Source organism: Tunicatimonas pelagia, from assembly GCF_030506325.1.
In the GTDB taxonomy this organism is placed as follows: Bacteria; Bacteroidota; Bacteroidia; order Cytophagales; family Cyclobacteriaceae; genus Tunicatimonas; species Tunicatimonas pelagia.
Genome location: NZ_CP120683.1, coordinates 5,019,136 through 5,076,806 on the forward strand (window position 1 = coordinate 5,019,136; position 57,671 = coordinate 5,076,806).

At 45.1% G+C, this 57,671-nt stretch carries 44 protein-coding genes (2 of these 44 only partly in view); 26 read left to right on the forward strand and 18 right to left on the reverse strand.

The genetic code is table 11. The features are described from left to right. A protein-coding gene (locus P0M28_RS21480; protein ID WP_302205010.1) for a trans-sulfuration enzyme family protein crosses the window boundary here: on the forward strand, positions 1–402 show its end. The gene continues 732 nt to the left of window position 1, outside the view; 402 of the gene's 1,134 nt are visible here — the last part of the coding sequence; the start codon falls outside the window, past its left edge; its stop codon occupies positions 400–402. A 110-nt stretch (positions 403–512) separates the two neighbouring features. Here P0M28_RS21480 and P0M28_RS21485 read toward each other — a convergent pair whose 3' ends face one another. The 3 genes from P0M28_RS21485 to P0M28_RS21495 all read right to left on the reverse strand — a co-directional run bounded on the left by P0M28_RS21485 (position 513) and on the right by P0M28_RS21495 (position 5,546). Then, positions 513–1,418 (reverse strand): TolB family protein, encoded by a 906-nt coding sequence (locus P0M28_RS21485; RefSeq protein ID WP_302205011.1) that lies wholly within the window; start codon positions 1,416–1,418, stop codon positions 513–515. A gap of 63 nt (positions 1,419–1,481) precedes the next feature. Beyond that, complete coding sequence (gene bshA, locus P0M28_RS21490) at positions 1,482–2,624, reverse strand: N-acetyl-alpha-D-glucosaminyl L-malate synthase BshA (protein ID WP_302205012.1); 1,143 nt, start codon at positions 2,622–2,624, stop codon at positions 1,482–1,484. 42 nt (positions 2,625–2,666) lie between these two features. After that, positions 2,667–5,546 (reverse strand): serine hydrolase, encoded by a 2,880-nt coding sequence (locus tag P0M28_RS21495; RefSeq protein ID WP_302205014.1) that lies wholly within the window; start codon positions 5,544–5,546, stop codon positions 2,667–2,669. A gap of 72 nt (positions 5,547–5,618) precedes the next feature. Between P0M28_RS21495 and P0M28_RS21500 the strand changes: the two genes are divergently transcribed. Genes P0M28_RS21500 through P0M28_RS21515 form a run of 4 tightly spaced genes read left to right on the forward strand, consistent with a single transcriptional unit; the run spans position 5,619 to position 9,654 of the window. Next, the gene (locus tag P0M28_RS21500; protein WP_302205016.1) at positions 5,619–5,984 is read left to right on the forward strand and encodes a hypothetical protein; all 366 of its coding nucleotides are present in this window, start codon (positions 5,619–5,621) and stop codon (positions 5,982–5,984) included. Positions 5,985–6,035: 51 nt separating this feature from the next. Further along, positions 6,036–7,922 carry a DNA mismatch repair endonuclease MutL gene (mutL, locus tag P0M28_RS21505; RefSeq protein ID WP_302205018.1) on the forward strand — a complete coding sequence of 629 codons (1,887 nt, stop codon included), beginning with the start codon at positions 6,036–6,038 and terminating at the stop codon, positions 7,920–7,922. Position 7,923: 1 nt separating this feature from the next. Continuing rightward, positions 7,924–8,730 (forward strand): rhomboid family intramembrane serine protease, encoded by an 807-nt coding sequence (locus P0M28_RS21510; protein WP_302205020.1) that lies wholly within the window; start codon positions 7,924–7,926, stop codon positions 8,728–8,730. A gap of 12 nt (positions 8,731–8,742) precedes the next feature. After that, positions 8,743–9,654 carry a rhomboid family intramembrane serine protease gene (locus P0M28_RS21515; protein ID WP_302205022.1) on the forward strand — a complete coding sequence of 304 codons (912 nt, stop codon included), beginning with the start codon at positions 8,743–8,745 and terminating at the stop codon, positions 9,652–9,654. Between the two features lie 48 nt (positions 9,655–9,702). Here the strand turns inward: P0M28_RS21515 and P0M28_RS21520 are convergent, their stop codons facing one another. The 3 genes from P0M28_RS21520 to prfA form a co-directional block, all read right to left on the reverse strand. Further along, complete coding sequence (locus tag P0M28_RS21520) at positions 9,703–10,125, reverse strand: secondary thiamine-phosphate synthase enzyme YjbQ (RefSeq protein WP_302205023.1); 423 nt, start codon at positions 10,123–10,125, stop codon at positions 9,703–9,705. Positions 10,126–10,234: 109 nt separating this feature from the next. Then, positions 10,235–11,671 (reverse strand): choice-of-anchor Q domain-containing protein, encoded by a 1,437-nt coding sequence (locus P0M28_RS21525; protein WP_302205024.1) that lies wholly within the window; start codon positions 11,669–11,671, stop codon positions 10,235–10,237. After that, positions 11,646–12,710: a peptide chain release factor 1 gene (prfA, locus tag P0M28_RS21530; RefSeq protein WP_302205026.1), complete on the reverse strand. Its 1,065-nt coding sequence runs from the start codon at positions 12,708–12,710 to the stop codon at positions 11,646–11,648. Before prfA ends, P0M28_RS21525 begins: the two co-directional genes overlap by 26 nt. A gap of 384 nt (positions 12,711–13,094) precedes the next feature. On the opposite strand from prfA, the gene P0M28_RS21535 reads away from it, so the two are divergent. Continuing rightward, positions 13,095–15,053 (forward strand): GAF domain-containing protein, encoded by a 1,959-nt coding sequence (locus P0M28_RS21535; protein WP_302205027.1) that lies wholly within the window; start codon positions 13,095–13,097, stop codon positions 15,051–15,053. Positions 15,054–15,121: 68 nt separating this feature from the next. On the opposite strand, the gene P0M28_RS21540 is transcribed toward P0M28_RS21535, so the two are convergent. After that, entirely contained in the window at positions 15,122–16,513 is a 1,392-nt protein-coding gene (locus P0M28_RS21540) for a type III PLP-dependent enzyme domain-containing protein (RefSeq protein ID WP_302205028.1), read from the reverse strand. Positions 16,514–16,766: 253 nt separating this feature from the next. Between P0M28_RS21540 and argS the strand changes: the two genes are divergently transcribed. From argS to P0M28_RS21555, 3 genes are all read left to right on the forward strand, one after another. Further along, on the forward strand, positions 16,767–18,563 hold the full coding sequence (argS, locus tag P0M28_RS21545) for an arginine--tRNA ligase (RefSeq protein ID WP_302205029.1): 1,797 nt from the start codon (positions 16,767–16,769) through the stop codon (positions 18,561–18,563). 210 nt (positions 18,564–18,773) lie between these two features. Continuing rightward, a complete protein-coding gene (locus P0M28_RS21550) occupies positions 18,774–19,673 on the forward strand; it encodes a 1,4-dihydroxy-2-naphthoate polyprenyltransferase (RefSeq protein WP_302205031.1) in 900 nt (299 codons plus the stop codon). Between the two features lie 97 nt (positions 19,674–19,770). Beyond that, complete coding sequence (locus P0M28_RS21555) at positions 19,771–20,613, forward strand: universal stress protein (protein WP_302205033.1); 843 nt, start codon at positions 19,771–19,773, stop codon at positions 20,611–20,613. A gap of 6 nt (positions 20,614–20,619) precedes the next feature. On the opposite strand, the gene pyrE is transcribed toward P0M28_RS21555, so the two are convergent. After that, the gene (gene pyrE, locus P0M28_RS21560; RefSeq protein WP_302205035.1) at positions 20,620–21,291 is read right to left on the reverse strand and encodes an orotate phosphoribosyltransferase; all 672 of its coding nucleotides are present in this window, start codon (positions 21,289–21,291) and stop codon (positions 20,620–20,622) included. Between the two features lie 176 nt (positions 21,292–21,467). Here pyrE and P0M28_RS21565 point away from each other — a divergent pair, with 176 nt between their 5' ends. Together P0M28_RS21565 and P0M28_RS21570 are read left to right on the forward strand one after the other, a co-directional pair. Then, positions 21,468–24,824 carry an ATP-binding protein gene (locus P0M28_RS21565; RefSeq protein ID WP_302205036.1) on the forward strand — a complete coding sequence of 1,119 codons (3,357 nt, stop codon included), beginning with the start codon at positions 21,468–21,470 and terminating at the stop codon, positions 24,822–24,824. A gap of 10 nt (positions 24,825–24,834) precedes the next feature. After that, entirely contained in the window at positions 24,835–25,602 is a 768-nt protein-coding gene (locus P0M28_RS21570; RefSeq protein ID WP_302205037.1) for an NIPSNAP family protein, read from the forward strand. Here P0M28_RS21570 and mutS read toward each other — a convergent pair. After that, positions 25,587–28,214 carry a DNA mismatch repair protein MutS gene (gene mutS, locus P0M28_RS21575; protein WP_302205038.1) on the reverse strand — a complete coding sequence of 876 codons (2,628 nt, stop codon included), beginning with the start codon at positions 28,212–28,214 and terminating at the stop codon, positions 25,587–25,589. The two genes, P0M28_RS21570 and mutS, sit on opposite strands and share 16 nt — an antisense overlap. A gap of 273 nt (positions 28,215–28,487) precedes the next feature. On the opposite strand from mutS, the gene P0M28_RS21580 reads away from it, so the two are divergent. From P0M28_RS21580 to P0M28_RS21640, 13 genes are all read left to right on the forward strand, one after another. Continuing rightward, entirely contained in the window at positions 28,488–29,018 is a 531-nt protein-coding gene (locus P0M28_RS21580; protein ID WP_302205039.1) for an RNA methyltransferase, read from the forward strand. 254 nt (positions 29,019–29,272) lie between these two features. After that, complete coding sequence (locus P0M28_RS21585) at positions 29,273–29,830, forward strand: NUDIX domain-containing protein (protein WP_302205040.1); 558 nt, start codon at positions 29,273–29,275, stop codon at positions 29,828–29,830. A gap of 93 nt (positions 29,831–29,923) precedes the next feature. Next, positions 29,924–31,276 (forward strand): MATE family efflux transporter, encoded by a 1,353-nt coding sequence (locus P0M28_RS21590; RefSeq protein ID WP_302205041.1) that lies wholly within the window; start codon positions 29,924–29,926, stop codon positions 31,274–31,276. A 123-nt stretch (positions 31,277–31,399) separates the two neighbouring features. Next, positions 31,400–32,173 (forward strand): peroxide stress protein YaaA, encoded by a 774-nt coding sequence (gene yaaA, locus P0M28_RS21595; RefSeq protein WP_302205042.1) that lies wholly within the window; start codon positions 31,400–31,402, stop codon positions 32,171–32,173. Between the two features lie 83 nt (positions 32,174–32,256). Beyond that, positions 32,257–33,201: a pyridoxal-phosphate dependent enzyme gene (locus P0M28_RS21600; RefSeq protein ID WP_302205043.1), complete on the forward strand. Its 945-nt coding sequence runs from the start codon at positions 32,257–32,259 to the stop codon at positions 33,199–33,201. Between the two features lie 154 nt (positions 33,202–33,355). Beyond that, complete coding sequence (locus P0M28_RS21605; protein WP_302205044.1) at positions 33,356–34,111, forward strand: 1-(5-phosphoribosyl)-5-[(5-phosphoribosylamino)methylideneamino]imidazole-4-carboxamide isomerase; 756 nt, start codon at positions 33,356–33,358, stop codon at positions 34,109–34,111. Between the two features lie 456 nt (positions 34,112–34,567). After that, positions 34,568–36,667 (forward strand): T9SS type A sorting domain-containing protein, encoded by a 2,100-nt coding sequence (locus P0M28_RS21610; protein WP_302205045.1) that lies wholly within the window; start codon positions 34,568–34,570, stop codon positions 36,665–36,667. Positions 36,668–36,751: 84 nt separating this feature from the next. Continuing rightward, on the forward strand, positions 36,752–37,192 hold the full coding sequence (locus tag P0M28_RS21615; RefSeq protein WP_302205046.1) for a hypothetical protein: 441 nt from the start codon (positions 36,752–36,754) through the stop codon (positions 37,190–37,192). 177 nt (positions 37,193–37,369) lie between these two features. Further along, entirely contained in the window at positions 37,370–40,585 is a 3,216-nt protein-coding gene (locus P0M28_RS21620; RefSeq protein WP_302205047.1) for a fasciclin domain-containing protein, read from the forward strand. 143 nt (positions 40,586–40,728) lie between these two features. Next, positions 40,729–41,772, forward strand: a complete 1,044-nt coding sequence (locus tag P0M28_RS21625; protein ID WP_302205048.1) for a sensor histidine kinase — start codon at positions 40,729–40,731, stop codon at positions 41,770–41,772. 2 nt (positions 41,773–41,774) lie between these two features. Next, positions 41,775–42,530 carry a LytR/AlgR family response regulator transcription factor gene (locus P0M28_RS21630; protein ID WP_302205049.1) on the forward strand — a complete coding sequence of 252 codons (756 nt, stop codon included), beginning with the start codon at positions 41,775–41,777 and terminating at the stop codon, positions 42,528–42,530. 218 nt (positions 42,531–42,748) lie between these two features. After that, positions 42,749–43,030, forward strand: coding sequence for a hypothetical protein (locus P0M28_RS21635; protein WP_302205050.1), 282 nt, complete (start codon positions 42,749–42,751; stop codon positions 43,028–43,030). Further along, positions 43,020–43,649 (forward strand): HAD-IA family hydrolase, encoded by a 630-nt coding sequence (locus P0M28_RS21640; protein ID WP_302205051.1) that lies wholly within the window; start codon positions 43,020–43,022, stop codon positions 43,647–43,649. The genes P0M28_RS21635 and P0M28_RS21640 overlap by 11 nt, the downstream gene beginning before the upstream one ends. Positions 43,650–43,673: 24 nt before the next feature. Here P0M28_RS21640 and P0M28_RS21645 read toward each other — a convergent pair whose 3' ends face one another. The 3 genes from P0M28_RS21645 to P0M28_RS21655 form a co-directional block, all read right to left on the reverse strand. Further along, positions 43,674–44,537 (reverse strand): DUF4249 domain-containing protein, encoded by an 864-nt coding sequence (locus P0M28_RS21645; RefSeq protein ID WP_302205052.1) that lies wholly within the window; start codon positions 44,535–44,537, stop codon positions 43,674–43,676. Positions 44,538–44,556: 19 nt separating this feature from the next. Beyond that, positions 44,557–46,968, reverse strand: coding sequence for a TonB-dependent receptor (locus P0M28_RS21650; protein ID WP_302205053.1), 2,412 nt, complete (start codon positions 46,966–46,968; stop codon positions 44,557–44,559). 72 nt (positions 46,969–47,040) lie between these two features. Beyond that, positions 47,041–47,634, reverse strand: coding sequence for a Crp/Fnr family transcriptional regulator (locus P0M28_RS21655; RefSeq protein ID WP_302205054.1), 594 nt, complete (start codon positions 47,632–47,634; stop codon positions 47,041–47,043). A 74-nt stretch (positions 47,635–47,708) separates the two neighbouring features. Between P0M28_RS21655 and P0M28_RS21660 the strand changes: the two genes are divergently transcribed. Then, positions 47,709–48,047, forward strand: a complete 339-nt coding sequence (locus tag P0M28_RS21660; protein WP_302205055.1) for an avidin-fold protein — start codon at positions 47,709–47,711, stop codon at positions 48,045–48,047. Positions 48,048–48,066: 19 nt separating this feature from the next. Here the strand turns inward: P0M28_RS21660 and P0M28_RS21665 are convergent, their stop codons facing one another. From P0M28_RS21665 to P0M28_RS21690, 6 genes are all read right to left on the reverse strand, one after another. Then, the gene (locus tag P0M28_RS21665) at positions 48,067–48,759 is read right to left on the reverse strand and encodes a hypothetical protein (RefSeq protein ID WP_302205056.1); all 693 of its coding nucleotides are present in this window, start codon (positions 48,757–48,759) and stop codon (positions 48,067–48,069) included. Between the two features lie 12 nt (positions 48,760–48,771). Then, positions 48,772–50,103, reverse strand: coding sequence for an ABC1 kinase family protein (locus P0M28_RS21670; RefSeq protein WP_302205057.1), 1,332 nt, complete (start codon positions 50,101–50,103; stop codon positions 48,772–48,774). A 2-nt stretch (positions 50,104–50,105) separates the two neighbouring features. Further along, positions 50,106–50,777, reverse strand: coding sequence for a TetR family transcriptional regulator C-terminal domain-containing protein (locus tag P0M28_RS21675; protein ID WP_302205058.1), 672 nt, complete (start codon positions 50,775–50,777; stop codon positions 50,106–50,108). Positions 50,778–50,908: 131 nt separating this feature from the next. Then, complete coding sequence (locus tag P0M28_RS21680; protein WP_302205059.1) at positions 50,909–51,808, reverse strand: mechanosensitive ion channel family protein; 900 nt, start codon at positions 51,806–51,808, stop codon at positions 50,909–50,911. 203 nt (positions 51,809–52,011) lie between these two features. Beyond that, positions 52,012–54,087 carry a ComEA family DNA-binding protein gene (locus tag P0M28_RS21685; RefSeq protein WP_302205060.1) on the reverse strand — a complete coding sequence of 692 codons (2,076 nt, stop codon included), beginning with the start codon at positions 54,085–54,087 and terminating at the stop codon, positions 52,012–52,014. Further along, entirely contained in the window at positions 54,087–54,890 is an 804-nt protein-coding gene (locus P0M28_RS21690; protein ID WP_302205061.1) for a PorV/PorQ family protein, read from the reverse strand. Before P0M28_RS21690 ends, P0M28_RS21685 begins: the two co-directional genes overlap by 1 nt. 91 nt (positions 54,891–54,981) lie before the next feature. On the opposite strand from P0M28_RS21690, the gene P0M28_RS21695 reads away from it, so the two are divergent. Further along, positions 54,982–57,671 carry the 5' portion of a lamin tail domain-containing protein gene (locus P0M28_RS21695; protein ID WP_302205062.1) on the forward strand. 2,338 nt of this gene lie beyond the right edge of the window, so the window shows 2,690 of its 5,028 coding nt (coding positions 1–2,690); its start codon is at positions 54,982–54,984; the stop codon falls past the right edge of the window.

A 57,671-nucleotide genomic window follows, 5' to 3' on the forward strand; every position in this document is an offset into this window, starting at 1 on the left:
TTGCGGGTAGCTCAGCAAAACAGAAACGCCCAGGCGATTGCCGAGTTTTTGCAGCAACATCCAGCTGTGAATCAGGTGCATTACCCCGGTTTAGCCGATCATCCCGGGCACGAGACGGCTAAGCAGCAAATGCAGGGCTTCGGGGGAATGCTTTCCTTTGAACCGCGAGTAGACGGCAGCGATGGAGCGGAAAGACTCATGCGACAGCTAAAAATTATTACTCCCGCTATTAGTTTGGGTGGCATAGAATCTTTGGTCTGTGCCCCGGCTAAAACCTCGCACATCAAGCTCTCTGCCGAAGAACGACGACTGGTTGGCGTGAGCGATGAGCTTCTACGTATCTCAGTGGGTATTGAAGATACGGAAGACCTAGTGGAAGATTTACAGCAAGCTTTAGTGTGATGAATAATGAGTGATGATTAATGGACAAAGGATAATGGAAAAGAGTACACATTATTCTGCACTTCTGTTTCCATTTCCTAACCCCTAAAACCAATATTAATTATCAGTCATTACTCACTATTCCGTAGTTGCTCAATAATCTGGGCACTTACCCAGTAAATATCCCGGTCGCTAGAATAGAAGAAGTATTTGCCGTCTTTGGTAACGAAAGGGCAAAACTCGTAATGTTCGGTATTGATAATGTTGCCCATGTTTTTGGCCTCAGCCCAACTGCCATCTTCCTGCTTAAAGCTGATATATAGATCACCTCTGCCGTAGCTTCCCGGACGGTGAGAGCAAAAGATTAGGTAAGACTCATCGTAGGCCACAAATACGTCGGCTTCGTAGTTGGCGGTATTAACGGCATCGCTCAATCGCTGGGGTGTCTGAAATTGTCCATCTACTTGCTGCGAGGTATAAATATCGTAGTCGCCCCGTTGGGTAGCCCGGATGTTGGAGGCAAAGTAGAGCGTGCCACTTTCGGTAAATGAAATATAGTACTCATTGCTGTCCGAGTTAATTATTTCTCCCGCATTGATCGGGTCTGACCAACTGTTAGCTTGCTTTTCAGCGTACCAAATATCAATATCTTTTTTAGCACCCGTTCCGTTCAGCGGTTGACTAGAGATAAAGTAGAGTTTTTGCTCATCCGGTGAAAGAAAAGGGTCGTTGTATCCGTACTGCTTGTGATAGAATAATTTCTCTGGCTCAGTCCATTTACCTTCTTCCAGCTTAGTGTAGCGCGTTTCTGACTTGCCGTTTACATCTACCCCGTAGTAGAACTCGGTACCATCTTCCGAGAAAACTGATCCGAACTCAAATTCATCTTCTAGTGAGATGACACCAGGAGCAAAAACTTCTGGAGTCAGTCCGGGCGGGGATTGCTTTAAGTAAACTAATTCGTTATCGGCTTTTTGAGCATAACTGGCTACTGATAGGAGGATACCCAACGCGGCGAAGGTGAACTTATGAGGCATAGCTGGAAGGTAGTGTATAATAATTCTGGGTAAAAAGAGGCACTAAGTTATCTCTGAGCAAGATCAGGTAATCACTGCCTGAGGCAAATTGTTCGCGACTCGCTCGTACAAAGCTTCGTACTGAGGAACAATTAAATCTACTTCAAACTCCTTGGCTCGTTCTAGAGCGCCTTGCTTGAAGTGGGGTAGATTATCGGGATTCAGGATATGCAGTGCCTTTTCAACCATCGCATCAATGTCGCCCACCGGGCATACAAAACCGCTTTTTCCGTTGATGGTTAGTTCGGGTAATCCGCCCGCATCGCTGGAGATAACAGGTACTTCACAGGCCATTGCTTCCAGTGCTGCCAGACCGAAACTTTCTTTCTCCGAAGGCATCAGAAACAGGTCGCTTACCGAGAGTACTTCCTCTACGGCATCCATTTTGCCTAAAAAACGAATATCATCGCAGGTGCCTAGCTGTCGGCATAAGTCTTCTACATTGCTTCGCTCGGGGCCATCACCAATCAAGAGTAGCTTCGCCGGAATATGTTGGCGCAGCTTATAAAATATCCGAACCGTATCCGCCACTCGCTTCACCCGACGGAAATTTGACATATGCGTAATCAGATACTCATCATTGGGGCAAATGGCGCGTTTAAAGTGCTCTTTAGACTGACGGCGGAACCGATCGAGATCTACGAAATTATGAATTACTTCAATCTCCTTGGTAATATCAAAATGTTCGTACGTTTCGTCCCGCAGATTCTGAGATACGGCGGTTACTCCGTCCGACTGATTAATACTAAATGATACTACCGGGGCAAACGACTTATCTTTACCCACCAACGTAATATCAGTGCCGTGTAACGTGGTTACGATGGGAGTATGAATATTTTCCACCGCCAAGATCTGTTTGGCCATGTAGGCCGCTGAAGCGTGGGGAATAGCATAATGAGCGTGTAACACATCTAATTCTTCGTACTTAGCCACATCGACCATCTTACTTACCAGTGCCGACTCATAGGGTTGGTACTGGAATAGCGGATACGTGCGTACGTCTACTTGGTGGTAGGTAAGATTCTCATTAAAGAAATCTAGTCGGCTAGGTTGAGAGTAAGTAATAAAATGAATTTGGTGACCTTTTTTGGCTAAGGCTTTGCCTAACTCGGTAGCCACCACACCGCTCCCCCCGTGGGTAGGATAACAAATAATACCGACTTTCATGGAAAAGTAACGTCTGATAAAGAAAGATTGTTATCAGCCATTTTAACGACCTCGGTAGTCGGGCATCGCTTGGTAAATGACTGATTGTATTTTTGTACGTATGCCTTCGGTAAGAAGTTTGGTATTGCGGGCACTGGGGTGCACTCGGTTAGAAAGAAAAATATAAACCAAATCATATTTAGGATCGACCCATACCGAGGTTCCGGTAAAGCCCAGGTGGCCGAATGAGTCTAACGAAGCTTCCGGAGCCGTAGGGCCACCATCGCGAAAATGTTCGGGTTTGTCCCAACCTAACCCCCGACGGCTATCGTTATACGGACGTTGAGAGAACATCTTCACGGTTCCGTAGGGAAAATACTGTTGACCTCCATAGTAGCCTTCTTGTAAATTCATTTGCATGAGAATAGCCAGATCATTAGCATCGCTAAACAGACCCGCATGACCAGCTACTCCCCCGCTTAAAGCCGCGCCCTCATCGTGCACGGTGCCCTGTATTAGCGTGTTTCTAAAGTGGGTGTCTTCTTCGGTGGGTGCAATATCCTCTTGGGAAAATTGACATAACGGACGGTAACGAAGGGTAGGCAGCCCTAGCGGATCATAAATATTTTGGGCAAGGAATTCGTCTAAAGGTTGATCGGATATTTTCTCAATAAGGCGGTGCAGCATATAAAAGCCTAAGTCGCTGTAGCGATAATTAAACGTGGGCTTCCAAGAGGGTAGCCGTCCCCGGTATCGACGTAACTCTGATTGTATAGTCCAGTTCCATACGGAGTCTTTCAGAGTTGAGGCTCCGTATAAGCCCACAGTAATAGGTTGCATGAAATTTTGTTCCGGCTTGTATCGGTATAAGTCCGGCTTAAGCCCGTCATCATCAGTAGTGAATAGCCAGAAGGGAACAAAGGAACGTAAACCTGCCCGATGCAGTAGCGCATCACGAATTGTAATTTTGGCTTTATTGGTTTTCTCAAGTTCCGGCAAATAGTATGAGAATCGGTCATCTAGCGAAAATGCCCCTTGCGAATGCAGCAACATGACGGCTTGCACCGTAGCAGCTACTTTGGTCACCGAAGCAATATCATAAATGGTTTGATTGGTAATGGGGGTTAGCGAATCGTACGTTTGGTATCCGTAGGCTTTTTGATAAACTACCGAACCCCGGCGGGCTACCAAAACCTGGCAGCCAGGAGTCATTTCTTCCCGAATGGCCCAGTGTGCCAACGAATCTATTATACTCAACGAATCGGGGTGAATTAATACTTCTTCGGGAAAAGAATAACGTAATCGTTGCAGGGGTTGCGTGCTAATGCCCGTACCTTCTCTTAGTCCGTCCGTAATTTTAATCGGAAGTTTACCTCGGGTAGCCAAAGCACCGAACAGCATTTGAGGTACTATTTTTTGGGCTACGCTATCGGTCTCATAGGCACATAGCAAAGTACTAAACCGGGAGAATCGGCCCATTCTTCCGGGGGCACCAAAAAATACTAGCGTGACATTGGTTTCTTCGTGCAGAAATTTTAGAAAGGCCAGCGTTTTTTTCGGAACAACCCTACCGCTAGCTAGCTGAGATTCGTGAATAGCCACCACTACCTGATCGTATCGGCGGAGCCGTTCGTAGGTTTTTTCGTAATCAAAGCGATCCGATGTTTTAGGTACGGTGTAGTGGGTGAAATAGGTGTAGCGATCTAGGTAATCCTGAAAATATTGCGTTTCCGCCGGGCGGTCGGAAATAGTGAGCGAGGCAAACTGAGCGGTATCAAGTGTCTCAAAAGGTAAGATGTTTCGCTCGTTGCGTACTAAGGTGACCGATTGTTCTAAAAGCTGCTGTTTCAGCAATCGGGGTGAGTGTTGCCAGGGCAATAAATCAGTAGAATCTACCGTAGTGGTTGCATCCAAGCCAGCCTGATATTTCAATTGTAGCACTTTAGCCACCTTACGGTTTAGGGCTTCTTCCTTGAGGGTTCCTTGGGTAATAGCGCGCTTAATTTCTTCAATAGTTTGCTTTACGTCAGCCGGGGCAAAAAGCACATCGTTGCCGGCTCGCAAAGCGTTTACTCCAATATTAGCTGCGTTTCCTTGTTCAGCCAAAGGTTCCGAAAATACCAGCCCCTCTAACTGAAAAGCCTGCTCCAGAATGATGGATGTTGCTTGGTCGGGTCGTAGGGTGCTAGCGGGCGGCACTTCCACCAAATCAATGTTACCCAAGTGAGCGAGTAAAGTACCTCGTAATGTGTTAGCACTCTTTTGGGCACTTCCTTCCGTTCTAATTCGCTGAAAACAGGGAATAAGACCGTACTCCTTCATGCCTTTCATGTAAGATAATCCCTGCTGTATGCTTCTTACGGGCTGATCGTGGAAGCTACTGCGGGCAGTGTACCCTCGCCCGTTGTGACCTACTGAAATTAAAGGGTTAAAGTTGAGGTGGACACCAACATCGCGGCACTGCCGAGCTACGGCGGCTCCAGCCTGCTCTAAGTAAGACAATTCTTGAATGGCTCCTAAAGTCTGAAGTTGAGGATAGCTCCAAGTAGAGTCCAGTGTGGTGCCTAAACCTCGCTCAGCATTTAGTCCGATAAGAAGGGGAATAACGCTGGCTTGTTGCAACTGCCGAATTTGCTGCTTTAGCGGTTGTAATTTTCCCTGAAAAAAAATGATGCCCCCTAGCGGATAGGTTCGTGCCAGATTTTCTATATCTTGCCCGTAACGCTGATCAGAAGTAGCGTAGACCGGAAGAAATAGCAGCTGGCTGATTTTTTCTTCTACCGTTAAGGTATCCATAGTCTGCTGAATCCACTGATCGATAGAAGTGCGTGGAGAAGGTTGATCGGACAAAGTATTTGGCTCAAGCTGAGTAGTTTGCCCCCAAACCAAGTCCGATAACAGAACAATAATGGAAAAGAAAAGCACGTAAACTTTTTTCAGCATGAGGGCGTTCTTCTGATACCTTTCAAACAAGATTATCCGTTGTTTAGTGCCTAGCCGTTAACGTACATACTTATGAAACTTCCTTCGCTAACCCGGCTTCCCAATTATAGGAAATTTAGCTTTGAACCTCGCTACTACGACCCAATTAAAGAGGATATTGAAGAGCGTACTTCTCGAATAGAGCAAGAATTACGCCAACGCTCGCTGGAGACTTCGGCTCGTAGTGCGGGCATTCACGGAGCATTCGCTCGCCGGTCTAGTTACAAAAAAAGCTCTAATATGCTTCAGGGTATTATTATGGTTGCTCTATTTGTATTCATTTTTGGCTATCTCTATTTCGGAAATGATATCTTTTACGTTTTTTTGCTGTTAGGGCCAGCCTACATGTATTTCCGGCTTAAGCAAACAGCCGGAAAACGCCGTCAGTCTCGCACTTGAAGATAAAGCTATTGCCCACATACTTTTTAATACGGGGAGGAGAAACTTGCTATGTCTGATGTAATTCAGCTGCTGCCAGATGCTATTGCCAACCAAATTGCGGCAGGAGAAGTTGTGCAACGGCCCGCGTCGGTGGTAAAAGAGCTAATAGAAAATGCTATTGATGCTGGAGGTACTCTCATTAGTCTGGTGGTAAGAGACGCAGGTAAAGGACTCATTCAGGTGGTTGATAACGGACGGGGCATGAGCTCAACCGATGCGCGAATGTGTTTTGAGCGGCATGCCACCTCTAAAATCCGCCAGACCGAAGATATTTACAATATTCATACCCTTGGTTTTCGGGGCGAAGCGTTGGCTTCTATTGCCGCGGTAGCCCAGGTAGAACTAACTACCCGTCGGGCGGAAGATGAACTGGCTACCCGAGTGGTGGTAGAAGGTTCGGCATTCAAACAGACGGAGCCAACTACCGGATCAGTAGGCACTAATATCTGTGTAAAGAATCTGTTTTATAACATTCCGGCCCGCCGTAGCTTCCTGAAATCTAATTCGGTAGAGGTGCGGCACATCATGGACGAGTTTTATCGGGTGGTGCTGGCTCGGCCCGATTTGGGGTTCCGCTTTTTTCAAAGTGATAAGCCAGTCTACGATTTACCCGCGGGCTCACTAACTACCCGCATTAGTGACTTGTTTACGAATGCATACGCTACTGAACTACTTGCCTGCGATGAAGAAACCGATCATGTGCGGGTAACGGGACTGGTGGGCAAGCCGGAGTTTCATAAGCGCACCCGGGGCGAGCAGTTTTTCTTTGTGAATCAGCGGTACATCAAAAGCAACTACCTGCACCATGCCGTAATGAGTGCCTACGAAGCCATGCTGCCCGAAGGAAGCTTTCCGTTTTACACATTGTTTCTAGAGATTGATCCACAGCATATTGACGTGAATGTTCATCCTACTAAAACGGAAATCAAGTTTTCGGATGAACGCACTATTTACGCCATTGTTCGGGCTGCTGTGAAGCGTTCATTAGGTACGAATTTGGTTACACCGGTTTTTGATGAGGAAAACCACTTTGCTATATTTCCTACTGTTGAACCTCCCCAACCGGAAAAAGCAACAACTACCACCATTCCTTCCCGGCTCAATCAGAAAGAGTACCAATCGCTTTCCGGGGTAGAAATTACTAAGCGAGCCAATCTGGAACATTGGGAATCACTCTATCAATCTGGTAATGAAAAATCTCATTTTGATTTTCCCGAAGGCTCTGCCGAAGAAAATGGGGAGATGGCTCCGCCGGTTACTTTGCAAAGTGCTGTGAATCGTACCTCAGATCGGGGTGAGATGTTTCTGGAGTCGGAGCAGAAAGCGGCCAGTGACCCTCCGTTTCAGGTTCATCATACTTACGTGGCGGTTCATGTGAAGTCGGGACTCATGCTAATTGACCAGCAGGCCGCCCACGAACGTATCTTATTTGAGCAGTATTCGTTGGCGTTAGAAAAAAAATCCGCTGTTTCTCAGCAATCGCTGTTTCCCCAGACCATTCAGATTTCACCTGCCGATCTAGCTTTGTTGCAGGAATTGGATGAGGAAATTCGGGCAATGGGCTTTGTGTTTACCGTTGCTGGTAACGGAACGTTAGTTGTACAAGGAGTACCTCCCGATGTGAAAACCGGAACTGAACAAGAAGTACTGGAAGGAATTATTGAACAATATAAGAGCAACCAAGAACGACTTACTTTAAGTAAGCGGGACAATATGGCGCGCTCTATTGCCCGGCGCATGGCTATGAAGGCGGGGCAGCGGCTCAACGAAGCAGAGATGCGCGCGCTAATTGACCGATTATTTGGTTGTATTCAGCCTGATTATGCACCCGATGGTCGCAAAACCACGTATGTACTGGAATTAGAGAAAATCGCTACGTTTTTTACCAACACCTGATATGTTTGGCAGTCTAACCCCTACGGTTAAAAATTTACTCATTATCAATATCGCAATCTTTGCGTTGCAGTCGCTGATATTTTCTACCGATATGTTCGTCAATTTATTTGGCTTACGCTACATCAATGCCGAAACATTTCGCCCGTATCAGTTCATTACGCACTTATTTATTCACGGTGGCTTATTTCATCTTTTCGGTAATATGTTTGCCCTCTTTATTTTTGGGCCGCTGTTGGAGCGGGTGTGGGGCAACCAACGGTTCTTAGTATTTTACCTGATAACTGGGTTGGGAGCAAGCTTGCTATATTCGGGTATTAATTATTACGAAATACATCAGATTGAGCAGGCCGCTGACCGGGTACTCGAAGAAACTACTCCTGAGCGATTGTCTACTTTTATGTTAGAAGAAGCTGGATTTGCCTACCGAGGTAGTCCTCAGATTAAGGAGTTAATTGACGGGTTTTATGATAACCCTAACAGTAGTTCTTACATAAGTCAAGGGCGGCAGTTGGTGCAGCAAGTTGTTCAGAGCAAAGCGAATATTCCAATGGTAGGAGCTTCGGGGGCGGTGTTTGGAATTTTGATGGCCTTTGGACTGTTGTTTCCGAATACCGAATTATTTTTACTATTTTTCCCTTTTCCAATTAAGGCGAAGTACTTTGTTCTTTTCTACGGAGCTTACGAACTTTGGGCTGGGTTTTCGCGTCAACCCGGCGATAATGTGGCTCACTTCGCTCACTTAGGCGGTATGTTATTTGCTTTTATCTTACTGAAGGTGTGGAAAGATAAGCGTGACGCATTTTATTAGCAGCAGTAGTCCATGAACAGTATACTAGACGAGTTAAAATACGCATTTCAACGCCCCAATAATGGGCTGATGCAGATTATTGTAATCAATCTGATTATTTTTCTTGCCCTGCTTCTCATTTGGGTTCCGCTCACAATTTCTAACGAGAGCAATATTTATTCGCTAATTGTAGACCAATTTACCCTACCAGCTTCGTTGGGCAAACTGATTTATCAACCTTGGACGTTGGTTACCTACTTTTTTACGCACGAGCGGTTTTTTCATATTTTGTTCAACCTGTTGTTTCTGTACTGGTTCGGTAAGATTATTCAGGAATTTTTGGGCGACGAAAAGGTAGTGAACCTGTATATTTTGGGGGGCTTAGTAGGCGGGGTTTTCTATATTCTGATCTACAACCTGATTCCGTACTTCCAAAACCAGATTAGCGGTTCAGAAATGCTGGGTGCTTCGGCCGGGGTATACGCGGTGGTAGTTGGGGCGGCTACGTTTATGCCCAATTACTCCATTCCCCTTATTTTGTTGGGGCCGGTTCGCATTAAATACATTGCCCTGTTTTTTGTGATTATGTCGTACGTGGGTACTGCCGGAAGCAATGCGGGAGGAAACTTGGCTCATCTGGCCGGAGCCGGACTAGGGTTTCTGTTTATAAAACAGCTCCAGCGAGGTAACGATTTGGGTCGCCCGGTTACGCAATTCCTCGTCTTTATGAAGAGTTTCTTTGTGCGCCAGCCCAAAGTAAAAGTATCATACCGACGATCAAAATCTAGCAACGGCCACAGTGCTACCAGTAAAAAAGCCAAAGCTACTTACGAAACTAAGCAGGAAGAAATTGATGCTATTCTCGATAAAATATCTGCCAATGGCTACGATAGCCTCACCCGCGAAGAAAAGAAAAAGCTCTTCGATGCCAGTAAAAGCGAATGAATAATGACTGATGATGAATGAATTAATTAGTCATCAGTCATTATTCATTCAATTTCCCCAAGCAGTGAGTACTAAGCGGCGAGAACCGCCTCGGTTGCGATGTTCGCAGAGGTAAACTCCTTGCCAAGTTCCTAGGTTGAGCCGCCCATCGGTAATCGGAATAGTAACGCTGCTACCCATCATAGAAGCTTTAATATGCGCGGGCATATCGTCCGAACCTTCCAGCGTGTGTTTGTAGTAAGGCGCATTTTCCGGAACCATCTGATTAATGTGCTGCTCAAAATCAGCCCGAACGGTAGGATCAGCGTTTTCGTTAATGGTCAGGCTAGCCGAGGTATGCTGAATAAATATCTGGAGCATTCCCACCTGGATGCGCCGTATGTCGGCAAATTCTCGTTCAATAAGCGAGGTAATAAGGTGAAAGCCCCGAGGGTAGGCGGGCAAGCGAATTTCCTGTTGATATACATGCATAGGTTAAATTGTTCGATCGCGGATTGGTTTGTTAGTCCACAGTCCACCGACGATAGTCCATAGTTAATGCTGGTTGCTGATTGCCAAGTTATCATTCATTGCTCATGGTTTAAGGTATTTGATATTCGTAGGCACCCAAATCAGGCTGGTCATCACGCCTAGCTCCCTTCAGGTCAGTTAAGATAGAAGTTGGTATTCCCTGATTAATAGCCGGAGATAAGGTGTCAAGCTGATAATGAGCGATAACAGGGTCAGCGAACAGCGGGTTTTCGTTAAAAATATTACCGGCTAGCGTAGCATCAGCGTATTTCAGTAAGTTGGCATTTAGCGAAATAATACTGTTTTCGGATACTATATTACGAATTAGCTCATCGTCTAAAATACCCCAGAGAATACTGTTGGTCAGCTCAGCGTAAAAGGGTTGATTAGAAACTTGAAGATCATCCAGTTGCTCCGGCAGAAGTTCGGAGAAAGCTAATCCGTACCATTCATCTTCTCTTGCAAAGCGAATCCCACTATTATCCAGGGTGCAGTGGCGGTAACGATAGTAGCCGTTTCCAACATTATAAGCTAACCCAAGAACACAGCGATTTATTTGGGTATTATAGACATCTACATCCGAACCGATGGCGAGTAATCCGTAGCCCGCCATATTTTCTATAATTACATTCGCCAGTATCAAATCCGGGATAGTATCCGCATCGGGAGTGTTGATAACAACACCGTTAATTGCGCTGCGGACGTAAGTATGCCTTAAAACATTATTGCGGCTGGTGGTTGTAAAAGTTATGCCATCCCATTGGCCGAAAGCATTCCCAAAATTACCATCGGTGCGAACGTTGCGAAATATCACCGGAGCCGTAACTGTGCCTTCGGTCTTGAGAGTGCCTTGGACTAAGGCAAAGGCTCCATTATCAAAGAAAAACCGGGCACCGGAGTCAACCTTTACCGTAACATCCGGTTCAATCCAGAGCGAGTCCTGGATAACAAACGGGCGATCACCGCGCAGTGTAGTATCTTGCGAGATAATCCAACCTTGGTGAAAGTGGGCATCCTGTCCCCAGGCAATCAGTTTCACGTCTTGTTGGTTGCCATTCACTCGAAAAACTAACGAGTCTTTTTCTAAAAACGGAAGGTTTTCATCCTGTGGATCAATAAATACTTCTACCAGTAGCAATAAGCTATCACCTCCTAGCAGGCGAATATTCTCAAATTGCTGGCCGGGGTTTCCGTTTAAAGTAACGGTGTAGGGCGATGCATTGCCCCGCCCCGTAGCTACGGAAGCGATAGTTACCGCATTTCGATTAGAATTGTATACGGTTAGTAGTTGAGATGTGCTACCCCGCGTGGTAAATAGGGTATCAAACTGCACGGTATCTCGGTCAAATTGAAGCTGTACGGCCTCTTCGGTGAATATCTCTTCTTCGGGTGTACAAGCAGAAAACCACAACAGGCAACTAACTACTCCTCCGAGTAGTATCTTCTTACCTGTACCTTCCAACTTCCCACCCCGCATAGTGCTATCCTTCCTGTAATTTTTCAGCATTCTCAGCAATACGAAGTTGCTCCACAAAATCGCCTAGTTGGCCATCCATTACGGTAGGTAAATTATATACGGTGTAGTTAATCCGATGGTCGGTCACCCGGCTTTGCGGATAATTATACGTTCGAATTTTATCCGAGCGGTCGCCACTCTTTACCATGGATCGGCGCTGATCGCTGATCTCGGCGTTTTGCTTGGCTAGTTCTTTTTCGTAAATCCGGGAGCGTAATACTGTTAGAGCTTTATCAAAATTCGCGTGCTGCGAACGGCCATCCTGGCATTCAACCACTATGCCAGTGGGAATATGAGTGAGCCGAACCGCCGACTCCGTTTTGTTAATGTGCTGTCCGCCCGCTCCAGAGGCCCGGAACGTATCTTTTCGCACATCGCCCATGTTTACTTCTACATCTACTTCTTCGGCTTCGGGCAGCACCGCTACGGTTGCCGCCGAGGTATGTACCCTCCCCTGCGATTCGGTAGCAGGCACGCGCTGTACCCGATGGACACCTGATTCAAACTTCAACTTAGCGTATACATCTTCGCCAGTTACTGAAGTGATAATTTCCTTGTATCCGCCTACGGTACCATCGGTAAGGCTAATCACTGAGAAATTCCAGCCTAGATTTTCGGCGAACAGGCTGTACATTCGGAATAGATCGCCCGCAAAAATAGCGGCTTCGTCACCTCCGGTTCCGGCTCTAATTTCCAGAATTACATTTTTACTATCGTTAGGATCTTTGGGAATCAGCATGTACTTCAATTCTTCTTCTAATGTTACTTGCTGGGGCTCCATATCGTCTAACTCAGCCTTGGCCAACTCCCGAAATTCATCATCCTTCTCCGTTTCTAGCACGTCTTTGGCACTTCTAATATTATCGAGCACCTGCCGATATTCTTCGTATTTCTTTACAATCTTCTCTAACTCACCGTATTCTTTGGTTAATTTGGTGTAGTTTTTCATGTCAGCCATCGCGTCGGGCTGTATCATGAGTTGCCCTACTTCCTCAAATCGGTCTTTTATTGCTTCTAGTTTATCAATCACGGCACGAAAATTAAAAGTTACAAACTACCAAAAGAGCTTAATCGTAGTCTACTTAATCAGAGTAACGATTAGCTGGCTCACTTGGTGCGTTAAAAAGGAGGCCTTGGTTTTACCAATTGGTGAAAACACAGCAAAGCTACATTTTTTCCAACACTATTGATGATCTACACCGATAAACTCTTTGTCTAATCTATCTGCCATATCAGTTTTTGCGACACATACGCATCGGATATTACCTTGTAATCAAACCAGTCAGTTTGTGTTTTTTTATCTTGCAAATCATACCATTATTGCAAAGTATCGTTCGCTAGGGGGTAAATCTACCATGCACCCCACCACGCGTTTACATACACCCTGAACACTAATTGGCGGAGAAAACAAGCTATGAAAAAAGTACGATTTTCAATTGGCGGAAAGATATTAGGAGGGTTCCTGACCCTCATTGTCCTATTTACTGCAAATGCTGTCATTAGTATCATAACGCTAAACTCCGGTATAGAATTAACGGAAAAAACTACCGAGGTTACTGACCCTTCGGCCGATGCTATCGTCAACCTTATGACGATGGTCAATGAATCAGAAAAGCTGATTACCAGTTGGGTGTACTTACAAAATAATGAAGATAACAAGCAGGCACTAAAAGACTTGCATGCCGACTATCCTCAAATGAAGGAAGTGATAACGCAACTGAGCAATGCCTGGGAAGATAGCAGTCAAATACTGCAAATTGATACGGTTCTCATTCAATTTGAGTCGCTTATCGATAGCGAAAAAGAAATTATGGCCAGTTTGGTTTCTTTTGAGGATTACGAAGATCCGATGGCTAAATTGTTAGCGGAAAATATGATTGAGGACGATATAATTCCGCATACCAAAGAGATTCGTAGACAGCTAGACGAAATTAGTGATATTAAGGAGCAAGAAGCTGCCCAAGCCCAGATTGAAAATATTACTTCTTATTTACAATTGCGGAGAATTATCATCGTGCTGGGTGCAATAACCATTGCTATAGGGTTGATAGGAGCCTTTGTGATAAGCCGTAAAATTACCGGTCCGATTGGCTACTTGAAGAAGGTGATACTAGAACTAGGGAAAGGACGATTGCCCGAAGAGAACACTCAGGAGTCTCATAAGTTTAGTAGCGATGAAGTAGGTCAGATGGCCGATGCTGTAGATGGTTTGGTAAAAGGGCTAAAAGATACATCGGCGTTTGCCGAGAGCATTGGTAAGGGAGACTATAATGCTGAGTTCTCTCCTTTGAGCGATGAAGATATTTTAGGTAACTCGCTCATCAATATGCGGGATAATCTTCATAAAGTAGCTAAAGAAGATCAGGTACGCAATTGGGCTACCGAAGGTACAGCTCAATTTGGTGAACTGCTTCGTCAGAATAATGACGACATGCAGAAACTCACCCAAACAATCTTATCCAATCTAATTTCTTATCTACACGCCAACCAGGGCGGGTTGTACCTCATTCAGGCTAAAGATACGAGCGAACCGTTTATGACCTTGGAAGCCTGTTATGCTTGGGATCGGGAAAAATATTTAGACCAAAAAATTTACAAAGGAGAAGGGCTGGCCGGACAATCGTGGCAGGAGAAAGATACCATTTACCTGACTGACGTGCCAGATGACTACGTGCTGATTGCGTCAGGCTTAGGTGAGGCCAACCCTACCAGTATCTTGATTGTACCTTTAATGGTGAATGAAGAAGTGTACGGGGTAATTGAGTTGGCTTCATTTGAAGAGTTTAAACCTTACGAAATAGAGTTTTTACGAAAGATTGCCGAAAGCATTGCCTCTACTATATCTACTGTAAAAGTAAACGCTCGTACTCAACAACTATTGGCCGAATCGCAGCAAATGACCGAGCAAATGCAAGCCCAAGAGGAGGAAATGCGACAGAACATGGAAGAACTACAGGCCACGCAAGAAGAGGTAGATCGTAAGACGGGTGAAATGAAAAGTAGGCTTGATGCTATTGACGAGAGCGGTATTGCTTTCATCGAGTTTAATACCGAAGGTATCATCGTTACTGCCAATCAATCATTTTTATCTTTAATGGGGTACCAACTAGAAGAAATACAGGGACGGCATCATCGTATTTTTGTAGATCCAAATTACGCCCAATCGGCGGAGTATAAAGAGTTTTGGGAGAAGTTGCGAGGGGGACAAGAGCAATCCGGGGAACATAAGCGTATCACTAAAAGCGGTGCTGAGGTGTACATTCGAGGGTACTATCTCAGTGTTAAAGATAAAAACGACAATACTACCAAGGTGATAAAGTATGCACTGGATGTTACTGAGCTTAAGCAGAAAAGTATGGCAGTTGAGGCTTAACCACGGCAAACTGTGATTAGAATAGCTAACTTTCTCTCCATTAGAACGGCTGCGAATCGCGTAGCGGGTCAGTCGTAGCCCAGTACGTTTAGCATTGATTCACTGTTTTGTTCAGGGGCAAACAACTGGTAGGTAAACTCACCATTTTCATTCTGATCAATTACTACGTGCTTCGGGGCGGGAATTAAGCAGTGTTGAATACCGCCGTACCCACCAATAGCTTCCTGATACGCCCCAGTATTGAAGAAACCAACGTACAGTGGTTCATTCAGAGGGATTTTAGGTAAGAAGACTTCGTTACGGTGCGCTTCGGTGTTGTAATAATCCATGCTATCGCAGGTGAGCCCGCCCAGGTTTACTTTTTGGTAAGGCTGGTTCCAGTGGTTGATTGGTAGCATGATAAACTTTCGGTTCAATCCCCAAATATCAGGCAATTGGGTAATAAAGGAGCCGTCAATCATGTACCACAGCTCCTTATCATTTTGCTGTTTTTGTCCTAGCACCGAATAAATGGTAGCTCCGCTTTCGCCTACGGTATACATGCCAAACTCAGTCAGTAGGTGCGGGGTAGGAGTATTATTTTCCCGGCAAACACTCTGGATATTCTCAATAATTTGCTCAACAATATATTCGTAATCGTAGGTAAACCACAGTGAGTTCTTGATTGGGAAACCTCCGCCAATATCGATGGTATCCAGTGTGGGGCAGATTTTTCGGAGCTCGCAGTACATTTCTACGAAGCGGTTTAGCTCGCTCCAGTAGTAAGCCGAATCATCTATGCCCTGATTTACAAAGATGTGTAGCAGTTTAAGCCGCACTTTTTCGTTATGCTGAAGTTGTTCCCGATAAAGCTCTACCGCATTGCTGTAGCGAACGCCAAGCCGGGAAGTATACAATTCAAACCGAGGGGTTTCGTCGGAGGCCACTCGGATACCAACATCAAACGGATCGCGAACGTGCTGTTCGTAATAAGGCAGTTCCTCTAAATTATCCAGCACCGGAATACAATTTTGAAACCCATCGTTCAGTAATTCGGTAATGTATTGCTGATACAAGTCGCGTTTGTAGCCATTGCATACAATAAGAATATCCTTATTTATTCTCCCTTGATCGTATAACCGCCGAATGATTGGAATATCGTAGGAGGAAGAAGTTTCCAGATGAATATCATTTTTTAATGCCTCCGCCAGCACAAATGCAAAGTGCGACGATTTGGTGCAGTAGCAGTACCGATACTCCCCTTGATACTGGTATTTCTGCATGGCCTGCCCAAACATTTGTTTAGCTCGTCGGATGTTGGTGCTAATCTGAGGTAGGTACGTAATTTTACTGGGGGTACCAAATCGTTGAATTACCTCCATCAGCGGAACACCGTGGAATTGCAAACCGCTTGACTGCATATCAAAATCGGCGGTAGGAAAATCAAACGTCTTATGAATTAGATCGGCGTACTTTCGCATGAATTTAAAATGATACAAGGCCTGTGAAGAATGCAATATTCTGATAATTTTGGCATCTTTGCAATGCACATTTTATAATTGAAAATTGAGAGGGGAGAATGAATAGTTGGTGGGGAGCTGGGGGCTTGGTGCAGGGGGTAATGAGCAATGAACAGTGTGCAATGAGTAATGACTGATGACCAATGACTAATAACCATTCATTAATCGGACAATTGAACATTAACACCATAACACTTGAGCACCACAAGATAATATGAACATAGAAAAACAACTGATTGAAGGGATTCAGGCAGCCTTTCAGCATCATTATCAACATGTACTTGCATCCGATGAGATTGGTTTACAGCCCACCCGAAAAGATTTTGCTGGGTCGCACACCTTTGTTACCTTTCCCTACGCCCGGGTTACCCGCCAAAGCCCACCCCAAACTGCCGAAACAATTGGTAACTATCTCAAAGAGCAAGTTGGTATTGTTAAAGACTTCAACGTAGTGAAGGGCTTTTTGAACATAGAATTGGCCGATTCAGTGTGGGTGAGTACCCTTCAATCAATTCTTCAGCAATATCAGTCGGAGCAACCCTACGGATTTCAGCCGGATAATGGCAAAAAGGTGATGGTTGAGTTTTCTTCTCCTAATACCAATAAACCATTGCACCTCGGGCATCTGCGAAATAATTTTTTGGGCGATGCAATGTCCAGAATTCTACGAGCCAACGGTTACGCGGTGCACAACGTCAATATCGTAAATGATCGGGGTATCCATATTTGTAAATCAATGCTGGCCTACCAAAAATTCGGTCAGGGCGAAACTCCTGAATCAGCTGGTCTTAAGGGCGATCATTTGGTAGGCAAGTACTACGTAGAATTTGATAAGCATTACAAAGCCGAAATTAGCCAATTAGTTGCACAAGGCACGGAAGAAGAACAAGCCAAGAAGGAAGCACCCCTAATGAAAGAGGCCCAAGAGATGCTGAAGCAGTGGGAGCAGGGAGAGGCAGAAACGGTAGCTCTGTGGAAAAAAATGAATGCTTGGGTGTACGAAGGTTTTGATGCTACCTACCAGAAGATTGGAGTTTCATTCGATCAGATTTATTACGAATCAGACACCTACTTGCTCGGAAAAGATATTGTAGAAGAAGGGCTGGAAAAAGAAGTGTTTTACCGGAAAGAAGACGGCTCAGTTTGGATTGATTTGAGCGATGAGGGTTTAGACGAAAAGCTAGTACTGCGGGGCGATGGTACCTCGGTATACATGACCCAGGATTTGGGTACTGCCGAACTGCGGTACCGCGATTGGCCGTTCAATCGGCTGGTGTATGTAGTGGGTAACGAACAGAACTACCATTTTAAAGTACTATTTTCTATCTTGAAACGGCTGGGACGACCCTACGCTGATGGTTTATTTCATCTTTCCTACGGCATGGTAGACCTGCCTTCCGGGAAAATGAAATCGCGAGAAGGAACAGTAGTAGATGCTGACGATCTGATTGATGAAGTGATTCAGCAAGCCCGAAAAAAGACGGAGGCACTGGGCAAAATTGAAGAACTAACTCCTTCGCAAGCTGAAGAGCTTTTTCAGATGTTAGGACTGGGAGCCATTAAATATTTTCTGTTGAAAGTAGACCCCAAGAAACGAATGCTGTTTAACCCCGAAGAATCGGTACAGCTTCAGGGAGATACGGCTCCGTTTATTCAGTATACCCATGCCCGAATTTCCGCCATTTTGCAGAAAGCAACCCACGATGGAATCAATCACGAAGCATTTGGCTCGTTGTCCGAGATTCATGGTTCCGAGCAGGAGGTGATAGAGCTTCTGGCAGTTTTCCCTCAAAAAGTTCAATTGGCCGGAGCGGAGTACGCCCCATCGGTAATTGCCCAGTACGTATTTGACCTAGCCAAAGCCTACAACCGCTTTTACTCGGAAGTATCAATTTTTGCTGAGAAAGATGCGGATAAAGTAGCGTTTCGGGTGGCTTTGTCATCAGCCGTGGCGCAAACCATTTCTGCGGGGCTGGGTTTGTTAGGTATTCAGGCTCCGAAGCAAATGTAATGTTACGGAGTCCGGAAACGGGAGGCGGGAGACCGGAGGGTGAATTTTGAGATTATAAGAAGTTTTCAGTTCAAAGTTTTAAAGAGTAACGCACCCAATAAAGTGTGAAGCAGAAAAATTAAACATGGTAGTAATTCAAGATTTATTTAACCCTTCCAATGTCATATTTCCGGCCTCTGTTCTTCGGTCTCCGGTTTCCGTTAAGTTGTTATGCCCACACTGAAAGATTGGGTTGAAGCAGCTCGTCCGCGAACGTTGCCTTTGGCCTTAGCATCCATCGGCATGGGAGCATTTCTGGCGGCTTCCGTAGAGCAGTTTCGGTGGGAAGTTTTGGTACTCACAGTACTGACAACTATTTTTCTGCAAGTGCTATCTAACTTCGCTAATGACTACGGCGATTCTATCCACGGAGCTGATAGTAATGATCGGGAAGGCCCCCAACGAGCGGTGCAATCAGGAGCTATATCACCCGCTGCCATGCGACGAGCCATGAGCCTGTTTGCGCTCTTATCATTTGTCAGTGGAGTTACTTTGCTGCTTATCAGCATTCAGTGGAATATCCAAGTACTAGTAGTATTTCTGGGGTTAGGCTTATTAGCAATCGCTGCGGCCATCACGTACACATCGGGTAAAAAACCCTACGGCTACGCCGGGCTAGGCGATATATCCGTATTGATCTTTTTCGGTTTGGTAGGCGTGTTGGGTTCGTTTTACCTACATACTGCCTTTTTTGACCCACTAACCATACTACCTGCGCTGAGTTGCGGACTATTATCCGTAGCCGTACTCAACGTAAATAATATTCGGGATATTAAAACCGATGCATTGGCTGGCAAAAAATCTATTCCGGTACGTTTGGGGCGTAGCCGGGCGGTGATTTATCATTGGCTTTTACTATCCGTAGGAATTACCTGTTCGGTGGTCTTTGTGCTACTCTCGTACAATACTGCTTACCAGTGGATATTTTTGTTGAGTGTTCCTCTGTTAATAAAAAATGGAATAGCGGTACAGACTAAAAAGCAGGCGGTTGAATTAGATCCCTATCTGAAGCAATTGGCTTTGTCTACCCTAATTTATGTGCTTACTTTCGGAATAGGCCATTTATTGTAAAGAAAATTGAAAATATCTCGGCAAAAATATCCCTATTCTCCGTATACTTCTAGTGAGATATTATAAAGATATTTTTCATCCTTCAAAACAATTTGTTATGAAAACCATTCTAGTTCCTACTGATTTTTCGGAGCAAGCAACTTACGCACTAGACTTAGCAGCGGGGCTCGCTCACAAAAGCGGAGCCAAAGTGCAGCTACTCAACGTGGTAGAAGCCCCCCACGGCTCATCATTTAGCGCAATGGGCGAAGTGACCGCTCCTGACGCGAAGGATAATTTATACTTTATCCAGTTGATAGAATCAGCCAAAAGAAAGTTTAGCGAGATGGCTGCGGAGGGTAAGTATGCCGATATTGAACTGGAAGGTGTGGTAGAAGTAGGGCACCCATTTGAGCATATTTCTCGTACCATTGCCGAACGTGAAGTAGACCTAGTAGTGATGGGAACGAAAGGCTCTTCCGGTTTAGAAGAAATTTTTGTGGGTTCTAATACTGAAAAAGTAGTACGGCGAGCTGGTTGTCCGGTGCTTACCGTAAAAACCCCGGTGGTGTTTAGCGATGTTAAAAATATTGCGTTTGCTACTAATTTCCGGAGTGATCATTCTAAGTTGATTCAACAGTTAAGTGAATTACAGAAATTATTCGATGCTACCATTCATATGGTGAGTGTGAATACTCCTAGCAACTTTGAGAGTGATCGTTACTATAAAAAGGCAATGAAGGAGTTTGCCGAGCAGCACCAACTGAAAAACTACACCATGAACGTGTATAATGATGATCCGGAAGAAGACGGTATTATCTATTTTGCCGAAGATATTGATGCCGATATGATTGCCTTAGGTACCCACGGGCGCACGGGAATTGGGCGGTTATTGAGCGGAAGTATTGCCGAAGATGTGGTGAACCATGCTAAACGTCCGGTGTGGACTTTCCAACTGTAAGCCGTATTATCCCTGCCAGTCGGCGGGGGATTTACGCCAGCTCTGCAAAGAAGTTAAGCTAGTGGCTGAAATCAAATTTTGTTCTACCGCTTCTTTAATTAGAACATCGTAATTGCAGAGCGATACGAACGGAATTTCTGCATTGGCGAATAATTCTTGGGCCTGATCGAAGCCATAGGTGAAGATTGAGATTAGGCCCATAATTTCAAATCCTGAGAGGTCAAGAGCCGCCGCTGCTTTGGCCGAACTTCCGCCAGTAGATACTAGGTCTTCAATAAGCACTACTTTTTGACCCTGAGTAATTTCTCCCTCTACCATATTAGTCATACCGTGGGCTTTGGGCTTAGGTCGTACGTAAAGAAAGGGTAAATCGAGGGCATCAGCTACCAGAGCTCCCTGGGCAATTCCCGCCGTAGCCACTCCCGCAATAGCCTCAGTACCCTGAAACTTCTTCCTAATTACTTCCACTAGCTCGTGCTTAATATACGTCCGAGTATTGGGATACGATAGGGCAATGCGCCCATCGCAGTAAATTGGAGACTTCCAGCCTGAACTCCAGGTGTACGGCTGCTCAACACTGAGCTTTACCACTCCAATATTCAAATACATCCGAGCAATACGCTCGGCCACTGATAAATCTCTTTGACCAGACCAACTCATAGTTGCAAACTTAGCCATTTGCCAACAAAGTATACAGAATTTTAGGATTTAACTTCTCTTCAATAGTGACGGGCCTTGCTCTCTAACCACTCAGAAATAGCTTGACAGCATATAGCATGAGAAAAATTAAAATAATAATATAAATCTTACATTAGTGATATTTTTTATATATTTGTATTTGGTTTATTTTTTTTATGATAAAAGAAAGGACTAGTCGCTTACTAAATGAAGAAAAAGAGATTGCGCTACTGCTCAGTAGGCGGGGGGAACTCCTTTTTCTAAACACAGCGGCATCTGAGTACTTCGAAAAAATAGGGGTAAGGAACACTGCTACTATTTATTCATTCCTTTCTCCTGATACCGAAGCAGTTCTTCGGCAATTTCTTAGTCAGGGTAGCTCGTCCGGTGCTGCTACTATAAATTTTAAGGGAGTATTGGAGGGTGAATACACGCAGAGTCCGATTCACTTTTGGTTGAGCCGTACCGCTACTTCTCAGGAGGATATTTTTATTGTGATACTAGAGATACTCACAAATGTTGAACCTGCATCTAAGTTATTAAAACGCTACAAAGCAATTCTTGATGATTCGCCGGTCATTGTGTCAGTATACAATGCTAATTTCAACTGTATTTATGTAAACCGCAGTGCGTACTATCAGCTAGGGCATTCGCTGGGCGACTATTATGCTAACGATGGCTTTCTGCAGTTTGTAGAGCCGTCTGATCGTCCGGCATTTATCTTGGCAATTGAGAAAGATACTCAAAACAGAGTACAATTTTCTAAGTATTATTATCTTGCCCGTAAAAAGAGCGGGGAGCTGGTAAAAATTACTAATTTCATTACCAGAGTTTTTCAAGAAGATGGCCAACTGAATCAAATAGTCGCTAACGAACAGATTTCCTTTGTGGGAACAAATATACTAACCCCTACCGACACCCAAGAAGAACTTATTTTAGCTGATGCTCACTATCATATACACTATATCAGCCAAAATACCAAAGAGCTATTAGGTGGAGGTGGTGGCAACCCGTCATCGCTATTTTCCGTGATTCATCCCGATGATCATGCTAAACTTCTAGCGACCCAAAGCCAGCAGAACGATGCTATTGCGGTGACTAACACCCAACTACGTATTATTCAGCCATCTAACTCAATTCAGTTAATTGATGCTACCATTCACCGTTTTTTTAATGTGCACGGTCAAATGGTATATATCGCTATTCGGTGGCTAAAGCCAGATAGCTCAGAGGAACACAATACCTCGCTCCCAGCAGCAGACGAAAAGAATCAGTCTCAGGAACTTGAGGCTTCGGCAGAAAATCTATCAGAAGGCACTAGCTTTTTCTTACAGCAAGACCTAACAATTAGCTACAGTAGCCCTATGGTAGAAGAAGTATTAGGGTATACATCTAGCGAATTGCAAGGCCAGGATATTACAACACTAATCCACGAAAGTGCTCAAGAGCTAGTGAAAGAGCAGTTAGCAACTGCATTTTCTCAGCCTGAGGCTAACTTAACATGTCTGATAAAGAAAAAGGATAGTACGTATCAACCCTTTGACTTAGCTTTTAAAACAATTGATGAAGGCAGTGGGCCTCCCATTTTGTTTATTAGATTGCGCGCAATGAGTTTTGCTAATCCAAAGTTATCTCAATTAGTTCTTGATCATCTACCTGATGCAGTATTCCTGCTCAGATACTCTGATCTGTCTATTATCGAGGCTAACTCTTCGGCTGTGGCTTTGCTTCAGGAAAACCACGCTCAACTGGTAGGTACCGAGTTTCTCTCACTCTGGGATGCTCCAGTAGCCGAGCAGCTTCGCATATTTCTCAGTCAGGAAACAGAAATTACTACCCAAGATATTCAGTACACTACTCACCAAGGGCATTCTTTCTGGGGAAATACTACAATTAGACCCATGATAAGTGGGTCAGTTCCCCAGAAAAACATAATTGTACTACGTATTGTAGACGTCACTGATCGTAAGGCACAAGAAATAGAACTACAGAAACATTCTGTCCAAGAATCAATTAGTGTACGTGAGAAATTCCTTTCTGAGATTAGCCACGAGATACGTACTCCGCTAAATGCCGTGCTCGGTATGACTCACCTGATGCTACAAAGCAACCCGCGGGAAGATCAGAAAAAGATGCTTCAAACCTTGAAGTTTTCAGGAGACAACCTCACCGCACTAATTAATGATCTTCTCGATTTATCAAAAATTAAGGCAGGCCAGCTAAAGTTAGATAATAAGGAATTCAATCTGATTGACTTTATTCAGGGGGTGAAGTCTACGTACCGCAGCTTGGTAAGCGATCGGGGAATATTATTCCGCCTACTCACCGAAGACGAAGTGCCTACGTTGGTTATGGGCGACGTAAACCGTCTGGGGCAAGTGCTGAATAATCTGCTCAGTAATGCGGTTAAATTTACCGAAGAAGGGCAAATAGTGCTAAGCGTCTACGTAGAAAAAGAAGAAAAGGAACGGTACACTTTATTATTTGAAGTAGCCGATACCGGTATTGGAATACCCGAAGATAAGCTAACCATTATATTTGAACCCTACCAGCAGGCGGGACCCAGCAAATACGGTGGCACCGGATTGGGACTTTCTATCGTAAAAAGTATTGTGGAGCTGCAAGGTGGAAAAATTTCGGTGCAGAGCACTGAACGGAAGGGAACTACTTTTCGGGTAGCTTTGCCTTTTGGTAAATCCGCTCAGTTTGAAACTACGCAGCAGCACACTACTCAGTCATTTATGACGGAGTTTCAGTCATTAGAAGGGCTAAAGGTATTGTACGTAGAAGACGTTATTCCGAACCAACTGCTAATGGAAGGGCTATCTGATAAGTGGGATGTACAACTGGATACTGCTCTGAATGGCTTGGAAGCGTTGCAAAAAGTAAAAAACAACCAGTACGACCTTATCCTGATGGATATTCAGATGCCGGAAATGGACGGCTACGAAGCCACTCGAGAAATCAGGAATCTGCAAGACCCTCACTACGAAAATATTCCGATTATTGCCCTCACTGCTTCGGTTTCGGATAAGACCCGGGAGCGCATTCAAGAAATGGGCATGAATGATTATATTCCTAAGCCGATCAACCCTAAAAGCCTGCATCAGAAACTGGCCGCGTTGGCTAAAAACCGTCCGGCAGATTTAGCCACTACCACTTCGGTTAAAGATGTAGCTATTCCTGGTCTTAATCCAGATTTTAGTCAGCTGCGGGAGCTATATTTGGGTGATTCTAAAGGGTACATAGAGATATTAGAGCAGATTCAACGATTAACGTTAGAGTGTTTTCCGGTGATTATTAGTGCCGTAGAGCGAAAAGACGAAGAAGTGCTGCGGTTCAACTGCCATAAAATAATGTCATATATTCGCCTACTTCATCTAAACCCGCTGGAACGGCTGCTTGACCAAGCCAAAGAATACGTAGACGACCAAGCGGAACTATTATCGGCTGATAATATAGTGCAGCAACTTACTCGCTACTTTGATAAGCTAGAGCAGCATATTTCTGATGAGATTACCGAATACTCCTAACCTCAACCCAATGAATCGAAGAAATTTTCTACAGCAGTCTACCATGGCTGCCGCCAGTTTAAACGTGATGGCTCAGCCCGTCGCAGCTGACCAGCAGTACTACGAATGGCGTACCTACGAGCTAAAGTCGGGCACCAAAATGAAAGTGTTTGACGAGTATCTACAGCTCGCCTTTATTCCGGCTATGAATGCTCTGGGTATAGAAAACATAGGGGTTTTCATGGAAATGGGAATGCCCGAACCTCCCCGTCTGCACCTGCTGCTTACTTTTAGTAGTTTGGAGGAGTTCGCACAGCGCACCCCCAAAATGCTGGGGCAAGCTACCTATCAGCAGAACAGCCAATCGTTTGCCGAAAGTGCTTCGCCCGCTAACCCTAATTTTACGCGCTACGAAAATTCACTAATGCGAGCGTTTGAGGCTATTCCACAAATGGAAGTACCAGAAGCAGACGAGCGGATTTTTGAACTACGTACTTACGAAGGCTACAATGATGATGCTGTGCGCCGGAAAATTGCTATGTTCAATGATGATGAGCTACCACTATTCTACGAAACTGGATTGCATCCGGTGTTTTTTGGCGAAACGTTGATCGGAGAGAAGTTACCTCAACTTACTTACATGCTCACTTTCAAAGATATGGAAGAGCGGGATGCCAACTGGAAGAAATTTATAAATCACCCGGAGTGGAAGCGAATGTCTTCCCTTCCGAAGTACGCCAACTCAGTGTCTAGGGTCAACCGAATTTTCCTGAAGCCAACGGCCTATTCGCAGGTCTGAGCCTGAAGGAGCATCTGAATTTCGTTAAGCTTGAGTAGGGCCTCAATGGGGGAAAGCGCATTAATGTCGGTATGCTGAAGGATCTCTTGTACCTGCGCCCAGCGTGGGTCTAGCTCAAACAGTTGAAGCTGGGTTTTGCTCTTAGGAATATCGGCTAGTGTATCCGACTGGGAGTTACTGATCTTATCGCGCTCTAGGTGATGCATAATTTCGTTGGCTCGCTTTACTACTTCCGTAGGCATTCCGGCCATTTGCGCCACATGAATACCAAAGCTATGCTGACTACCTCCTTCCTGCAACTGACGAATAAACAAAATGCTATCACCTACTTCCTTTACGGCTACATTGTAGTTTTTCACCCTTGGCAGATCGCTTGCTAACTGGTTTAGTTCGTGATAATGCGTGGCAAACAAGGTTTTAGCACGGCATTTAGCATGGTTGTGCAGATACTCCACCAGCGACCAAGCAATAGAGATTCCATCGTAGGTGCTGGTGCCCCGACCGATCTCATCCATCAGTACCAGACTGCGGTGGCTTAGGTTATTCATAATGCTGGCCGTTTCGTTCATCTCCACCATAAAAGTAGACTCGCCCTTAGCCAGATTATCTGAAGCCCCTACCCGGGTAAACACTTTGTCGATCAGGCCAATTTCGGCAGCTTCGGCGGGTACGAATGAACCCATTTGAGCCATGAGTACAATCAGCGCGGTTTGGCGGAGTAGGGCTGATTTTCCGGCCATGTTTGGTCCGGTAATAATCATAATTTGCTGCTCCTCGCTATCCAATCGGATATCATTAGGAACATAGGGCTCGCCAGGGGGTAATTGCCGCTCAATAACCGGGTGACGACCTTGTTTGATTTCAATACGATCAGAATCTACCAACTGGGGCTTAGTGTAGCGATGCGTTCGGGCAACTTCGGCAAAAGACGAAAGGCAATCGAGGCGAGCCAACGTACGAGCATTGTGCTGCACTTCTTTCACGTAACGACCCACAAATAGTACCAGTTGTTGAAATAGTCGCTGTTCTATTTGCACCAGTTGCTCTTCGGCCGTTAGAATCTTCTCTTCGTAGGTTTTAAGCTCTTCGGTAATGTAACGTTCGGCATTCACTAGCGTCTGCTTGCGAATCCAGGCCGAGGGCACTTTTTCTTTATGAGCGTTAGATACTTCCAAATAGTAGCCAAATACTTTGTTATACGCTAGTTTGAGCGACGAAATACCGGTATTTTTTACTTCTCGTTCCCGAATTTGCGCTAAATGATCTTTACCCGAATACGCAATGCTGCGTAGTTCATCTAACTGAGCATCAATGCCATCGTTAATCAAATTTCCTTGGTTAGCCACAATTGGTGGTTCTTCTTTTAGTTGCTGCTCAACATTGGCGACTAGCTCCTGGCAATTTGGCAATTGTTGGGCTATTTTTTCCAAGGCCGGATGCTCCGAAACCGCCAGCAATTCGCTAACCGGCATTACGTGCTGTAACGAATGCTTAAGTTGAACCATCTCCCGAGGGTTAATTCGCCCAGCGACAACTTTAGAAATTAATCTTTCTAAGTCACTCACCGCTTTTAGATGCACTACAATCGCTTGGTGCAGTTCGGGCTGATTGAGCAGGGCTTCTACCGTGTTTAATCGCTCTTCAATTGTTTTAGGCGATTTGAGGGGTAGCACCATCCACTTTCGTAGCAAACGTCCGCCCATGGCGGTATGGGTACAATCCAGCACATCAATCAGTGGAACTCCGCCCTCGTGCTGAGCGTGGACTAGCTCCAGATTACGAATTGTAAACTTATCTAGCCACACGTAGCGGTTCGCTTCCAGCCGGGCGATGGAGGTAATATGCTGCACTTTGTGATGCTCGGTGACTTCCAGGTAGTGCAGAATGGCCCCGGCAGCAATAATTCCTTCCGTGAGGGCATCTACTCCAAATCCTTTCAGACTAGGAGTTTTAAAGTGATTGGTGAGCTTTTCGTAAGCATGGTCGTGGTGATACAGCCACTCATCGAGGCGGTAAGTTGGTAGTTCATCGCCAAATACGGTCTGAAACTGAGCGCGACAGTTCTTACAGTAGAGAATTTCGGATGGCCCGAAGCTCTGAATCAGTTTTTCCACGTACTCTTGCGAGCCGCAGGCAGTCAGAAACTCACCCGTAGAAACATCCAGCAGGGCTAAACCTAGCTGTTGTTTTCCAAAATGTACCGACGCCAAATAATTATTGTGCTTTTGATTAAGCACTTGGTCATTAAACGAGAGGCCGGGAGTTACCAACTCCGTAACCCCCCGCTTCACTACCCCTCGGGCAAACCGTGGGTCTTCTAGTTGGTCGCAGATAGCTACTCGGTAGCCCGCTCGAACTAGTTTGGTGAGATAGTTGTCTAATGCGTGGTGCGGAAACCCAGCTAGTTCTACGTTGGAGGCGGAGCCATTAGCTCGTTTCGTCAGCACAATATCCAGCACCCGGCTGGCGGTAATGGCATCTTCGCCGAAGGTTTCGTAAAAATCGCCTACTCGGAATAGCAAAATAGCTCCCGGGTACTGCGTTTTTACTCGGCTGTACTGGCGCATTAAAGGAGTATCTTTGTTGGTAGATTTTTTCTTAGTAGCAGGCATAGTTGAGTAGCATTGATCCTTGACGAATTCTACAAATGTAATTGTTCAGCTAAGGTTAGGCAAAAGAATCTTACAGCAAAACAATTCTCTGGGCAGTTATCTTAATAAGTTACGAAATTTCGTTCACCTTTACAGAAGAATAAAGGTTTTGGGTGTTAGAAATTAGGTGTTGGATTTTGTTGTGAAGTCACGTAGCATTCTGGCTACTTGCTAATACCCAATCCCTAAAACCTAAATGCTGAACTTATTAACTTCCGCTAACGAAACACATCTATGAGAAAACTAAAGAACGAAGAACTTGGCCGACTCAGTGTGGATGAATATAAGGCTGAGGAAAAACGGCCTATTGTTATTGTGCTAGATAATGTTCGGAGTATGCATAATGTAGGGTCGGCGTTTCGCACAGCTGATGCCTTTCGGATTGAACGGGTTTATTTGTGCGGTATTACTGCCAAACCACCCCACCGCGATATTAATAAAACGGCCTTAGGAGCTACTGAATCAGTAGCCTGGACGCATCGGGAGAAAACGAAAGAGGTAGTAGATGAATTACGGGAAGCTGATTACAAAGTTATTTGTGTAGAGCAAGCCGATGAAAGTGTTCCCCTCCAGGATTTTATGCCCTACCGTGATTGTAAGTACTGTCTGATTTTTGGAAATGAAGTATTTGGCGTAGAAGAGGAGATCGTGGCTCAAGCCGATACCTGTCTGGAAATTCCGCAGTTCGGCACCAAGCACTCGCTGAATGTGTCGGTAAGTATCGGCATTGTAATGTGGGATTTCTTCAAAAAGCTAGAAGACTAGATATCGAGATATGAAATGTGAGAAATGAAATATGGAAGATTTGGCTGGGGGCAGAGTGCATGGAGTTGGGATGGGTAAGAAAATATAAATGTAAAGTCAAAAGCGTAATGCAAGAAATTCATGCTCCAAACCCTTCGCCCCCAGCCATTGAGCAATCGAACTACTAATGGTTGTCTATTTATTCCTGATTTAGTACACCAATTACATATTTTATTGAAATTTTCGTAAATTTTAAGGATATTTTAATAAATGGTATGGAGAAGTTAGCAGAAACTGGTAATCCGTGGCAGCGTTTGGAGCGAAAGCAGGTGTATGATAACCCCTGGATTGAAGTTTACGAAGATCAGGTTATCAATCCCAGTGGGGGGCACGGTATTTACGGAAAAGTAAGTTTTAAGAACTTAGCGATTGGTATTGTTCCGGTAGACGATGAATTACATACTTGGCTGGTGGGGCAATATCGGTACACATTGAATGAGTATTCTTGGGAAATTCCGATGGGGGGAGGTAGCAAAGAAGACGGTGCTCTTCTATCTGCCCAACGAGAACTAAAAGAAGAAACCGGGTTAACGGCTCACCGTTGGGATAACATTATGCGAATTCATACCTCCAACTCGGTTACCGACGAAGAAGGTTTTATTTTTCTGGCTCAGGATTTAGTATACGGCGAGCCGGAATTTGAAGATACCGAAGAGATAAAGATCAAACGCCTGCCGTTGGCCTCGGCGGTTTCTTTAGTAATGGAAAGCCAAATCACCGACGCCATCAGCATCTCTGGCTTATTGAAAGTGGCCCGAATGTTCAATATTTAGTGAATAGTCCACAGTCGACAGTCCACAGATTTTTTTATAAAACCGTGGACCATCGACTATGGACTGTTGACTATATACTGCTAACTTGCAGCTGTGTCTACGCAGCCCTATCGAACCCACGTTAAAAAAACTTTTCTGATTGCCTATCCGGTTATGCTCAGTCAGCTAGGGCACATACTGGTGGGAGTAGCCGACAGTATTATGGTAGGTGAGTTGGGCACTCAGCCATTAGCAGCAGTTTCACTGGCGAACAGCCTGTTTGGGTTGGTGCTTATGTTTGGCATTGGCTTATCCATCGCCATTACTCCGCTAGTAGCCGCGGCTGATGGTGAAGGCAACACCCAGCAGGTAGGTCGCGTATTTCGGCACGGGGCAATAATCAACACAATAGCGGGCTTCATTTTCTGTGGACTCACCGTGGCGAGCGGGACTTTTTTGCCCTTTATGAATCAGCCCGAACAGGTAGTAACTCTAGCGGTGCCCTACCTCAATATACTGGCGTATTCCCTGATTCCCTTTATGGTGTTCCAGACTTTTCGGCAGTTTGCAGAGGGGTTATCCTTCACGCGCACGGCCATGCTAATCACTGTAAGTGCAAATGTTATAAACATTACACTCAACTACTTACTAATCTACGGTTACTTCGGGTTTCCTGAACTCGGCCTAAATGGAGCCGGAGTAGCCACGCTGGTAGCGCGCACGCTAATGGCAATTGCAATGGGCTGGTACGTGCTGCGGGCACAGTGGTTTCCTACGGTAGGAAGGTGGTTAGCAGAACTTCGCTCTTCTCTCTTCGTGAAGATGCTAAAAATTGGCGTGCCCACCGGTTTGCAATATATCTTTGAAGTAGGAGCATTTGCCGCTGCCTCCATTATGATGGGTTGGTTAGGAGCTACTGCATTAGCGGCTCATCAGATTGCGCTCAACTTATCGGCAGTAAGCTACATGGTAGCTACCGGGTTGGCAGCAGCGGCTACCGTGCGGGTGGGTAACCAACTAGGGCAGAAAGACTTTCCCAACTTGCGTCGGGTAGGGTTTAGTGCTATTCTAATGAGTTTGGCACTGATGAGCCTGTCTGCTTTCGCTTTTATTACGCTAAACCATTGGTTGCCTTCGTTGTATATCGATGAACTTCCGGTGATTGAACTAGCGGGTTCGCTATTAATTATCTCGGCGTTTTTTCAACTATCAGACGGATCTCAGGCAGTAGCTTTGGGAGCATTACGTGGCATGGCCGATGTAAAAGTGCCTACGATTATTACCTTAATCGCCTACTGGGTAATTGGCCTACCCAGTGGCTACGGATTTGCTTTTGGGCTAGGATGGGGGCCGCAAGGCATCTGGATTGGGCTACTACTTAGCCTAATCATCGCGGCAGTGTTACTAACCCTCCGGTTTCATCTAATTACTCGGCGGAAGCAGGAACGATATACGCCGGTAGTGTAAAACTATCGTTTAAGTATTTCTTTGTTATTTTTGAAAGTCTTTTACAGATTTAGTGCTTTATGAGACAATAGTTCAGAAAAGTAACTATCAATTACCCCCTATCAATTTTCAATTAGCCAAGCTATGCTCACCATCTTATCTCCTTCCAAAACCCAAGATTTTTCCGATAGCTCGATTGATGTCAGTAAGTTGCCTAACAGCACTCCGGCTCTGCTAGATGAATCGGAAAAGCTTGTCCGAGAACTAAAGAAAAAGTCAGTAGAAGATATTGCCCAGCTAATGAGTGTTAGCGAAAAAATTGCCATCCTCAATCATGAGCGATTTCAACATTTCTCTTTACCATTTACTGAAGAGAATGCTCGACAGTCTTTATTAGCATTCAAGGGCGATGTGTACACCGATATTGCGGTAGATGAATACACTGAGCAGGAATTTACTTTTGCCCAGAATCATCTGAGAATTATTTCGGGCTTATACGGCTTGCTACGGCCATTAGATTTGATGCAGCCTTACCGATTGGAAATGAAGACTTCACTGGAAAATCCTCGAGGTGAAAACCTATATAAATTTTGGGGCGACCGCATCACCGAACAGCTTAACAGTGCTCTGAAAACCCAAAACACTCCAGTACTAGCGAACCTAGCTTCTAATGAATATTTCAAAGCGATCAATACTAAGCAGCTAGCCGGAGAAGTAGTTACCCCAGTATTTAAGGAACACAAAGACGGTAAGTACCGAGTGATAGCGATTTACGCCAAGCGGGCTCGGGGCAAAATGGCGAATTTCATCATCCGTCAAGCGATTGATCAACCAGAGCAGCTAAAAACATTTACCGAGGGTGGCTACGAATACAGCGATTCACTCTCTTCAGAACAAAAGTGGGTGTTTGTTCGCTAATTGATGATTAGTGAACAATGGCTAATCTGTACACTCGTTAATTACTACTCTTCATTAGTCATTCATTATCAATCATTAATTATATGCCTATTACTCTCTCTGATATTCGGCAAGCGGCTGAGCGAATTCAGCCGCTAATTCATCGTACTCCGGTACTGACCAGCGAAACGCTAAACCGCAAATCTGGAGCTAAATTGTTCTTTAAGTGCGAAAACTTTCAGCGAGCGGGAGCTTTCAAAATGCGGGGTGCCGCCAATGCTGTACTCTCTCTTTCTGATGCTGACCGGGCGAAAGGCGTAGCTACCCACTCGTCGGGCAATCACGGGCAGGCGTTGGCCAAAGCGGCTCAGTCGGTAGGTGTGCCCGCCTACATCGTAATGCCCCGCACTGCCCCCAAAGTGAAACAACAGGCCGTAGCCGAATACGGAGCCGAGATTATTTTCTGCGAACCTACGTTGCAAGCCCGGGAGGATACACTAGCAGAAGTGATTGATCGAACCCAAGCTACTTTTGTGCATCCGTACAATAACGAACGGGTAATAACCGGACAAGCTACCGCTGCTCTAGAGTTGATTGAAGATACGAACGAATTGGATGTAGTGATGGCTCCGGTTGGTGGTGGTGGACTGTTGAGTGGCACGGCACTGAGCACTCACTACTTACTACCTCGAGCGAGAGTAGTTGCTGGCGAACCCACCGGGGCCGATGATGCTTACCGATCGCTACAAGCGGGGCATATTATTCCCTCGGAACAGCCCAACACTATTGCCGATGGCTTACTCACTTCATTAGGCGATAAAACGTTTCCCATCATTCAAGAACACGTGAAAGAAATTATTACCGTAAACGATAAAGAAATTGTGGTGGCAATGCACCTGATTTGGGAGCGAATGAAGATTATTATTGAACCCTCTTGCGCGGTTCCGCTAGCAGCGTTATTTAAGCGGGCTGATGATTTTGCTGATAAGCAAGTTGGTATTATTCTGACGGGGGGTAACGTAGATTTATCTTCGCTACCGTTTTCTTAAAACTTCTCATTTTGCCACTTTTTGAAATTTTTTTGCATTTCCTTAGAGGATTGATTGTAAAAAATGCTTTTCTTTAGGAACGGTTGCTTAATCATCCGAATTTTTTTGTCAGTTGTACGGTTATACTTACCCGCTTTACGATAAGAAACGATATATGCAGTTTCGAAAAATTGAAATTATTCCTTCTATTTCTATTCTCAACAATAAAATCACTCGCTTAAAGCAAGGTGATTTCGATCAGGAACAAATCTACTCGGAAAGTCCGATCGATTTGGCGAAAAAATTTGAAGATCACGGTATCCGTAGTTTACAACTGGTTGATTTAGACGGAACCCGTGCAGGAAAGCCGGTAAATTATCATATTCTGGAAGCCATTGCCGGCCATACTAATCTGGAGATAGATTTTGCCGGAGGAATCAATACCGACGGAGCCGTAAACAAGGCTTTTGATTACGGAGCCAAGAAAATTACGGCAGCTACTGCCGCGGTAAATCGTCGTATTGAGTTTGCTTCTTGGATTATGTCCTACGGGCGAGAAAAAATTGCATTGGGGGCTGATGCCATTAGCGATACGCCGGAAGGTCGGCGAGTAGCTATTCAGGGTTGGCAAAAAGGAACTCAGATTGATCTGTTTGAGCACGTTGAGTACTTCTACAGCCGAAGTTTGAAATTTTTGAAGACCAGCGATATTTCTAAAGAAGGCCAAGCTGAAGGGCCGGCCTTCAACTTGTACCGCGATCTGATGGAAAAATTTCCCGGCATCAAACTTATTGCTAGTGGAGGAGTACACCGGATAGAAGACATTGAACGTTTGCAGGAAATTGGTTTACACGGAGTAGTGTTTGGCCGGGCCTACTACGAAGGCATGATCTCTCTGAAAGAAATTGAACGCTTTGTGGTAAGTCAGTAATCCTTACCGCCTATCATTTTTTCCTATTTATCAGGTTTGCCTAATACCAGCTCACTATTCGTGGTAGTGAATGTTTATTGCCAGTACGTAGATATTATGTTCGAGATCTCGACTCGTTAACTACGCCTAGCTTCGTTAACGTTTGGAATGACGTGAAGGAAAAACTCTCACTCAATCCGTCATTCCTAACGAATGTGAATTGGATCCACCGTAGACGCGGAGCTGGCCAGACCGCGTCTACGGTGGATCTGACACGCTATCGTCCATTGTGGATGCAATCGCGATGACGGTACTAAGTAAAATAACCTCTAACTAAATCTACAGTGTACTTAATTGAGGTCAAAGTGTATCGAAAGGGCAAGCTATCTACGGAAGAGTTAAATTTTTTTTGCCTTAGCTGTTTACCTGCCCGAGTGGCGAAGTATTAAGTGGCACACATCTAAACCAAATTATCGTATGCCTAAGATTTGTACTACGCTATTGTTCGCTTTGACGCTAACCCTATCCGGCACCCCGGCCATTAGCCAGCAGATGGTTAAAGATCTACTTACTGGCCCCGATAGTGGTAATCCCCACGATTTTGTAGAGTTTCAGGGCAGTCTGTATTTCTTTTCTGACTCTCCTCTCGGCTATGCAATGTGGCGGTACCACCCAAATGCGGGAACTGATATAGTTAGGCTGTTTGGTACTAATAAAACTGCCGGTAATCCGATAGTTTACCAAAACCGTATCTACTTTGAGGAAGGAACCCGTAATTTTACCAATCCACGCATTCATTGGGATAGACAAATCTCAAGTTATCACCCATCTACAGGAATAGTAAAGGTGGTAGATAGTAGATTTTCGACGTCTATTGTTCACAATGATACCCTATATTTTCAAGGAGCTGCCCCAAACCACCATGACAACCAATGGAGTCTTTATCGCTATCATCCGACTACCGGTATAGAACCTATTCTGATTCCGGGTCAATATGACCCGTCATATTGGTCTGACTTTTACGTTGAGGAATTTATCAGCTACAAGGGTGACTTGTATTTCACAGGTGGTCTCGGTGATACTTTTAATTATACTGAATTTTACCGCTACAACGCTAGTATCGGTAAAGTTGAACATATCATAAATTTCGATAACTTCTATGAAGGTCATGTAATTAGTAATGATTCGCTATACCTTCATTTAGGGGGTGGGCTAGGGTCGTCGATAGAAACTGAAAACCTTTGGCGTTACCATCCTACTGCCGGACTTAAGAAAGTAGTACACCAAAGTAGTAGATATATTGGTTATGGTTGCCAATGTGGTGATAATATAGCTGTTCTTGATGGTATTATATACTTCAACGCTTACGACTCACTACATGGCTACGAATTGTGGAGCTATGGGCCTGTTTCGGGTAAAAATCAACTTGTAGCAGATATCTATCCTGGAAAGGAAGGTAGCCGTCCCAGCGGTTTAATAACTTACAATGGTAGGATATACTTCAGGGCCTATAACTCTTTGTACGGCCATGAATTGTGGAGCTATGATCCTTCTACTGGAGCTCAGTTAGTAAAAGATATCAATCCGAATAAGGTGTTAAGTAGATATTATCCAGATGGTGGAAGTCGTCCTACAGGTTTTACCATCTACAAAGGTTCTCTCTTTTTTGCGGCTAATGATGGAAAACACGGAAGGGAGCTGTGGGCGTACAATAGTTATCCTATCACCTGCGCTTATTGCAACCCGGATGACTGGGAGTTTGAAGCAGAAAGTGACCAGGATGATAGCGGTTTCCGTCGGGCGCGTAGTAAGTACCTCTACGACGTTGACGGTGCTACACTGGCGGGGTTCACGATGTCAGCCAAGTCAGGTGAAGGGGAAACCCTTTGGGAAGAGGAGATGGAGATGTCCGGCGAACTGGAGCTTCCCTATCTGGACGATCCCGCTACGAAGCTTGCCTTTACCCGACATAGCGAAGAAGTATCCCAAACCCTGCTGGAACTGGACCCGCAGCTCGCCCAGGCGGGGGTATCTTACCTACAAGTAGCCAGTGACCCAGCGGAAAACCGCCTTTCGTTACAGATTAATACTTTGGAGGAACAAGGCTTGCTGGTACACTTTGCCCTACAGAGCGCAGAGGGCGAAGTGGTGTACCAAGAAGTGCTAGAAGCCCCTTGGGAAGGCGAGCTAGAAGAGCTACCCGAATTGGCTAATCATACCGTCGTATTGTCAGTGGCCGGAGAAAACTACCGTACCAGTAGCTATACAAAAGAGAGTGCCTCGCTATCGGCTGAGGTATTGCCAACGGATGGTAGCCTGTCATCTTCACTACAAGTCTACCCCAATCCGGTAGTCAATCATATACTGCACCTCAATGTAGTAGGGGAGGAAGCCAGTCCAATATCGGTGCAAGTACTCAACCTAATGGGCCAAACAGTACTGCAACGTGAGTTAGCTACCCGAATGGGACAACAACAGCTCACAGTTGATATGCAAGGCATACCCAAAGGGGCGTATATTCTAAAGGTGCAGCAGGGGCAACAACAAAGTACGACCCGACTACTGGTAGTCGAGTAGCCTTAGTCCCCTCTAATCCCTTTTGAAAAAAGGGGAATGTATTTCGTTCCCCCCATCTTTATAAACCCTCAATTCATAACACTTATGAAAAATCTTAGTTTACTTACCCTTCTTTTCTTTGCTACTCTTTTCATAACTGCCTGCGGTGGTGAAGAAGATAGCGAACCTAATACCCCTGGCGGGGACTATGTTCGCCTATACTATCCGGAGGCTACTGGTATGGATATTGATTTCACGCTCAGTGGAAATACTACTACTGCCCAACGGGAAAACAATACCTTTGATGGCGGTAGCCTACTGGGTACCCAGCGTGAAATTCGCTACGTATTTGCGGGAGATATTCCCGACGGAATGTACACCCTAACCGCCACCTTAGTAAGCGGAGATCCCTCGGGCTTTATCATTGAGGTCCGAACTAACGATGGCATTGGGGGCGGTAACGTCAGTGCTAACTTTGACCAGGACACTTCCGAGATAATCGTTCAAATGCAGGTAACGGGCGATGAGGTAGAGTTTATTCTGTAGGATACAGGCAGTCATTGGTATGAGTTAGGGAGTAATTTAAACTTATGCCCCTATTCGCGACAAATTGGCTACAATTCACTCCATTGAATAGCCTATTCAGGGTACTTCCTTACTCCAATTATTCATAGATAGGGTTGGTAAGTGTGAAAATAATCATCACATACCCAAACCTATTTTATGATGAAAGCACTTTGGAAACCTTTTTTAACTGCCCGCTACCCACTGGCGGTAGTACTCAGCCTGTTGGTGGTATTTACTGCCTGCGAGGATGAAGAAAACAACCCGGTTAACCCCGAACCAGAAGCCAACGCCCTGGAGCTGGCGAATGATAATGACGAGCTAAGTAATCTAGTAGACGCAATAAATCGTACCGACCTAGCCGATGCCCTGTCAGATGACAATAACCCGGTCACGATCTTTGCCCCTAATAACTCGGCTTTTGCTGATTATATAGCGAACAACGATAATTTTTCTAGCCTGGGCGAGATTCCTGAAGATGTTTTGACCGATGTGCTAAGCTACCACGTAGTAGCTAGTAAAACGCTGGCTGCTAATCTTTCCGAAGGCGATGTTGCTACTTTGCTATCAGGAGAAAGCATTGGCGTGACGCGAGACAATGGTGTAATTCTGAACGGAAATATCCGGGTAATCAGCGCTGATAATGAAGTATCTAATGGGGTAGTCCATATTATTGACGGAGTACTTGACCCTAATGCCCGCCAAGAAGCTGATCAATCTATCGTAGAGATTGTCACCGAAGGGGAAGATTTTAGCATTTTGGAAACCGCCCTCACTAAATTCCCCGATGTGGTAGAAACGCTGCAAGGCGACGGTCCATTTACCGTATTTGGCCCGAGTAACGGTGCCTTTGCTAAATTCTTAGAAGAAGATGATCGTTTTGCGGAACTAGACGACATTCCGGACGATGTGCTGAAAGCTGTGCTCCAGTACCACGTGTTGGCCGGAGAAAAACTAGCGGATGACTTAGGCGAAAGCGAAGAAACCGTGCAAGGTGAATCAATCACGATTGCCAAGAACGACGATGGAGTTACCTTAAATGGCGACATTATGGTTAGTTCGGCTGACGTAATGGCTACCAACGGCGTAATTCACGTAATTGATAATGTGCTTTTACCGCCCTCACTTGACCCTCAACCTACCATCGCTGAACTAGCGGTAGCAACCGATGATCTAAGCATCTTAGTAGCTGCCCTACAGCGCGCTCCCGATTTGCTAGAAGCAGCCGCAAATGCTGAATCTACGTTAACCGTATTTGCCCCCACCAACGCGGCCTTTGAGCAGCTACTAGCCGATAGCGAAGAGTTTACGACCTTGAATGATATTCCCGATGACGTACTGACGACTATTTTGCAGTACCATATTTTAGGCAGTATCAAGCAAGCAGCTGATCTAACTGAAAGTGAAGAGACCTTAAACGGTGAGTCTATTATGGTGACGACCACCGAAGGAGAAGAACCTCTTGATATTTCGGTAGTGCTCAATGGAGAAGTAAACGTGGCTACTGCCGATATTATGGCATCCAATGGCGTGGTGCATCTGATCGACCAAGTTCTGATGCCTCCGTCGTTGTTGCCCCAGCCTACCATTGCTGAAATTGCCACTAGTACCGATAACCTAAGTATTTTAGTAGCTGCCTTACAACGAGCACCCGACTTGTTAGCAGCGGCGGGTAATGCCGAAGCGATGCTCACCGTATTCGCCCCTAGCAATGAAGCTTTTGCTAAGCTATTGGAAGAAGACCCCCGTTTCAGTAGCCTGGATGATATTCCAGATGAGGTACTGACGCAAATTTTGCAGTACCACATTTTAGGTGCTACTAAGTTAGCTGAAGACTTAGTTGAAACTGAAGAAACATTGTCAGGAGAAAGCCTATCCATTGATAAGTCAGACGGAGTAGTCATCAATGGCAATGTAACCGTAACTACTGCCGACGTAATGGCAGCGAACGGCGTCGTTCACTTGATTGACCGCGTGCTTGTACCTGAATCATTAGCCCCTCCGGCAACCATCGCCCAAATTGCGAGCAATACTGAAGCGCTAAGCACACTGGTTGCGGCTTTACAACGTACTCCTGATTTGCTAGAAACAGCGGGTGACTTCAACGCCGACATTACCGTGTTTGCCCCCACCAATGATGCTTTTACTGATTTATTAGCTACACTTTCTGAAGCGTTAGGAGTTCAGCTTAGCGGGTTAGATGATGTGCCCGACTATGTGCTACGCCGAGTGTTAGAATATCACATTTTGAACAGTGGTAAGCTAGCTGCTGAGTTAGAGGGTAAAGAAGAAACGCTAGAAGGCAGTAACCTAGATATTAACAAGAATGGCGGAGTAGTAATTAACGAAACCACGAACGTAATTGCCGACCTGGCCAACATTGAAGCGGCCAACGGAGTGGTACACGTCATCGATGAAGTATTAGTTCCCAGATTTATTCTCCGGTCTATCGGAACGATGCTGCAACCGGCCGTATTTGATGCTGAAGGTCGGTTCACCACCTTCTTGGCTGCCGTAGAAGCAGCGGGTGTAACCGTAATTGCCGAACCAACCGCCAACTGGACGCTATTCCTACCGACCAATGAGGCTTTTGAGCAGCTGATAGCGGAAGATAATGGGTTTAACAGTGCTGAGGAATTATTAGCGGCGGAGAATCTGGAAGATATACTGCTGTATCATTTGAGCGGTATCCGAAGAGCATCCACTGACTTTGCTCAAGGAGCATCGGCTACCCACTCTCGGCTGAAAATAAACGACAAGTTTATTGAGATTAGCATCAGTAACAACGGAGCGAATGGAATCTTCATTAACGGTGAGATTCAAGTGATTGAAGCCGATATTGATACCGATAATGGAGTGGTACACATTGTTGATGGAGTATTGATCCCTTCTACTCAAACGGTAACGGAAATTGCCGTAGCAGCTACGCAAGGTGACGCACCTCAGTTCACCCAACTGGTGGCAGCTCTTGCAAAAGTAGAGGAAGCCAGCGTGGGTAATCCAGATTTATTACCACTAGTAAGTATTCTTGACGAGGAGCGGGGTGATGAGTTGTCTCCCTTCACGGTATTCGCCCCAACGGATGCAGCATTTGCAGAACTTTATCAGGCTTTAGATGTAAATGGCGTAGATGAGATAGATGCGGCAACTCTGCAAGCGGTACTGCTACTGCACGTTTCTAGCGGTGAAGACTTCTATTCCACGGACTTAACCAACGGCGCACTGGAGATGATAGGCGGGGAAATTACCATCAATGCCGACAATCTTACCATTGCCGATGGTAGCGAAGATAGTGCTGATGCCTCTATTGTGGGAGCAAATATTTTAGCTACCAATGGGGTAATTCATGTAATAGACCAAGTACTACTACCATAATAGGCGATTTGGTAGTATATTAGAAACCCTGAACCCGCAGTGGTCAGGGTTTCTTTTCTTTCATTCGTAGATTTTCTAGATGGTAGCTATTATTTGTTGACAATCATTCGTTGACTGCCTAGTGTTGACCGGAATTGTTTAGTATGAATGTTAATATATTTCATCATCGTTATCGCTACGTATTTATCCTGCTGCTAGCTGGATATTCTTATCTGAATATTCTTTTTACCAGTGGCGACCAACTGTTGGAAATGTCACTAGCAAAGTGGCAGTTTTTCACGCTGATACTTTTTGTAGTACTGCTAGTGTGGGAAATTGACCGTTGGCTGTGGAAGCAGGTAGACCGACGTTTTACTACCCCTTCCTCCCGTATTGTCCCGCTAGTTCCTTACTTCTTACTGAGTCTGGTTAACGTACTACTGTCTTCCTTAGTAGTAGTTTATGTAACTACGCTGTGGCAAGGTGAAGCATTCACGGAGAATATATCCTTACTGAAGCTAGCACTGGCGTTTGCCTTTCGTATTAATTTATTCCTGCATACGGTAAATGCTATTGTTTACTTTAACCGTAAACTAGTGGCTAGCCGATTGGAAGCCGAGCAACTAAAAACCCTAAGTGCCGAATCTCAGTTCGAGGCCCTTCGTAATCAGATTAATCCTCACTTTTTGTTCAACTCGTTTAACGTACTAACAGAGTTGGTGCATAAAGATGCAAATGTAGCCACGGAGTTTATTCAGCAGTTGTCGCGAGTGTACCGTTATTTGCTGTATAATCAGGAAAGTGAAACGGTGACTTTAAAAGCAGAAATAGAATTTGTAGAAGCGTTTATTTTCTTACTAAAAATCCGGTTTGCCGAAAGCATTATAATTCACACTAATTTATCGGAGCATCAGATGGAAAGCTACGCCATTCCCCCGGCGGCATTACAAATTCCGGTTGAAAATGCCATTAAGCACAACATTGTTTCCCGAAAACAACCACTCACTGTTGAGATTTTTTTAGAAAACAACCATCTGGTTATTCGTAATAACCTCCAGCGCCGTCAAACATATATTGAATCGGGTGGGTTAGGTCTACAGAACATACAACAGCGGTTTGCCTATCTTACCCAACAGGAGGTGCAAATTGAAGAAAACGAAACTCACTTTACAGTTAAGTTGCCGCTGGTAGAAAACGTAGCGGTATAACTATGGACGTACTTATTGTTGAAGACGAACCCCTCGCCAGTGAACGGCTCACCGAGCTGATTTCTCAATGTGATGCCTCAATACGAGTACGCGATACGCTCGATACTGTAGAGGACTGTGTTGAATTCTTTGCTAAAGAAAATCCAGTGGACTTGGTATTCCTCGATATTCAGTTATCCGATGGAATCAGCTTTGAAATTTTTAGTCGAATTGAAGTAGACACCCCGGTGGTGTTTACCACTGCTTACGATCAATACGCGCTACAAGCGTTCAAAGTGAATAGTATTGATTATCTACTCAAGCCAATCAACCCTACGGAGCTTGAGGCTGCTTTGCAGCGATTTTTACGCCAGCAAATACGTCCGGCAGTAGATTATCGGTTACTACAACAGATGCACGCGCGGCTCAATTCTCCTTACCAATCGCGTTTTTTGGTAAAATCGGGGAATCATTATCATTCTATTAGCCAAAGCGACATTGCGTACTTTCAGGCGGACGGAAAAGTGGTTTACTTAGTTACTAAAGAAGCCCGGCGCTACGTGATTGACTACACAATGGAGCGGCTAGAACATGATTTGCTACCACCCGAAAGCTTTTTTCGAGTAAACCGAACCTTCATTATAAGTATTGATACTATTCAAGGCATACAGAATTATGCCAACGGTCGCTTGAAGTTGACTTTACAGCCTGTTGCCGAACAAGATGTTATTGTCAGTCGAGAAAAAGTCACTTTCTTTAAAGCTTGGCTAAATTCCTAAGCTATGCTTATTTTTGGGTATTGGGAGTTAGGGGTTGGGCCCCAGAATGCATATAGTTCTAATCATTGCCCCCCTCAATATCCAGCAACTAAACCCTATTTTAACCTATGCGTTATTTTTTCCTCCTCTCGTGCATACTTGGCTTTTCAACGTCATTATTTGCTCAAAATAATTCATCGCCAGCTTCTCTCAACCCAGACTCACTACGGGCCGAAATTATGCAATTACGTACTGAGCTAGAAGAAACTCAGGCAAATCTACGCATATCCCATAACCGGTTTCGCACCGGGATTTTAACATCAGCTATTGGGTACTCTATCGTTATTTTGGGTGGTGTACTGGGTGGTAGCGAAGACTATGCTGAATGGGGGCAACCGCTAATATTCACTGGTGGAGTAATTGGAGTTGCGGGGGCAGTATTCATTTTTAATTCTAATACCTTTATTGGACGCGCTGGGGGTATTCCATCCCGACGAGAACGAAAAAAGGATGGAAGCTAAGAAGACCCTTGTTTTCGATTTTGATGGCACCATTGCCGATACGCTACCTCGTATTTTGACCATCAGTAACCGCTTGGCTCCTGACTTTGGCTACCGACAAGTACCGGATGATGAAATTGAAATGCTGCGAAGTGTTCGCTCTCGGGAGGCACTGAAGTTACTCCAGATTCCGATGTTGCGTATTCCGGCGATTGCCATCCGAATGAAAGCGGAGTTACAAAAAGAAATGCATTTGATTCAGCCCATTAGCTCTATGAAGGAAGTATTGGGGGAGCTAAAGACGACGTATCAGTTGGGAATTGTTACTTCCAACTCCCAACCAAATGTAGAGCGTTTTCTGGAAGCCAACGGTATGGCATTTTTTGAATTTATCTATTCGTCATCGTCCTTATTTGGGAAAACTCGAGTGCTAAAACGACTGCTCAAGCAGCATCAGGTGAAACGGCAAGAAATGGCCTATGTTGGCGACGAAACCCGCGATATTGATGCCGCCAGAAAAACAGGTATTGATATGATTGCCGTTTCTTGGGGAGCCAACACGGCTGACGCACTGGCTCGATTAAATCCCCAACATCTTATTCATCATCCGGATGGGTTATTAGCGCTATTGAGTAGGTGACTGTAGGGTAGTTCTTTCATTATGCTATTCTTCTACAGCTATTGTCTGCCGATCTATTTCTATGGCGTAAAAGAAACCCAAGGCGCGATAAAGATCGGGCGATTTGCTGAAAACATTACCACGAATAGAAGCGGGGGGCGGGTTGCCCACAAACGAAAGCCCTTGATTGCCCGTGATTTCATAAATCTTAAATAAAAAATTATAGTATTCTTCGGATATAGCAATCTGATCAACGGTAGCCTGGTCATCAAGAGTAAAAACTACTTCTTCATTGGGAATGACCCCCAGCCGTGCTTGTCCATCAAAAAACTCATCAGTCAGCACCAGGGTGCGCGAAGCCCCAGGGTCGGGAAGCGTTATAAGCTGATTGTTCCGATAAACCCGATAGTGATAGTAGTTGGCTACTCCTTGAGGGTCTCTCGAGTTAAGTTTGAGAAAATACCCTTTATCCGTAATACCTGTTTCTTCTTCAAACTCAATATAAACAGAATCGATAAGTGGGACAGGTTGTAGTATATCAGTCGCAGTGTAGGCTTTTCCTTCCCAATTAATTTCAAGGGTGTAGGTCTCACCCACCTGGGGTACCAAATCGTGCGTGACGTAGATTCCGTCTTCCTCGTGAATCATATCGTACGAATTGTTCTGGTCAGAGATAATAACTGTCGCATTTTTTACCGGAGGGGCAGGGCTGTTGTCTAAAAAGTTAGCGGTGGTAGTGAGTCGTACTTCTTGTCGGCGAGAGTTGCCGTTGATTAAACGTTCTACACCTCCTTCTACCACTAATAAGATATCAGTATTTGCCATATCCAGACTATCGGTGACGACTGTCTCACAAGCAGTAAATAGTAACAAAGCGATGAGCGATAGTACGCAATTCAGATGTTGCATGATGGCTGGGTTTTTTTAGTTAAAATTGAAATTGGTAGCTTACACTTGGCACAATACCGAAGTATGAGAGCTTCACTGCTTCGGTGAGTCCAGTAGCCATTTCTACGTTGTTCATTTCGCTAATTTCCCGGAAAAAGATAGAAGCAGCATTTTGCCGATTATAGAGATTAGCAATGCTAAAGACCCAGGTGCCTTGGCGCTTTGCATCTTTTCTAGGATTGAGGGTCGCCGATAGGTCGAGGCGATGATAGTCGGGGAGTCGGTTAGCATTTCTGGTATTATAATCGGTAACTACTAACCCATTTTGGTAGTATCTTCCTGAAGGGTAAGTGACCGGGCGGCCAGAACCATATATCCAGTTAAAGCTAAAGTCCCATCTGGAATCAGTATCGTATAAACTAACGATATTGAGTTCGTGGGTTTGATCGAAATTACTAGGGAAGTATTTGCCACGATTTATTCCGGTAACTTGTAACTCAGACCGTGAGAGGGTGTAACTCAGCCATCCGGTTAATCGGCCAACATTCTTTTCCAGTTGCACTTCTAAGCCATACGCCCGTCCTACCCCTTGTACAATCTGCGTTTCAATATCTTCGGTAAAGAGCAAATCGGCTCCATCAATAAAGGCGGTGACATCTTGCAGGTCTTTGTAGAACCCTTCTACCGTGAGGCTGTAGCTATTGTCTCGAAGGCCTTGTGCAAACCCCGACGATAGCTGATCGGCAAATTGAGGGCGAAGAAATTTACCACTCGGTGCCCATACGTCCAGCGGAGTTGGTGAGGTAGTATTTGAGATGAGATGGATGTACTGATACATGCGGTTGTAGCCAAGCTTGATTGAGCTATTCTCAGAAAGTTGGTAGTTAGCTGAAAATCTAGGTTCGAATCCGTTAAAACTAGCTATAACTTCATTGTTGGCGTAGCTGTCCTGCGTACTTCGTTCATTCTGCTGATATTGCCCCGACGCAGGGTCGTAAGTTAAAGGCGTTCCGGTCAGGTAGTTATTAAGTACGGCTGAACCGAGCCGCCAGAAGGCTGACCAGCGCAGACCGTACCTCAATTGCAACTTCTTCGCTATTGTTTGTTCGTAATCTAGGTAAGCCCCTCCTTCTACTGCGTATTTAGATTGAAATGTTCTGGGAACAATAGGCGAACCCTTAATAGGAGTAATTGTGGCTGGATTAAAAGTGTAATTTAGTACGTCTGCCCCTACACTTAGCGTGTTGTTAGGGTTGATGAACCACGTTAGGCGAGGTTTAATATTTAGGTTGGTGATGGTGGACTTCCACCGTAGTTCAGACCCCGAACGTAGGTTATCAAGGTTATAATCGTAATTACTGTATACAGCGGAGGTCTGAAAGAATAGCTTTTCACTTAATAAGCTTGTCCAGCGAAGGGTGCCGGAAGCATTTCCCCAAAACGTGCCTACTAAGCCAGGCAGTTGGAAGCGGTCGCGTCCAAAGTAACCGGATAAAAACAGCTTGTTTCGTTCATTAAGCTGGTAGTTGGCTTTTAGATTCAAATCGTAAAAATACAGGCGATTTCCGCTAAAATCAGATGAAAGAAAGGTAAAAATATCGGCGTAAGAACGGCGACCTGCCACTAAGTAAGACCCCCTAGCCCCGGTTTTACCAACTTTACCGATTGGACCTTCCAGGGCTACTTTACTAGCAATTAGCCCTACAGAAGCTTTCCCGGCAAATTCTTTTCGGTTACCTTCTTTCTGCTGAATATCTAGTACCGAAGACAACCTACCACCAAATGATGCGGGTATACCTCCTTTATAGAGGGTTACGTTGTTGATAGCGTCGGTATTAAAAACCGAGAATAACCCAAAGAGATGGGAAGCATTGTAAATAATCCCTTCGTCTAGCAAAATTAAATTTTGATCGGCTGAGCCGCCCCGCACGTTAAAGCCCGAAGAAGCCTCGTTGGCACTGGAAACTCCCGGTAGTAACTGAATAGAGCGAAGCACATCGGGTTCACCCAAAATAGCTGGTAATTTCTCAATTGTTTCAGCTTTCAATCTTTCTACGCTGATCTCATTGGTCTGAACCAGGTTTTGGTTAGCATTTACGACGACTTCGCTGAGCGTTTCTACTTTCTCCTTGATCTCATAATCTAACACCGTATTTTTTTCTATAGTAAGATTAACCAAAGCCGTCTCGTATCCGATGAAGCTAAATTCTACCTGATAGTCGTTGGGCGATACGGAGATGCTGTAGTAACCATATGCATTGGTGGTAGTACCTAAAAGACTACTTTTGCTTAAAGTATCAGCACTAATGGTCGTTACCATAACTGTGGCTCCAATCAGGTCTTCGCCATTAGCCGCATCTTTGATATAGCCACTGAGTGTTACTTTGTTTTGAGCCGCTAGGTAGGATAGTAGGCTTAGCTGGATTAATAAAGTAAGAATGATTTGTTTCATGGTGGGTACCGTGTTTTTAACAAAGGAAGTGGAATCCTTTGCGCGATACCCGTAACCTAGGTTACATTCTTCTTAGGTATTTTTTGTAAGCTTTCTCCTTATTCTACTCAAGGAGGGGCGCTTCACGCCCAGGTAGCTCGATAAATGATTTAGCGAAATACGATTAGTCAGATTGGGGTACTGACGCACGAAATCTAAGTAGCGTTCCTGAGCACTTTGAAAATGGAAGCTTCTCATTCTACTTTCTAGTATATGAATGATAGATTCAGCGACTAACCGCCCAAACCGTTCAAGTTCAGGGTGCTGCTGGTAGCCTGCTTGCACGTATTCGTAGGTAAAGCATAAGATCGTACTATCTTCAAGACATTGAAAATAATAGTCGCTGCTCTTCTGAGCTAAGAACGCGCTATAGTAGGTAACAAAGCCACTCCTATCGATTAGGCGGGTTGTAATCTCCTCACCTTCATCATTAATGTAAAACCCTCTCATCAGTCCCTTAACTATAAAGCCAACTTCATTATGCACTCGGTTGGGGTTAATAAATAGCTGCTTCTTCTCCAAATTTTTCACCTCGAGCCCATCTACCAAATACGCTAGTACCCGCTCGGGCATTTGCCCATCAATCTGTTTCACTACTGACTTAAAGAAATCAATTTCTTCAGGCATTAGCATATCTTTTAGCGATAGAGGAAATATACGTACTTTTCATTTTAGAGACCTTCTACAATATGTTAGCTACCATGATAAACTATAACGATAGAGTTTTCAAACCAGTACAAAATACCAAAAACGGTGAAACTAGCAGTGAAACCACTTTTCTCTATCAACAAAACGGAAACATACTGACATCAGAGTATTCTGGTGGAAAAATTAAGTCGGGGCATTTGATAGGGTTGGTGAGCGACGATGGGAGTATCGATATGCGCTACCATCAGGTAAACGAACAAGGTGAACTAACGACTGGAATCTGTAAATCTACTCCCGAACTACTGCCTAACGGTAAGCTCAGACTACACGAAACTTGGCAGTGGACGTCTGGTGATCAGTCCAAAGGCAGTTCAGTGTTAGAAGAACAGTGATAAAGGGGCTATTGGTATTCTATCCCTCAATTTTCTCGTCCAACTCAATAATCGTGATTGGGGTGCCGGGACCACCATTAGCCCCTTCGTAGCGAAGAAAAAGCCCATCGGAGATGCGGTACCATAGTTCAGCCGACCAAAGTTTAGACAACATAAAGTTATCAATAGTGAGCTTCACCTTTACTGCATCATAAGCCTTTCCATCAATTGTGAGCGATTCGGTACCCAATTTTTTAGCTTCCATCTTCAGCGGATCTAAATCCGATACCAACTTTAGAACCCAAAATGATAATTCTTGCTGATCAGATGCGGCGAATTCGCTTAATCCGTGATCGAGCTTATTAAACCACTGCCGCTCATCAATATCGACGGTCTTATCAACTGACTCACCCTGAAACGTACCCCAAATTTTGATCTGATCGCCCGTTCGTTGAGCCGTAAAATCATGTTTTTCTTTTTCGTCACGTAGTACCCATTTTTCAGTACCTAGCTTCGGATGAAACGTATGCTTGGAATAACGCTGCTTTTCTTCTAGTACCAGTATTGATTTACCGTCTTCCTGCTGTTTAAGCACCTGTATGTCGTAAGCATTTTCCCCAAACAGTCCGGCGTACTGATACTGTTGAGCCAATAGGGGGAAAGCACTTAGCCCCAGCACTACTTGTAATGCGGGGGCTAGACATACGGTTGTTACCAAACGAGTAAAACGCAAAATGTAGAAAGGTTAAGCACTCAACTTTTTAGCTTCTAACCACTCGGGCTTTCGAGTAATGACTTTCGCTTGGAGCGCATTGAGTAGGTTGTATAAACCAAAGTAGGTGCGGTTGATGTACAGCGCATCGCGGGGGCCACGAGCGGTACGAGAACGCCTCACTTCTTCAGTATTAGATACTCGCTCACTCAATGCAAATATCTGGGTAAAGTAATCATCATCGGCAAAGTCAAACTCGTCGTAGTGGAAGGGACGACCCAGAAGCTGAATCATCTCTACGAAGATTGCCTTAAATACTTTCTTCTCCGATGCTGAATCGTTTTCGTTGATGAAGGACAATTCGTGGAATATTTCATCCAGTTGATCGGGCTTTAGTAAAATATCCTGCCGGATAAGGCTAAAATACTGTTGATAGAAATCTTCGGGAATCTCTTTCACACAGCCAAAGTCAATCACTCCCATCGTGCCGTCTTGCCTAAACAAGAAGTTACCCGGGTGTGGGTCAGCGTGAACTTGCTTGAGATAATGTACTTGGTGATTATAGAAATCCCACAATGCTTGCCCAATGCGGTTACGCACTTCCTGAGAAGGGTTAGTCGCCACAAACTCCTTCATATGCTCGCCATCTAACCAGTCCATCGTAATGATGCGCTCCGAAGACAGCTCCGGGTAGTACGTTGGAAAGTCCAAGTTATCAATATCGCCACACTGTTTCGAGATTTCCATGCCTCGGCGCACTTCTAAATCGTACTCAGTTTCTTCTACCAGTTTTCCTTCTACTTCCTGTAGATAGTGCTCCAGGTCTCGTTCATTAATATTAAATAAACGAATAGCGAATGGCTTCACGATTTTTAGATCGGAAGTAATACTGTTGGCTACTCCCGGATACTGAATCTTCACGGCAAGTTCCTTTCCGTCTAACGTGGCTCGGTGTACTTGTCCAATAGAAGCCGCGTTTTTTGCGCTCCGACTAAAAGTATCGTATAATTCAGTAGGGCCTTTGCCAAAATACTTTTGAAATGTCTTAACCACCAATGGGTACGAAAGGGGCGGGGCACTATACTGCGCCATCGCGAAGCGGTCGGTGTAGGCCGTAGGGAGCAGGTTTTTATCCATGCTCATCATCTGCAATACTTTTAAGGCACTGCCCTTCAGTTCGCTCAGTTCGCTGTAGATGTCGGAAGCATTATCTTCGTGTAAGCTCTCACGGCTTACCTTCTGCTGCAATGCCTTTTTAGCGTAATATTTTGCGTAATTACCGCCAATTTTGGCTCCGGTACGCACAAAACGGGTGGCCCGCTGTACTTTAGAAGTGGGAATTTTGTTCTGCTCTTTCATGCTCATGCTTATCGTTGCTGGTACAGGAATTTAGCGAAGTCTACTGCCGCGTCAATTGGGCCTCGCCCCATAATGTCAAATGATAGATTCACCGCTTTTTCAATAGCTTCGTCGGTACGTTCAAAATTTTGACTGTCGTCTTTCACCCAGAAGTGGATTACAAACTGCAACTGTCGCCACAATCCTTCGTCGTAGCGGTTGCCAATAACGGGGCGATCCATAATCTCACCAATTTCTTTGCCTTCAGCAATTAGCTCATTGGCGTATTCTAAAAAGGTTTCTTTCAGTCGGCTAAAAACTTCAGCGTTGGGCGAGCGCCTCCCGGAAGACGGTAACTGATCGACTCGAAGCATTACGTAGCTTCGGTTGTTTTTCAGTATTTCCGCCATGGTATAGTAGAAAGCCAATAACTTCTCTCGCACCGAATATTCCATATACACTGCATCGCTCTGAATGCGGGTTATAGTTTCTTCGGCAAAACCCTTCCAGATTTCCTTCTCGAGCGAAGTAAAAGAGTTAAAGTAATCGTAAAATTCGGCCTCCTTCTTCTTTTGCATTTTCATGAACTGATAAACCGAAGGGGGAGTTTTTCCATGCTCAAGTAAATAGTCTATATATGCTTCTTTTAATTTTTCGCCCTGATTGGCGGTTTGTTTTCCTTTCTTCGCTGTCGTTGCCATAAAGTTTATTGTTATCACAATTAATAAATTAGCGCATTAGCCAATTTACTATTCTAAGAAGTGATTAAATGATTATTTTGTTTAATAATAATTTGCTAAAATTAAACATTTGTGTTAGCAAATAGATTCAGTCAGCCACTACTTTTTGATGACTGGCTATTTACTTGTACGTCAATTGGGATAGGCTGTTGCTGCTGATACATTTTTAATTCAACAATATCGGCCGGTAGATTGTATCCTTCTTTGAGCAAACCGCGTACCACTTCGGTCATGATCTGACTTTTAAGCTTTAGCGTAGAACCTTCAAAATCGAAGGTGTTGATCCAGAAGAATGTTTTAAGGTTGATCGTGCTGGTATCGAACTTTGAAATTGTCACGAAAGGCTCTAAGCCTACGGATTTTTCCAGGTTAGGATGATTTTTCAGGGTTCGTAGGATAAACTGCGTAGCTTCCACTACATCTTCTCCATAATCTATGCCAACGTCGAAGTCGTGACGCATTAACCCATCACGGGTATAATTAATAAGCGGATTTTTTACCAGAATAGAATTGGGAATGAAAATATCGCGACCATCGAAGGAGCGCACGTGAGTGTTACGTAAATCCATTCCTTTTACTACGCCAATAATGTCGACCACCTCAATCACATCGCCAGTGCCAAACGGTCGGCCAAATGCTAAGAATGCTCCCGAAAGCAAATTCTCCCCAATATCTCGGAAGGCAAAGCCGATAACAATAGCGGTAACCCCGGCTCCCGCTAACAACCCTTGAGCGGCTGCCCCCAACCCGGCCTGATTGAGAAAGGTGATAACTCCAAACAGAAGAAACAGTAAAAAAATAAGCCGACTAATGAAGTTACCCAGCAACCGATCGTCCATTCGCGGGGCAATTCGCCGTCGGAAGACCCGCTTGGCAAGAAGGCCAATAAAAACAAATATCAGTAGTAGTATCAAGCCTACTCCAATAGTTGGTAGCCTAGCCACTATATCGCTATAGAATTCAGTGAATGCTTCTAGTACTTTTTCCTGCATAAAAATATAAGCTGAATAGCGATGGTTTGTTTGAAAGGGTGACTAGTCCAAAGTTGATAGTCCATAGTCGACAGTTAATAATTTTTTCTCATTATCGGTTTTGGGAATCGGTCATTAGTCCATTGTTGTAGTCGTTCAGTGCTAATTATTTTTTGCTCTCATCAATCACCAATCATTATTCATTAACTTCCAGTTTCCGTAGGTCAGAATTTCACAATCACCTGAGCGCGGATGTCGGTGCGGGTGTTTCCGTCAATGGCATCTACGCTGCTGCCAATCACGTTGCGGTCGGCGTATACGGTTCGGCCAATTTTTGTCCAGAAGCTCAAGTGGCGGTTTAGCTTGTAGCGAAGCACCCAGTAGGTGCGGGAACCCTGACCGGAGTAGGCGGGGATAGAAAAAGTGTACAGTAGATCGTGCTCGTAGAGATACTGGCGGGTATCGTACTCTTCAGCATCAAACAGGGCAAAGCGCAGATCGGTCTTCCAGCGACCTCGCTGGTACGTAACATCCTGAGCGATAACCCAACCCCGGTCAGTCGCTTGGTTTAAACGATAAGCCGTCTGCTGCCAGCGGGTGTTCAGTCGCAATCCTTCTACCGGTGTATGCGTAATTCCCAGAGCTAGTTGCCGTTTGTTGCCGGGCAGCGGAACTCTTACCGATAAGCTATCTAAGTCTACATTGATTGCCTTTTCTTCTTCTCGAAATTGAGCAAACAAACTCGTCCATCGGGTTAGTTGATAATCAAACCGAGCCAATAGTTCGTGCCCGGTTGATGGAGCATCTACTCGAAACCGCAGCCAGGGAAAGCGGAAGTAGTCGTAATAAGCCGAGAGTGTAGCTTTTTTAAATGGTTCCATTCGTAAGCCCCAGTAAAACCCTTGTTCATTAATTGGGCGAGAGCCTTCACTCAAAGCATTTCCGTAAAAAGAATGAAAATCAGGTGAGTAATGTCGCAGCACCCAGGCCATTTCTACGGTAGAAGATAGCGAAGCACTTAGCCCGCCTACGGCACCCCAGCCTCCGCTGGCTGAACGAGCTGCTTCACCGAAAAAATGGTAGTGTCGGTAGCGATAGTTGCCAAATACTCCCCAGGCTTCGTTGACTTTTCCGCTAAATTCGTGGAAGTTTCGTAGTTCATCGGAGCGTTGCCAGCGATAGTCAAATGCAGTACGCACGTAGCTAACTCCAATTTGCCCGTTTCTACGGCGATTTTTAAGAAGCACATTTCCGCCGATCACTTGCTCCCGTGCCTGATCTTGACTGTTTCTTTCACTTTCGGTACGATGCCACCCACTGGTTTGCAGTGATCGGAAATATAACGAGCTATCGGCTCGATTATGCAGTTTAGCATCCAACCATTGGTTGGAGACAAAGGGAGTGAGTTCGAGCTGCATCTTACCAACATCCTGTTGAAGCGTAGCGGTTGCTCCCCGAAAGAACCCCGATTCAGTACTGGAAGTATACGGACGAAGCTGCGAGCGGGTACGCCCCACCGAAGTAACTGCGAAAGCACTCTTTCCCAGATTAAATCCCTGCCCCAGTAACAATCCCTGACCGAACTGTAAGCTGTAATCTCCAATAAGTAGGTTTTCCAGCACGCCCCGATTTTGTATTTGCAGATGGTACGACTGAAAATCAGAGCCGTACTGCGATTGGGTAGGCTGCCACCGAATAGCTTCTCCGGCATCTTTTTCCAGTGTTAAGCCTAAGCTAAAATCATTTCGGCGGCTCACTCGCAAGCGAGTGTACAGTTGGGGCTTGCTGCCAATAAACGGAGCCGATAAAGATGGATCAGTGAGTGTATCTTGCGGAATAAAGCCTCGTTTGGTTTCCAGCGTAGTAGCTTGCCGTAGAATAAGCAGCTTGTCAGCCCGTTGCCATCGTTCCGCCCACGATAGCGTATCTGTCGGAACAGCATTTACGGTAATAAACGGAAGCATCTGCTGGATAAGGTCGTGATTAAACGCGGGAATAAATTGTAACTCATACACCGTGCGTAAATCGCCGTAGCGTTGGCGATAGTGGAGCAGATTGCTGATTTGCCGACTACTGAGGAAAAACAATTCTTGTAGCCCTTCCTCATCAGCCTGGTTGAGATTGATGGGTTGGGTATACAGTTGATACAATATTTCGTACTGTTCCTCGTAGGCTACATCTTCGTCCTGCTGAGTAAATAGGTTTTCCAGCAACGTCTCGAACGCTCGCTCGGGAGAGGATTGAGCCTGAACCATCCGAGTCAAACCAAAGACTAAAAGAATAGTAACCGAAACTCGCATTACCGCTCTAGTTTGTAGGCTAACGACAACTGATGCGACAGGCCTAATTCACTGTGGGTACGTAGAGCATAATCAATCTGTAGCAAGCGGTGATTCAAGCCCAAACCAAAAAATTGCTGAAAGTGAGCTGTCTGCACTCCGCAGCGAAAGTTGATCTTTTTCATCGCTGTATACTCCGCCCCAAACTTTGCGTTGGTATTTTGTTGCACTTGATGCTCTACCTCAGCTATCAAACGAATGGTCTCAGTCGGGCGATAGTTTAGCCCGGTTTGCACTAGCGTAGGAATCTTCTCTTCGGTAAAGCGGGATTTTCTGGCCTGAGTCAAATTAGTAATCTGCATTCCGAAGGTTAGCTCAGAAGAAAGCTGAGTAGTTCCGCCCACATCTACCGCAGTAGTGAAGCGAGTGCCGACCGTCTCGATATGATACTGATACCCATTGAGGCGCAGCCCGAAACTAAACTGACCGACTTGGTGGCTGAACCCTAGCGCAATTTGGTCTTCGCTGTACAAAGCATCGCCAAAACGGTACACACTCAAGCTTCCTACTCCGAAATTCATCGGTTTAACGATTCCTACTCCAGCGGCGTGTAGTCCTTCTGAAAAGCCAAAGCGGTTTTCGTAGCCAGCTACCAGCGTAGTTTGTTTGACCCCAGCCAACCCTCCCACGTTATAAAACACCGACCAGGCATCGCGTTGAGCTACTCCGGCCTCGCCTAAACCAGCAGCCGAGCCACCTAGCGACTGGGCAAAACTCAGGTAGCTACTGAGCATCAATAGCGCGAAGATGACAAAGATTTTCATAGAACCTTACCCAAGTGTCAAGAGAGAGCAATATCAACCATTTGGGGATGGATCACATGGTAAATTGCATGACTATCCTACGGATGTAAAGATGGGCACGAAATTGAAAGAAACGGTTTGGGTTCTCGCCTGCTTACTGCTGACTCAGCGTACCTTAGCGCAGGTAACTGATAACTTTTCGGATGGGGACTTTACGACCAATCCGGTTTGGAGTGGGGAAACTACTAAGTTTGAAGTACTGGCGGAGCAATTACATTTGAATGATACCGATGCTACCGGAGAAGCCTACCTCAGTACTTCTAGCCAAGCTATCGCCAATGCCGAATGGAATTTTTACGTGGAAATCTCGGAGAACCCTACTAGTGCTAACTTTACCTCAGTGTATCTGGTATCTGATCAGGCGAACTTAGCTGATGATTTGAGTGGCTATTTCGTAAAAATTGGTAATACCAGCGATGAGGTCAGCCTTTATCGGCAAGATGGCAGCACTGAAACGGAAATTATTGATGGTTTAGACGACCGCGTAGATACTAAACCAGTACAAATCGAGATAAAAGTTACGCGAGACACTAACGGGAACTGGGAGCTGAGTTCGCGACCAATAGGAGAAATCAGCTTTGTCATAGAAGGCTCAGTTATGGATGATACGCATACCGTTTCTAACTATTTCGGAGTGCATTGTAAGTATACCGCTACCCGGAGCGATGCGTTTTACTTTGACAACATCTTGATTACGGGCACTCCCCAACCGGATACGCGGAAACCATTCGTAACTGATCTATCAGCTCCATCAAACAACCAACTAAATCTCCAATTCTCCGAAGCAGTAAACACCGCCGTAGCCGAAACAACTACGAATTATGTGCTCAATGGCCATGCTATTACAGCTGCTTCACTAGCTGGAAATGAAGTTGCGCTCTCGGTGAACTCCGCTCTGGCAAACGCTACTGATTACACGCTGACCGTTCGGAACATTCAGGATGAAGCCGGAAATGTATTGACTGATACTACCCTCAACTTTTTTTACTTTGAACCAGTCTCAGCCCAGCGGAATGATGTAATTATTTCGGAATTGATGCCTGACCCCAACCCGGTGAAAGCCGATTTGCCGGACGCGGAGTTCGTAGAAATCTATAATCGCAGTGGAAACCCATTTGATTTGCAAGATTTGTCGTTGAATGATAAACTATTACCACCGTATATTCTGCGCCCTCAGCAGTTTGTTGTTTTGTGTGCTTCGGCCGATAGTGCTTCGTTGGCACCGTTTGGTCAGGTAATAGGCTTAGATAGCTGGCCGACCTTGCCCAACAGCGGAACTCGACTTGTTTTACGGAATGCTACGTCAATGGTAATTGATTCACTGGCTTACTCCGCTACCGAAGTGGTGGGAGGTACTTCGCTAGAACGAATTTCCGAGACAACGCCCTGCGATCAGCGTATCAATTTAGCGCTCTCTCTGGCTGAACGGGGAGGAACACCGGGTGAAACCAATACAATTATTAGTCAGAAAGATACTCATGCACCCCGATTGTTAAGCATTCAACCCCGTAATGACACGCTAAAATTATTTTTTGACGAACGAGTTGCCGATGAAAGCCTTCAAACTGAGTTGATACAAATTCAGCCCGAACAAACGGTGGCGCAAATTGTACGCGATGCGATTGATGAAAAGATACTCTACGTTCTACTCGCCGAGCCACTGGTTACCAATACCACCTATTCCCTCACCTTCGCCAATACTCAGGACTGCTACGGAAACATTTCCCCTTCTCAAACAGCCTCCTTCTACTTTGACAATGAACCACCCACGTTACTAAGAGCAGTGGTGCGCGATACCGCTGAGGTAGCGTTAATCTTTTCTGAGAAAGTCGCAACGCAATTAATCGAGGATGAAGATAATTACTGGTTAGATAGCGTGTCCAACACTCCCAGATTTGCAATTATTGGTCAAGATAGCGCGTCGGTACTGCTGCGGTTTCTAGTCTCACTAGCTGACGGGCAAAACCATCAGCTTACGCTCACCCGCTGGGAAGATTCATACGGTAATCCGGGAGACACGCTGACCGTTAATTTGCGCTACCAGCAAGATATTGATACGGTGCTGGTGGAAAGTGAGTATCAACTTGAGGTTCATTTATCCGAACCAATATTGCCAGAATCTGTAAGTGAGGTAATGAATTACGAGATAGACCGACGGGTGGGGCATCCACAAGCGGCCTTCATAGATCGTAGTCATCCGAACGTTATCCACCTGATTCTGGCTAATCCACTTTCAGAAAATCGGGAACATGAGTTACGGATTGACCTACTACAAGATGAGCAAAATGGAGTATTGAGCACACCAGCTTACCGCTTCTACTTTGATCGTCGTTCGCCGGGCGTAGATTCAGTTGTGGCGATTACCGAGCGTACGCTGCTCGTGTATTTTGATGAAAAGGTAGACTCACTAACTGCAACCAATGCGCTCCATTACCAACTATCGGATTACAAAGTGGAGCAAGTTGAACTGAAAGGAAATAGGCAAGTAGCACACTTACAGCTAGACACTGCGCTGGTGCCCGAAGTTGCGTATGAGTTAGAAATAGTAGGTATTGCCGACCTCTCCGGGAATATTATCACTAGTCCCAAAGGTAAATCCTTTGTCTACGACCAGCGACCACCCGCGTTACTATCGGGGAAAATGGTGAACCCTTTCGAGCTACGGCTGTATTTCTCCGAAGCAGTACAAACTGTTTCCGTCAATAATTTTCAACTGGAAACGATCGGCTCTCCTGACAGTGT

Bases quoted from the DNA above. Each gene is read 5' to 3' on its own strand.
- P0M28_RS21485 (WP_302205011.1), bottom strand. From the start codon at position 1,418: ATGCCTCATAAGTTCACCTTCGCCGCGTTGGGTATCCTCCTATCAGTA.
- bshA (WP_302205012.1), bottom strand. From the start codon at position 2,624: ATGAAAGTCGGTATTATTTGTTATCCTACCCACGGGGGGAGCGGTGTG.
- P0M28_RS21495 (WP_302205014.1), bottom strand. From the start codon at position 5,546: ATGCTGAAAAAAGTTTACGTGCTTTTCTTTTCCATTATTGTTCTGTTA.
- P0M28_RS21500 (WP_302205016.1), top strand. From the start codon at position 5,619: ATGAAACTTCCTTCGCTAACCCGGCTTCCCAATTATAGGAAATTTAGC.
- mutL (WP_302205018.1), top strand. From the start codon at position 6,036: ATGTCTGATGTAATTCAGCTGCTGCCAGATGCTATTGCCAACCAAATT.
- P0M28_RS21510 (WP_302205020.1), top strand. From the start codon at position 7,924: ATGTTTGGCAGTCTAACCCCTACGGTTAAAAATTTACTCATTATCAAT.
- P0M28_RS21515 (WP_302205022.1), top strand. From the start codon at position 8,743: ATGAACAGTATACTAGACGAGTTAAAATACGCATTTCAACGCCCCAAT.
- P0M28_RS21520 (WP_302205023.1), bottom strand. From the start codon at position 10,125: ATGCATGTATATCAACAGGAAATTCGCTTGCCCGCCTACCCTCGGGGC.
- P0M28_RS21525 (WP_302205024.1), bottom strand. From the start codon at position 11,671: ATGCTGAAAAATTACAGGAAGGATAGCACTATGCGGGGTGGGAAGTTG.
- P0M28_RS21535 (WP_302205027.1), top strand. From the start codon at position 13,095: ATGAAAAAAGTACGATTTTCAATTGGCGGAAAGATATTAGGAGGGTTC.
- P0M28_RS21540 (WP_302205028.1), bottom strand. From the start codon at position 16,513: ATGCGAAAGTACGCCGATCTAATTCATAAGACGTTTGATTTTCCTACC.
- argS (WP_302205029.1), top strand. From the start codon at position 16,767: ATGAACATAGAAAAACAACTGATTGAAGGGATTCAGGCAGCCTTTCAG.
- P0M28_RS21550 (WP_302205031.1), top strand. From the start codon at position 18,774: ATGCCCACACTGAAAGATTGGGTTGAAGCAGCTCGTCCGCGAACGTTG.
- P0M28_RS21555 (WP_302205033.1), top strand. From the start codon at position 19,771: ATGAAAACCATTCTAGTTCCTACTGATTTTTCGGAGCAAGCAACTTAC.
- pyrE (WP_302205035.1), bottom strand. From the start codon at position 21,291: ATGGCTAAGTTTGCAACTATGAGTTGGTCTGGTCAAAGAGATTTATCA.
- P0M28_RS21565 (WP_302205036.1), top strand. From the start codon at position 21,468: ATGATAAAAGAAAGGACTAGTCGCTTACTAAATGAAGAAAAAGAGATT.
- P0M28_RS21570 (WP_302205037.1), top strand. From the start codon at position 24,835: ATGAATCGAAGAAATTTTCTACAGCAGTCTACCATGGCTGCCGCCAGT.
- mutS (WP_302205038.1), bottom strand. From the start codon at position 28,214: ATGCCTGCTACTAAGAAAAAATCTACCAACAAAGATACTCCTTTAATG.
- P0M28_RS21580 (WP_302205039.1), top strand. From the start codon at position 28,488: ATGAGAAAACTAAAGAACGAAGAACTTGGCCGACTCAGTGTGGATGAA.
- P0M28_RS21585 (WP_302205040.1), top strand. From the start codon at position 29,273: ATGGAGAAGTTAGCAGAAACTGGTAATCCGTGGCAGCGTTTGGAGCGA.
- yaaA (WP_302205042.1), top strand. From the start codon at position 31,400: ATGCTCACCATCTTATCTCCTTCCAAAACCCAAGATTTTTCCGATAGC.
- P0M28_RS21600 (WP_302205043.1), top strand. From the start codon at position 32,257: ATGCCTATTACTCTCTCTGATATTCGGCAAGCGGCTGAGCGAATTCAG.
- P0M28_RS21605 (WP_302205044.1), top strand. From the start codon at position 33,356: ATGCAGTTTCGAAAAATTGAAATTATTCCTTCTATTTCTATTCTCAAC.
- P0M28_RS21610 (WP_302205045.1), top strand. From the start codon at position 34,568: ATGCCTAAGATTTGTACTACGCTATTGTTCGCTTTGACGCTAACCCTA.
- P0M28_RS21615 (WP_302205046.1), top strand. From the start codon at position 36,752: ATGAAAAATCTTAGTTTACTTACCCTTCTTTTCTTTGCTACTCTTTTC.
- P0M28_RS21620 (WP_302205047.1), top strand. From the start codon at position 37,370: ATGATGAAAGCACTTTGGAAACCTTTTTTAACTGCCCGCTACCCACTG.
- P0M28_RS21625 (WP_302205048.1), top strand. From the start codon at position 40,729: ATGAATGTTAATATATTTCATCATCGTTATCGCTACGTATTTATCCTG.
- P0M28_RS21630 (WP_302205049.1), top strand. From the start codon at position 41,775: ATGGACGTACTTATTGTTGAAGACGAACCCCTCGCCAGTGAACGGCTC.
- P0M28_RS21635 (WP_302205050.1), top strand. From the start codon at position 42,749: ATGCAATTACGTACTGAGCTAGAAGAAACTCAGGCAAATCTACGCATA.
- P0M28_RS21640 (WP_302205051.1), top strand. From the start codon at position 43,020: ATGGAAGCTAAGAAGACCCTTGTTTTCGATTTTGATGGCACCATTGCC.
- P0M28_RS21645 (WP_302205052.1), bottom strand. From the start codon at position 44,537: ATGCAACATCTGAATTGCGTACTATCGCTCATCGCTTTGTTACTATTT.
- P0M28_RS21650 (WP_302205053.1), bottom strand. From the start codon at position 46,968: ATGAAACAAATCATTCTTACTTTATTAATCCAGCTAAGCCTACTATCC.
- P0M28_RS21655 (WP_302205054.1), bottom strand. From the start codon at position 47,634: ATGCCTGAAGAAATTGATTTCTTTAAGTCAGTAGTGAAACAGATTGAT.
- P0M28_RS21660 (WP_302205055.1), top strand. From the start codon at position 47,709: ATGATAAACTATAACGATAGAGTTTTCAAACCAGTACAAAATACCAAA.
- P0M28_RS21670 (WP_302205057.1), bottom strand. From the start codon at position 50,103: ATGAGCATGAAAGAGCAGAACAAAATTCCCACTTCTAAAGTACAGCGG.
- P0M28_RS21675 (WP_302205058.1), bottom strand. From the start codon at position 50,777: ATGGCAACGACAGCGAAGAAAGGAAAACAAACCGCCAATCAGGGCGAA.
- P0M28_RS21680 (WP_302205059.1), bottom strand. From the start codon at position 51,808: ATGCAGGAAAAAGTACTAGAAGCATTCACTGAATTCTATAGCGATATA.
- P0M28_RS21685 (WP_302205060.1), bottom strand. From the start codon at position 54,087: ATGCGAGTTTCGGTTACTATTCTTTTAGTCTTTGGTTTGACTCGGATG.
- P0M28_RS21690 (WP_302205061.1), bottom strand. From the start codon at position 54,890: ATGAAAATCTTTGTCATCTTCGCGCTATTGATGCTCAGTAGCTACCTG.